Origin of the sequence: Dyella sp. AtDHG13 (genome assembly GCF_003201105.1) — a bacterium.
Classification (GTDB): domain Bacteria; phylum Pseudomonadota; class Gammaproteobacteria; order Xanthomonadales; family Rhodanobacteraceae; genus Dyella; species Dyella jiangningensis_B.
Genome location: NZ_QICJ01000003.1, coordinates 1 through 57671, shown reverse-complemented (window position 1 = coordinate 57671; position 57671 = coordinate 1). Strand labels below are relative to the sequence as shown.

At 67.1% G+C, this 57671-nt stretch carries 51 protein-coding genes (1 of these 51 running past the window's edge); 29 read left to right on the top strand and 22 right to left on the bottom strand.

Translation table 11 applies throughout. The features are described 5' to 3' along the window. From BDW41_RS06260 to rsgA, 4 genes are all read right to left on the bottom strand, one after another. On the bottom strand, window positions 1-193 hold the start of the coding sequence (locus BDW41_RS06260; protein ID WP_074545216.1) for an NADP-dependent malic enzyme. 2099 nt of this gene lie to the left of the window's left edge; only the first 193 of its 2292 coding nucleotides appear in the window; its start codon is at window positions 191-193; the stop codon falls past the left edge of the window. 165 nt (window positions 194-358) lie between these two features. After that, window positions 359-1633: a flavohemoglobin expression-modulating QEGLA motif protein gene (locus BDW41_RS06255; RefSeq protein WP_074545219.1), complete on the bottom strand. Its 1275-nt coding sequence runs from the start codon at window positions 1631-1633 to the stop codon at window positions 359-361. Next, window positions 1630-2106, bottom strand: coding sequence for a hypothetical protein (locus BDW41_RS06250; protein WP_074545222.1), 477 nt, complete (start codon window positions 2104-2106; stop codon window positions 1630-1632). The genes BDW41_RS06255 and BDW41_RS06250 overlap by 4 nt, the downstream gene beginning before the upstream one ends. Window positions 2107-2179: 73 nt before the next feature. Next, entirely contained in the window at window positions 2180-3235 is a 1056-nt protein-coding gene (gene rsgA, locus BDW41_RS06245) for a ribosome small subunit-dependent GTPase A (RefSeq protein WP_074545227.1), read from the bottom strand. 151 nt (window positions 3236-3386) lie between these two features. Here rsgA and BDW41_RS06240 point away from each other — a divergent pair, with 151 nt between their 5' ends. From BDW41_RS06240 to BDW41_RS06195, 10 genes are all read left to right on the top strand, one after another. Continuing rightward, window positions 3387-4631, top strand: a complete 1245-nt coding sequence (locus tag BDW41_RS06240; protein WP_074545230.1) for an aminotransferase class I/II-fold pyridoxal phosphate-dependent enzyme — start codon at window positions 3387-3389, stop codon at window positions 4629-4631. A gap of 3 nt (window positions 4632-4634) precedes the next feature. Beyond that, window positions 4635-5234, top strand: coding sequence for an SGNH/GDSL hydrolase family protein (locus BDW41_RS06235; protein WP_074545233.1), 600 nt, complete (start codon window positions 4635-4637; stop codon window positions 5232-5234). A gap of 89 nt (window positions 5235-5323) precedes the next feature. Further along, entirely contained in the window at window positions 5324-6181 is an 858-nt protein-coding gene (locus BDW41_RS06230) for a UDP-2,3-diacylglucosamine diphosphatase (RefSeq protein ID WP_074545236.1), read from the top strand. Between the two features lie 163 nt (window positions 6182-6344). Further along, window positions 6345-7268: a Grx4 family monothiol glutaredoxin gene (gene grxD / locus BDW41_RS06225; RefSeq protein WP_074545239.1), complete on the top strand. Its 924-nt coding sequence runs from the start codon at window positions 6345-6347 to the stop codon at window positions 7266-7268. A gap of 145 nt (window positions 7269-7413) precedes the next feature. Beyond that, entirely contained in the window at window positions 7414-8079 is a 666-nt protein-coding gene (locus BDW41_RS06220; protein ID WP_074545243.1) for a response regulator, read from the top strand. Window positions 8080-8090: 11 nt separating this feature from the next. After that, window positions 8091-9479 (top strand): sensor histidine kinase, encoded by a 1389-nt coding sequence (locus BDW41_RS06215; RefSeq protein WP_074545247.1) that lies wholly within the window; start codon window positions 8091-8093, stop codon window positions 9477-9479. Between the two features lie 113 nt (window positions 9480-9592). Further along, entirely contained in the window at window positions 9593-10960 is a 1368-nt protein-coding gene (locus tag BDW41_RS06210; protein ID WP_074545250.1) for a glutamate--cysteine ligase, read from the top strand. 165 nt (window positions 10961-11125) lie between these two features. After that, the gene (locus BDW41_RS06205) at window positions 11126-12115 is read left to right on the top strand and encodes a PD40 domain-containing protein (protein WP_074545254.1); all 990 of its coding nucleotides are present in this window, start codon (window positions 11126-11128) and stop codon (window positions 12113-12115) included. Window positions 12116-12175: 60 nt separating this feature from the next. Beyond that, window positions 12176-12739 (top strand): hypothetical protein, encoded by a 564-nt coding sequence (locus tag BDW41_RS06200; protein WP_233496795.1) that lies wholly within the window; start codon window positions 12176-12178, stop codon window positions 12737-12739. A gap of 4 nt (window positions 12740-12743) precedes the next feature. Continuing rightward, window positions 12744-13325 carry a hypothetical protein gene (locus BDW41_RS06195; RefSeq protein ID WP_074545260.1) on the top strand — a complete coding sequence of 194 codons (582 nt, stop codon included), beginning with the start codon at window positions 12744-12746 and terminating at the stop codon, window positions 13323-13325. 104 nt (window positions 13326-13429) lie between these two features. On the opposite strand, the gene dcp is transcribed toward BDW41_RS06195, so the two are convergent. The 3 genes from dcp to bioD form a co-directional block, all read right to left on the bottom strand. Then, complete coding sequence (gene dcp, locus BDW41_RS06190; protein ID WP_074545265.1) at window positions 13430-15637, bottom strand: peptidyl-dipeptidase Dcp; 2208 nt, start codon at window positions 15635-15637, stop codon at window positions 13430-13432. Window positions 15638-15742: 105 nt separating this feature from the next. Continuing rightward, window positions 15743-16093 (bottom strand): hypothetical protein, encoded by a 351-nt coding sequence (locus BDW41_RS06185; protein ID WP_199535292.1) that lies wholly within the window; start codon window positions 16091-16093, stop codon window positions 15743-15745. A gap of 53 nt (window positions 16094-16146) precedes the next feature. Beyond that, on the bottom strand, window positions 16147-16818 hold the full coding sequence (gene bioD, locus BDW41_RS06180; RefSeq protein WP_074545267.1) for a dethiobiotin synthase: 672 nt from the start codon (window positions 16816-16818) through the stop codon (window positions 16147-16149). A gap of 121 nt (window positions 16819-16939) precedes the next feature. On the opposite strand from bioD, the gene BDW41_RS06175 reads away from it, so the two are divergent. After that, window positions 16940-17434 carry a GAF domain-containing protein gene (locus tag BDW41_RS06175; RefSeq protein ID WP_074546338.1) on the top strand — a complete coding sequence of 165 codons (495 nt, stop codon included), beginning with the start codon at window positions 16940-16942 and terminating at the stop codon, window positions 17432-17434. A 236-nt stretch (window positions 17435-17670) separates the two neighbouring features. On the opposite strand, the gene yihA is transcribed toward BDW41_RS06175, so the two are convergent. Then, window positions 17671-18306 (bottom strand): ribosome biogenesis GTP-binding protein YihA/YsxC, encoded by a 636-nt coding sequence (gene yihA, locus BDW41_RS06170; protein ID WP_074545270.1) that lies wholly within the window; start codon window positions 18304-18306, stop codon window positions 17671-17673. A 110-nt stretch (window positions 18307-18416) separates the two neighbouring features. On the opposite strand from yihA, the gene BDW41_RS06165 reads away from it, so the two are divergent. From BDW41_RS06165 to BDW41_RS06145, 5 genes are all read left to right on the top strand, one after another. Next, entirely contained in the window at window positions 18417-19199 is a 783-nt protein-coding gene (locus BDW41_RS06165; RefSeq protein WP_074545273.1) for a c-type cytochrome, read from the top strand. Window positions 19200-19268: 69 nt separating this feature from the next. Beyond that, complete coding sequence (locus tag BDW41_RS06160) at window positions 19269-20126, top strand: thiol:disulfide interchange protein DsbA/DsbL (RefSeq protein ID WP_074545276.1); 858 nt, start codon at window positions 19269-19271, stop codon at window positions 20124-20126. 46 nt (window positions 20127-20172) lie between these two features. Further along, window positions 20173-20829: a thiol:disulfide interchange protein DsbA/DsbL gene (locus BDW41_RS06155; protein WP_074545278.1), complete on the top strand. Its 657-nt coding sequence runs from the start codon at window positions 20173-20175 to the stop codon at window positions 20827-20829. Window positions 20830-20944: 115 nt separating this feature from the next. Then, a complete protein-coding gene (locus BDW41_RS06150; RefSeq protein ID WP_074545281.1) occupies window positions 20945-21754 on the top strand; it encodes an endonuclease/exonuclease/phosphatase family protein in 810 nt (269 codons plus the stop codon). Continuing rightward, the gene (locus BDW41_RS06145) at window positions 21751-22200 is read left to right on the top strand and encodes a hypothetical protein (protein WP_074545284.1); all 450 of its coding nucleotides are present in this window, start codon (window positions 21751-21753) and stop codon (window positions 22198-22200) included. Before BDW41_RS06150 ends, BDW41_RS06145 begins: the two co-directional genes overlap by 4 nt. Here the strand turns inward: BDW41_RS06145 and BDW41_RS06140 are convergent. Next, window positions 22099-23718 carry a glycosyl hydrolase family 17 protein gene (locus BDW41_RS06140; RefSeq protein ID WP_074545287.1) on the bottom strand — a complete coding sequence of 540 codons (1620 nt, stop codon included), beginning with the start codon at window positions 23716-23718 and terminating at the stop codon, window positions 22099-22101. The two genes, BDW41_RS06145 and BDW41_RS06140, sit on opposite strands and share 102 nt — an antisense overlap. Window positions 23719-23926: 208 nt before the next feature. On the opposite strand from BDW41_RS06140, the gene BDW41_RS06135 reads away from it, so the two are divergent. From BDW41_RS06135 to BDW41_RS06110, 6 genes are all read left to right on the top strand, one after another. Then, window positions 23927-26005 (top strand): transglycosylase SLT domain-containing protein, encoded by a 2079-nt coding sequence (locus BDW41_RS06135; protein WP_074545289.1) that lies wholly within the window; start codon window positions 23927-23929, stop codon window positions 26003-26005. Window positions 26006-26025: 20 nt separating this feature from the next. Continuing rightward, entirely contained in the window at window positions 26026-26964 is a 939-nt protein-coding gene (locus tag BDW41_RS06130; RefSeq protein WP_110301559.1) for a complex I NDUFA9 subunit family protein, read from the top strand. 64 nt (window positions 26965-27028) lie between these two features. Next, on the top strand, window positions 27029-28258 hold the full coding sequence (locus BDW41_RS06125) for a multifunctional CCA addition/repair protein (protein ID WP_074545295.1): 1230 nt from the start codon (window positions 27029-27031) through the stop codon (window positions 28256-28258). Between the two features lie 170 nt (window positions 28259-28428). Continuing rightward, window positions 28429-30390: an LTA synthase family protein gene (locus BDW41_RS06120; protein ID WP_074545299.1), complete on the top strand. Its 1962-nt coding sequence runs from the start codon at window positions 28429-28431 to the stop codon at window positions 30388-30390. 68 nt (window positions 30391-30458) lie between these two features. Next, window positions 30459-31409, top strand: a complete 951-nt coding sequence (locus tag BDW41_RS06115) for a glycosyltransferase family 2 protein (protein WP_074546340.1) — start codon at window positions 30459-30461, stop codon at window positions 31407-31409. A 1-nt stretch (window position 31410) separates the two neighbouring features. Continuing rightward, the gene (locus BDW41_RS06110; RefSeq protein WP_074545302.1) at window positions 31411-33030 is read left to right on the top strand and encodes a glycosyltransferase family 87 protein; all 1620 of its coding nucleotides are present in this window, start codon (window positions 31411-31413) and stop codon (window positions 33028-33030) included. 6 nt (window positions 33031-33036) lie between these two features. Here BDW41_RS06110 and BDW41_RS06105 read toward each other — a convergent pair whose 3' ends face one another. Both BDW41_RS06105 and BDW41_RS06100 read right to left on the bottom strand, forming a co-directional pair. Continuing rightward, a complete protein-coding gene (locus BDW41_RS06105) occupies window positions 33037-34230 on the bottom strand; it encodes an SAM-dependent methyltransferase (protein ID WP_074545306.1) in 1194 nt (397 codons plus the stop codon). Between the two features lie 143 nt (window positions 34231-34373). Then, window positions 34374-36575, bottom strand: coding sequence for a TonB-dependent receptor (locus BDW41_RS06100; protein WP_074545310.1), 2202 nt, complete (start codon window positions 36573-36575; stop codon window positions 34374-34376). 206 nt (window positions 36576-36781) lie between these two features. Here BDW41_RS06100 and BDW41_RS06095 point away from each other — a divergent pair, with 206 nt between their 5' ends. Then, window positions 36782-37429: a hypothetical protein gene (locus BDW41_RS06095; protein WP_074545313.1), complete on the top strand. Its 648-nt coding sequence runs from the start codon at window positions 36782-36784 to the stop codon at window positions 37427-37429. Window positions 37430-37487: 58 nt separating this feature from the next. Next, a complete protein-coding gene (locus tag BDW41_RS06090) occupies window positions 37488-38234 on the top strand; it encodes a pteridine reductase (protein ID WP_074545317.1) in 747 nt (248 codons plus the stop codon). A 55-nt stretch (window positions 38235-38289) separates the two neighbouring features. Here the strand turns inward: BDW41_RS06090 and BDW41_RS06085 are convergent, their stop codons facing one another. The 4 genes from BDW41_RS06085 to tsaD all read right to left on the bottom strand — a co-directional run bounded on the left by BDW41_RS06085 (window position 38290) and on the right by tsaD (window position 41394). After that, window positions 38290-39144 carry a DUF6159 family protein gene (locus tag BDW41_RS06085; protein WP_074545321.1) on the bottom strand — a complete coding sequence of 285 codons (855 nt, stop codon included), beginning with the start codon at window positions 39142-39144 and terminating at the stop codon, window positions 38290-38292. 254 nt (window positions 39145-39398) lie between these two features. After that, on the bottom strand, window positions 39399-39881 hold the full coding sequence (gene folK / locus BDW41_RS06080; RefSeq protein ID WP_074545324.1) for a 2-amino-4-hydroxy-6-hydroxymethyldihydropteridine diphosphokinase: 483 nt from the start codon (window positions 39879-39881) through the stop codon (window positions 39399-39401). A 12-nt stretch (window positions 39882-39893) separates the two neighbouring features. Continuing rightward, window positions 39894-40253, bottom strand: coding sequence for a dihydroneopterin aldolase (gene folB / locus BDW41_RS06075; protein ID WP_074545327.1), 360 nt, complete (start codon window positions 40251-40253; stop codon window positions 39894-39896). Window positions 40254-40314: 61 nt separating this feature from the next. Further along, complete coding sequence (gene tsaD / locus BDW41_RS06070; protein WP_233496794.1) at window positions 40315-41394, bottom strand: tRNA (adenosine(37)-N6)-threonylcarbamoyltransferase complex transferase subunit TsaD; 1080 nt, start codon at window positions 41392-41394, stop codon at window positions 40315-40317. A 69-nt stretch (window positions 41395-41463) separates the two neighbouring features. On the opposite strand from tsaD, the gene rpsU reads away from it, so the two are divergent. From rpsU to BDW41_RS06055, 3 genes are all read left to right on the top strand, one after another. Further along, on the top strand, window positions 41464-41679 hold the full coding sequence (gene rpsU, locus BDW41_RS06065) for a 30S ribosomal protein S21 (protein WP_014404075.1): 216 nt from the start codon (window positions 41464-41466) through the stop codon (window positions 41677-41679). Between the two features lie 166 nt (window positions 41680-41845). Next, complete coding sequence (locus BDW41_RS06060) at window positions 41846-42292, top strand: GatB/YqeY domain-containing protein (protein WP_074545330.1); 447 nt, start codon at window positions 41846-41848, stop codon at window positions 42290-42292. Window positions 42293-42548: 256 nt separating this feature from the next. Beyond that, window positions 42549-42719, top strand: a complete 171-nt coding sequence (locus tag BDW41_RS06055) for a DUF1328 family protein (protein ID WP_074545334.1) — start codon at window positions 42549-42551, stop codon at window positions 42717-42719. 18 nt (window positions 42720-42737) lie between these two features. Here BDW41_RS06055 and BDW41_RS06050 read toward each other — a convergent pair whose 3' ends face one another. After that, window positions 42738-43376: an N-acetyltransferase gene (locus BDW41_RS06050; RefSeq protein ID WP_074545339.1), complete on the bottom strand. Its 639-nt coding sequence runs from the start codon at window positions 43374-43376 to the stop codon at window positions 42738-42740. 161 nt (window positions 43377-43537) lie between these two features. On the opposite strand from BDW41_RS06050, the gene dnaG reads away from it, so the two are divergent. Further along, the gene (dnaG, locus tag BDW41_RS06045; protein WP_074545342.1) at window positions 43538-45268 is read left to right on the top strand and encodes a DNA primase; all 1731 of its coding nucleotides are present in this window, start codon (window positions 43538-43540) and stop codon (window positions 45266-45268) included. A gap of 179 nt (window positions 45269-45447) precedes the next feature. Beyond that, window positions 45448-46074, top strand: a complete 627-nt coding sequence (locus BDW41_RS06040) for a DedA family protein (protein ID WP_074545347.1) — start codon at window positions 45448-45450, stop codon at window positions 46072-46074. Between the two features lie 57 nt (window positions 46075-46131). Here BDW41_RS06040 and BDW41_RS06035 read toward each other — a convergent pair whose 3' ends face one another. The 6 genes from BDW41_RS06035 to BDW41_RS06010 form a co-directional block, all read right to left on the bottom strand. After that, complete coding sequence (locus BDW41_RS06035) at window positions 46132-47643, bottom strand: efflux transporter outer membrane subunit (protein WP_074545351.1); 1512 nt, start codon at window positions 47641-47643, stop codon at window positions 46132-46134. 2 nt (window positions 47644-47645) lie between these two features. Then, window positions 47646-50747: a CusA/CzcA family heavy metal efflux RND transporter gene (locus BDW41_RS06030; protein WP_074545354.1), complete on the bottom strand. Its 3102-nt coding sequence runs from the start codon at window positions 50745-50747 to the stop codon at window positions 47646-47648. After that, window positions 50740-51852, bottom strand: coding sequence for an efflux RND transporter periplasmic adaptor subunit (locus tag BDW41_RS06025; RefSeq protein WP_083337439.1), 1113 nt, complete (start codon window positions 51850-51852; stop codon window positions 50740-50742). Before BDW41_RS06025 ends, BDW41_RS06030 begins: the two co-directional genes overlap by 8 nt. A 284-nt stretch (window positions 51853-52136) precedes the next feature. Then, window positions 52137-53786 (bottom strand): Na/Pi cotransporter family protein, encoded by a 1650-nt coding sequence (locus BDW41_RS06020; protein ID WP_074545359.1) that lies wholly within the window; start codon window positions 53784-53786, stop codon window positions 52137-52139. Window positions 53787-54105: 319 nt separating this feature from the next. Next, window positions 54106-56775 (bottom strand): magnesium-translocating P-type ATPase, encoded by a 2670-nt coding sequence (gene mgtA / locus BDW41_RS06015; RefSeq protein WP_074545363.1) that lies wholly within the window; start codon window positions 56773-56775, stop codon window positions 54106-54108. A gap of 166 nt (window positions 56776-56941) precedes the next feature. Beyond that, complete coding sequence (locus BDW41_RS06010) at window positions 56942-57172, bottom strand: hypothetical protein (protein ID WP_074545367.1); 231 nt, start codon at window positions 57170-57172, stop codon at window positions 56942-56944. Window positions 57173-57671: the final 499 nt, after the last annotated feature.

The window sequence follows — 57671 nt, the reverse complement described above, 5'->3', positions numbered from 1 at the left end:
GCGCGGTCATTTCGCTGGCGGCGTTGGCGTCCTCGACGATGGCCTCGCAGGCATACGCCACGCCCGGCGAGTACGCCAGCGCCAGGTCACGCTGCGTGACCATGGGCTTGGTGGCGGCGACCTTGATCTTGCCGGGGCGCGGAAGGCGGTGGTACTCGAGAGCGGCGAGGCGCAGTTCTTCGGGAAGGGCCATGGGATAGAAGATCGAATGTGATGGGGAATCGGGGCCGCCACAGCGGTATCGGGCAATGGTATCACCGGCGACACCCCACTCCCGACCGTGCGGTGCAGCATGGTGACGCGATGGTTCACCTCACTGGTATGCAAGCGAAAGGCGCGCGGAGCAGCGCGCCGAACGTCAAAGACTCAGCGACAACGTCTCCGCCTGCACCTTGCCCATGTGTATGCGATTGACGAACAAGGAGAACGCCAGCTTGCCCGCCAGTCCGTGAGCGTGCTGCATCCACGGAGGCAGCCAGCGCGGCGCGGCGATCACGCCGGATTCGAAGTACGGTTGCAGGCTGATGACATCGTGCAGCGCCAGCTTGCCGGTGAAAAGATTCCGCAACATGTCCATGCGCCGCTGCTTGAGCGCCCAGCGGAAGAAGGTGTGCACGGTGAGCAGGCCGGACAGGTAGACGTTGTCCTTGGCGAACGCCGCGCCGCCGGTCAGCGGCACGCCGCGGAATACGCGCTGCGCGGAGTGGAAACTGTCCGCCGGGTTCTGCCCGCAGTCGCTGAAGAACTTGTAGACCTCGACGAAATCCGCGCCACTCAGCGCCATGTCGATCGCCAGGATGCGCAGGCTGATGCGCTTGAGGCGCGAGATGTCGATGGCGCCCGACATCAGCTCGGCGAACACGGCCAGGCCTTCCTGCGTGGCGGTGACGCGCGGCGAGGTGCGGCCGAACGAGGCGAGCAGCGGCTGCGCGCGCCCGTTCAACGCGGTCAGCGAATGCACCAGCGCCTCGTGCGCCAGCAGCTGGTGACGGTCGTAATCGGTGAAGCGCGTGCCGCCGCGCAGGCGGATGCGAGTGGCGCCGGCCGCCGCCTTGGCGGTGAGTTCCGGGTCCACTTCCACGGAAATCAGCGGCTCGCCGAAGAACGCATCGAGCGTCGTGCTCAGGTCCGCGCGCAGCTCGTCGGCGGAAATCGCCAGGTTGACGTCGTCGGCGATCAGGTCCGAACCCAGCTCGTCCGACAGTTCCACGAAGTAGCGCGCCGCATCGAGGTTGCTGCGATCGCTGCCGGGAATCACGTCGCCGGGCCGGCCATACAGAACGATGGATGGCGCAGTGACCTGATCGGTGCCCACGGCCTCCAGCATTTCGGCGGCGATGCGCCACGACTCGGCGGTGCGGCACAGGTATTCGCCCAGCGGATCGCCATAGCCCGCCTCGCGCTCGATCGCGGCCAGCTCGGCGCGTTCGGCGGAAAGATCAGGCACGTTGTAGCTCACCTCCGGCAGCGTGAACTGGCCTTTCGCGTACGCCGCGATCATCCGGTCTTCCAACGAGGCGGGCCATGCCACCGTGGGCAGGATGCGGATGCCTCTGACCGCCGCCAGCAGGCGCTGGTCGAGGTCGGCGTAGCGTTGGAGTTCGGGAGGGAACATCGTTCCAGTCGCGCTCATGCGGACCGCCTGGATGCGCTGAGTCGCCGCATGAATTCATCCGCCACGGTGTCCCCACCCACCACGCCCCACAAGCTAAACGCAGCTACGGGCACGAAACTGATGAATTCGCCGAAGGGAAAACACGGCGTTCGCAGCGCCAAGGTCACGCGAGCAGGGTTCTGAATCATTTTGGTTTCGACATCACTTACGTTGCTCAACTCGATGAGAGATCGTCTTTGCCCAAGCCTCACCAGAAGGTGATCGCCCTCGAGCCAGACCTCGTCCGCCAAGTCAAACACGAAGCGCTTGAAAAGCGTGGCGCCAAACAGGGCGAAACCCAGCGGAAGGATGGCAGCAACAAACAAGCCAATCTGCCGGGAAACGACCCCCTGATAAACGAGGAGCACCACCGCGAAAACAAGGAAACCGAACCAGAGGACCGGAAAAACCCTCTTATGGAAAAACGTCCAACGCGACGACAGCCGCTGCATGCCCGCTCCCCAAACCACGATGCCCCGATACTAGTGCCATCCGCCCGCTAGGCAGCCATACCGCGGCGTTCAACTATTCCCGCTCACGCGAATGCCGATTGCCATGCGGCTTGTTCACCGGCCGGCCACCGCGCTGACGGCGCAGCTTGGCCTCCAGCGTGGTCGCCTGCTCCTCGCGCTCGTCGCGCAGCTTGAGGTAATTGCGCCAGCGTTCGGCCGAGAGATCACCGCTGTCCAGCGCGGCCTGCACCGCGCAGCCCGGCTCGCTGCCGTGGCCGCAGTCGGCGAAGCGGCATTGCTCGGCCAATGCGTCGATGTCGGCGAACAGGTCCAGGTTTTCCTCGCCCGTCAGCTTGAGTTCGCGCATGCCGGGGGTGTCGATCAGGCAGCCGCCACTGGGCAGCTGCAGCAGGGCGCGGTAGGTGGTGGTGTGGCGGCCGCGGCTGTCGTGGCCGCGCACGGCGCCGGTCGCCATGCGTTCGGTGCCGAGCAGCGTATTGGTGAGGGTGGATTTGCCGGCGCCGGACGACCCCACCAGCACGGCGCTGTCGCCCGGCTGCAGATAGGGCAGCAAGACGTCGACGCTGGCCGGGTCCTTGCCGTTGATGGCGTGGATGGGCGTGCCCTGCGGCAGCCGCGCCCGCAGGGCCGCCAGCAGTTCGGCGGCGTCCTCGCGGGTGTCGAGCTTGCTCAGCAGCACCACGGGCTGGGCGCCCGAGCCTTCGGTCAAGGACAGGTAGCGCTCGATGCGCGCCGGGTTGAAGTCGCCGTCCAGGCCGGTCAGCACCAGCACGTAGTCGATATTGGTGGCGATGATCTGCCGTTCGTAGCGCTCGCCGGCCGCGGCCCGGGAAAGCACGGTGCGCCGCGGCTGCACCTGCACGATATGCGGCGGCTTGCCGGGCTCGATCTCCACGAAGTCGCCCACCGCCGGGCGCTCGGCCGGGTCCAGGCTGCGCTTGAGGAAATGGCCGGCCGGCTGGGCGCCGAACAGGTGCTCGCCGTCGTGCAGCTCGTAGCCGGCGCGGTGCTGGGCGACCACGCGGGCCAGTTGCCGGCCTTCGGCGGGCAGGGTATCGCCGCGCCAGCCGATGCGGCGCAGTCGCTCGATGGTCTGGGCATCCGTCATGGGGAGGCATTATGCCTTGCCCGGTGCGTTGCCCGAAAAAAGGCCCAAACGCCGCGGTTTCAGCCTCACACAGGGCCCTGGGACGCTGTTAGGATCGGGTTGGCGGCGAAATTCTTGCGCCGCAACAACACCAAGACGAAGGACGCTTGCGTTGGCCTCGATCAAACCCAGTGCGCACCTGGCGGACGTGCGCTATGAAATCCGCGGCGCCCTGACCCGGCGCTCCCGCGAGCTGGAGGCCGCCGGCCTGCCGATCATCAAGCTCAACATCGGCAACCCCGGCCGCTACGGCTTCGAAACTCCGGCGCACCTGCGCGAAGCCATCGCCCGCCATCTGCACGACAGCGAGGCTTATGGCCATGAGCAGGGCCTGGAAGAAGCCCGCGAGGCCATCGCCGCCCAGCAGCGCCATCGCGGCGCGCGCGGCGTGGAAGTGGAGCGCATCTTCGTCGGCAACGGCGTGAGCGAACTGATCGACCTGAGCCTGCGCGCCCTGCTGCAACCGGGCGACGAAGTGCTGCTGCCCAGCCCCGACTATCCGCTGTGGAGCGCTGCCACCATCCTCAACGACGGCAAGCCGCGCTATTACCGCTGCCTGGCGGAAAACGGCCACCTGCCCGATCCGCAGGAGATCGAAGCGCTGATCACCCCGCGCACCCGCGCCCTGGTGCTGATCAACCCGAACAACCCGACCGGCGCGGTGTATCCACGCGAACTGCTGGAACGCATCGTCGACATCGCCGCGCGGCATCGCCTGCTGCTGCTCAGCGACGAGATCTACGACGAGATCCTCTACGACGGCACGGTGTTCCAGCCGCTGGCGGCCGTGGCGGGCGACGTGCCTTGCGTGAGCTTCGGCGGCCTGAGCAAGGTGCATCGCGCCTGCGGTTACCGCGTGGGCTGGATGAGCCTGTCCGGCGACCCGTCGCGCACCACGGATTACCGCGACGCGCTGCAGCTGCTGGCGGCGCTGCGCCTGTGCGCCAACGTCACCGCGCAATGGGCCGTGCGCCCCGCGCTGGAAACCGCGCCGACCATCAACGCCCTCACCGCGCCGGGCGGCCGCCTGCACGAGGCGCGCCGCGCCGTGCTGGAGGGCGTGGCCGCCAGCCAGTTCCTGGACCTGGTGTCGCCGGCAGGCGCCCTGTACGCCTTCCCGCGCGTGCGCGCCGACCGCATCGCCGATTTCGACGACAACGCCTTCGCGCTGCGCCTGCTGGAAGAGGAATCCGTGCTGGTGGTGCCCGGCAGCAGCTTCAACGTGCCGCACAGCCGCCACCTGCGCCTGACCTTGCTGCCGCAGCCGGAGCAGTTGCGCGAGGTGTTTGAACGCATCGAGCGCGTGCTGTCGGGCATGGCGAAAGCACAGAAGCCGCGCGCGGCCGCGGTGGCCTGACGCGTGCTGAGCTACCTCGCGCTCGGCGATTCCTACACCATCGGCGAAGGCGTGCCCGACGCCGGCCGCTGGCCGGTACAGCTGGCCGTGCGCCTGCGCCGCGAGGGCGTGGCGCTGGATGATCCGACGATCGTCGCCACCACCGGCTGGACCACCGACGAGCTGTCCACCGCCATGGACGCGGCCACGTTCACGCCGCCGTACGACCTGGTCAGCCTGCTGATCGGCGTGAACAACCAGTACCGCGGCCGCAGCGCGGACGACTACCGCGAGGAATTCCGCCGCCTGCTCGAGCGCGCCATCGCCCTGGCCGGGCAGCGCGCCGCGCGCGTGCTGGTGCTGTCGATTCCCGACTGGGGCGTCACGCCGTTCGCGCACGGCAGCGGGCGCGACGTGCTGCGCATCGCCGACGAGCTGGACGTCTATAACGCCATCGCCCATGACGAGTCGGAGCGCCGCGGCGCGCATTTCGTGGACATCACCGGCATCTCGCGCCAGCACCCCGCATTGCTGGCCGACGATGGCCTGCATCCCTCCGCCGCGCAGTACGCGCTGTGGACGGAAGCGGCCGTGCCGGCCGCGCTCGCCATGCTCGCCGGCTGACGCGGAAACCACACTGCAACCTTCCCGCCATCCCACGGTGACGTAGGCGCGGCATTCTGGTATCCCGGTAACCACCGGGAGAGACTGCCATGGCGACCTTCAACTGCCGCAGCGCCTTCATCTCCGACGTGCATCTGGGCACGCCTGACTGCAAGGCCCGCTACCTGCTCGATTTCCTGCGCAAACTGCGTTGCGAGAAGCTGTACCTCGTCGGCGACATCATCGACATGGAAGCCCTGGCGCGGCGCACGTGGTGGCACGCCGACCACGGCGCGGTGATCGCCGAGGTGCTCGACCTCGCGCAGCGCGGCGTCGAGGTGATCTATATCCCCGGCAACCACGACGCCCCAGTGCGCGGCCTGGCCGGGCAGAGTTTCGGCGGCGTCAAGATCGAGCTGGACGCGGTGCATGAAGGCGCCGACGGCCGCCGCTACCGCGTCAGCCACGGCGACGAATTCGATCCGGAGCAGGTCGGGCGCACATGGATGGTGCACCTGGGGGAAGTGATGCATCGCTTCATCTGCTGGACCAATCGCCGCGTCCACGCGATGCGCAGCCGGCTGGAACTTCCCTACCTGCCCCTGTCCATCATCGTGAAATCGCACATCGGCAAGGCGCTGGCCTATATCCGCGCCTATGAGGAGCGCGTGGCCAACGATGCCCGCGAGCGCGGCTTCGACGGCCATATCTGCGGCCACATCCACTTCGGCCACGTGCGCGACATGGACGGCGTGCTGTACCTCAACGACGGCGACTGGGTGGAGCACTGCACGGTGCTGGTGGAAGACCACACCGGCGCCATGGAACTGATCCACTGGAGCGAGCAGTACGCCCCGCTGGGCCGCGCCAGCCGCGAACTCGTGCTGCCCTCGCCCGCCGCCGCCCTGGCGCTGGCGCCGCTGACGCGGGCGAAGCTGGACCTGACGGAGCTGCGGCCTGCGGCTTGAGGGCAGGAGTGAGTGAAGAGGAGTGAGAAGTGAGAGTGGCTAGCCCCTACCTTCTCTCACTTCTCACTCCTCTTCACTCACTCCTCGCTCCACCCCCTTGCATCCCCCCAAACCGCCGGCATATCCCAAGGGTTACAATCCGCCCTCTTTGCCGGAGTCTTCCATGTCCCTCGACAGCGCCACCCGCGAACGTATCGAATCCCTGCTGCAGAGCCACCGCGTGGTGCTGTTCATGAAGGGTACCCGCCACCAGCCGATGTGCGGCTTCTCCGCGGCGGCCACCAACACGCTCAACGAGCTGCTGCCGGAGTACCACACGGTCAACGTGCTGGAAGATCCGGAAATCCGCGAGGGCATCAAGGCCTACGGCGACTGGCCGACCATTCCGCAGCTGTACGTGCAGGGCGAGCTGGTCGGCGGCGCCGACATCATTCGCCAGATGTACGCCAGCGGCGAGCTGCACCAGCTGTTCGGCGTGGCCGCGCCGGATCGCACGCCGCCTGAGATCACCATCACCGACAAGGCCGCCGAGGCCATCCGCCAGGGCACGGCCAACGCCCAGGGCCTGGCCCTGCACCTGGAAATCGGTCCGGACCACAGCGCCGGCTTCCAGCTGGCTCCCGGCAGCGACCACGACATCGTGGTGACCGCCAACGGCATCGAAGTCCACTTCGACCCGGGCAGCGCCGCCCGAGCCAAGGGCATCGTGATCGACTGGGTCTCCACCGTGCAGGGCGAAGGCCTGAGCCTGAAGTTCCCGGGCGCGCAGGAGATCGGCACGCTCACCGTGCAGCAGCTCAAGGAGCGCCTGGCCGCCGGCGACATCACCCTGGTGGACGTGCGCCCGGCCCACGGCCGCGCCGCGGCCGCCCCGCTGGCGCAGGCCCGCATCCTGGAAGAGGAAGGCTACGAGACGCTGGCCGCCCTGCCCAAGGACACGCCCATCGCCTTCATCTGCCACCACGGCGTGTCCAGCCGCGGCGTGGCCGAGCGCTTCGCCGCGCACGGTTTCACCAAGGTCTACAACGTCGAGGGCGGCATGGACGCCTGGGCCCGGGACATCGACCCGACCGTGCCGCGCTACTGAGTCGCCCCGCTCTGGTGTGCCCAAAAGCGCCTGCCCCCGGCAGGCGCTTTTTGTTTGCGCTAACCCTGCCATAAGGCGATTCCGACGACGGGGAACTGAAAGGCGTGCCTGTTAGCATGCCGTCACCATTTCCATGACGTGCCCTATGCGCATCCTGCTCGTCGAAGATGATTCCCTGGTATCGGACGCCATTTCCCGTGGCCTGATCGGGTCTGGTTATGTGGTGGACGCCGTCGGCGACGCCGAATCCGTGGCCTCGCGCCTGTCCGACACCCATTACGACCTGGCCATCGTGGACCTGGGCCTGCCCGGTGAGGACGGCCTGTCCCTGGTGCGCCGCCTGCGCCGCAGCGGCAGTTCGCTGCCCCTGCTGATCGTCACCGCCCGCGACGGGCTGGACGACCGCATCAACGCGCTGGACCTGGGCGCCGACGACTACCTGGTCAAGCCGTTCGCCCTGCCGGAACTGGCCGCGCGCTGCCGCGCCCTGATCCGCCGCGCCACGGCCGCGGCCGCCAACGAGATCGTGATCGGCGGCCTGCGCATCGACCTGGCTGGTCGCCGCGCGCTCAACGAAAAGGGCGAAGTGCTCGAACTCACCCGCCGCGAATGGTCCATCCTCGAATGCCTGGCGCACCACAGCGGCCGCGTGGTGAGCAAGGAACGCCTGACCCAGGCCATCACCGGCTGGAGCGAGGACATCTCCGGCAACGCCATCGAGGTGCACGTGTCGCGCCTGCGCAGCAAGCTGGGCAGTGCGGCCACGGTGCGCGGCATCCGCGGGCTGGGTTACCGCCTCGAGGACGCCTGACCGTTCCGACGATGGCCGAGCGCAAGCGCCCCACCAGCGTCCACCGGCGGCTGCTGAGCTACCTGCTCGCGCCGCTGCTGTTGCTGCTGGTGGCGGGCGTGGCGGTGGACCATCACGTCATCGTCAGCCCGATCCACAGCGCCTTCGATCACTCGCTGTCGCGCGCGGCGCTGGCCATCGTGGCGCGCATCCACTCCCGCGGCGACGGCCAGCTGGACGTGAACCTGCCGCCGCGCCCGCCGCTGCCGCTGCGGGCCATGCCGGACGAGCACTTCTACTACCGCGTGAGCCTGCCCGACGGCACCACGGTCGCCGGCACGCCGGAGCTGCCGATCACGCCGGACACCCAGTCGGCGGATGGCTTCAGCTACACCAACATCAATTTCCGGGGCCAGCTGTTTCGCCTGGCCAGCTACCGCACCAGCGAAACGGGCGACCCGCTGATCGTGACGGTGGCGGAAACCCCCGCGCGTCGCGACCGCGCCGTGCACCGGCTGGACGTCGCCTTCCTGATCAACGACACCGTGCAGATGGCCGCGGTGCTGATCATCGCTCTGATCGGCATCAGCATTTCCCTGCGGCCACTGCAACGCCTGAGCCGCCAGATCGCCGGCCGCCCCGCCGCCGCGCTCAATCAACTGCAGACCAACGAGGTGCCGGCGGAAGTGCTGCCGCTGGTCGAGTCCCTGAATGCGCTGCTGGGCCGGGTGCGCGATTCGGTGCTGTCGCAGCAGCACTTCCTGGCCAATGCCGCGCATCAGTTGCGCACGCCGCTGACTGGCCTCAAGGCACAGCTCGAGGTGCTGTCCCGCGAAACGGCGGGCACGGCGCTGCAGGAGCGCATCACCCTGCTGCAGGGCGGCGTGGACCGGCTGGCGCACACCGCCAACCAGCTGCTCACGCTGGCCCGCGCGGAACCGTCCGCCCACCGCGCCAGCCACTTCACCGCCGTGGACCTGCCGCACCTGATCGGCGAGGTCATCGACAGCTCGCTGGACCGCGCCGTCGCCCACGGCATCGACCTGGGCGCGGAATGCGAACCGGTACAGGTCACCGGCGTGTACTGGCTGCTGCTGGAGGTGCTCAACAACCTCATCGACAACGCCATTCGCCACACGCCTGCGGGCGGCAACATCACCATCCGCTGCGGCACGACGGATCAACGCCCCTTCCTGGAGGTGGACGACAGCGGCGTGGGCATTCCGGTGGAGGAGCGCGACAAGGTGCGCGAGCGCTTCTATCGCAGCGTGCGCAGCACCAACGACGGCTCGGACGGCTGCGGCCTGGGCCTGGCCATCGTGGACGAGGTGGCACGTGTGCACGGCGCCCACTTGAGTATCCTCGACGGCACGTCCGGGCGCGGCGTCCGGATGCGCATCGATTTCCCCGCGGCCGTCTAGGGTTACGCTGACCCTCGTCAGGGCGCCCTAACTTCAAAAGTTCGGATAATCGGCACTTTGAATTAGGATGCCTCGCCCCCAAGAGTGGGTGCACCCTCGCAAGGAGTCTCCCCGTGTCCATACCCAGTGCCGTCAAGAGCACCCCGATCGACAGCCGCCAGCAGCTGGTCGACTACCTTGCCGCGGGAGAGAAGCCCCGCGACGCCTGGCGCATCGGCACGGAGCACGAGAAGTTCGGCTTCCTCACCGACAGCCTGCGCCCGCCGACCTTCGAGGGCGAGCGCGGCATCCGCGTGCTGCTGGAGTCGCTGGCCGCGCGCTATGGCTGGGAGGTGGCCCGCGAGGGCGACAACCCGGTCGCCCTGTCGCGCGACAAGGCCTCCATCACGCTGGAGCCGGCCGGCCAGCTTGAGCTTTCCGGCGCGCCGCTGGAATCCATCCACGAGACCTGCCGCGAGGTCAACACGCACCTCACCGAAGTACGCTCCATCGCCGAAGGCCTCGGCATGGGCTTCCTCGGCATGGGCTTCCAGCCCAAGTGGCGCCGCGAGGAAATGCCGTGGATGCCCAAGGGCCGCTACAAGATCATGCGCGAGTACATGCCCAAGGTCGGCAACCTCGGCCTGGACATGATGACCCGCACCTGCACCGTGCAGGTGAACCTGGATTTCGACAGCGAGGCGGACATGGTGCGCAAGTTCCGCACCAGCCTGGCGCTGCAGCCCATCGCCACCGCCCTGTTCGCGGACTCGCCGTTCACGGATGGACGTCCAAACGGCTACCTGTCCTATCGCTCGCACGTATGGGAAGACACCGACCCCGACCGCACCGGCATGCTCGACTTCGTGTTCGAGGACGGCTTCGGCTATGAGCGTTACGTCGACTACATGCTCGACGTGCCGATGTACTTCAGCTACCAGGGCGGCAAGTACATCGACCTGTCCGGCCAGGACTTCAAGCGCTTCATGGCCGGCGAACTGCCGGCGGTGCCCGGCGTGCGCGCCACCATGAAGGACTGGGCCGACCACCTCACCACCGCCTTCCCCGAAGTGCGCCTCAAGCAGTACCTGGAAATGCGTGGCGCGGACGGCGGCCCGTGGAATCGCCTGTGCGCGCTGCCCGCGCTGTGGGTGGGCCTGCTCTACGACGACGACGCGCTGACCGCCGCCTGGGACCTGGTGAAGGACTTCACCCGCGAGGAACGCCAGGCCCTGCGCGACGGCGTGCCGCGCCAGGCGCTGAAACTGCCGTTCCGCTCACACAGCGTGCGCGAACTGGCCGCCGAAACGCTGAAGATCGCCAGCCACGGCCTGAAGCGCCGCGCGCGCCTCAACAAGAGCGGCGCGGACGAAAGCATCTTCCTCGAACCGCTGATCGAGATCGTGGAAGCTGGCCAGACGCCGGCCGAGCGCAAGCTCGAGCTGTTCCACGGCCCGTGGAACGGCAGCGTCGATCCGGTATTCCGCGAATTCGCGTACTGATCGCCTTGCGCACGGCATGAAAAGCCCCGACATCGCGCGGGGCTTTTAATTTGGGCCGCCCGGCCACCATGACTTCAAGCACGCTCTCGCGGCGAAGCGCCGACGCAACAATGCCCCGCTCCCGAAGTGCGCCGTTCGTTCCAATCCCGACTTGGAATCACCGACATGAAGCACGTGGCTCGTTGGCTGTGGGCAGCTGGTTGCACGATGGCGTTTGCAGGGATGGCGCAGGCCGATGACGGCCCTTCGGCCACGCCGCAGATATTCGCGCCCGGCGTGGTCTCTGGTGCCGCCAACGAGGACTCCGCCGCGTTCACGCCCGACGGCGACACGGTCTTCTTCGATCGCATCAACTGGCCCAACGCGGCCATCATGGTGTCGCATCGCGTGCACGGCGCGTGGAGCGCGCCGACGGTGGCGCCGTTCTCGGGGCAATGGCTGGATCACGATCCCGCGATGGCGCCGGACGGCTCCTTCCTGATTTTTTCGTCCAACCGCCCCGACCACGACGACGGCAAGGCGCTCGACGCGGTGATGGCCAATGGCAAGGTGCGTCCCGGTTCCGGCGGGCATCTGTGGCGCGTGGACCGCAAGGGCAACGGCTGGGGCCAGCCGGTGCGACTGCCCGACGCGGTGAACAGCAGCTCGCGTACCTACGCGCCGGCCGTGGCCGCCGATGGCAGCGTGTACTTCCAGCGCCCCGGCGACGACGATGACTTCCGCCTGTTTCGCTCGCAATACCGCGACGGCGCCTATCAAGCGCCCGTGCCAGTGGAGCTGGGCGATGCAGCGGCGCACAAGCTCGACCCCGCCGTGGCGCCCGACGAATCCTTCATCGTGTTCGATGCGAATTTCAGCGGCAAGGGCGACCCCGACCGTCTCTACATCGCCTTCCGCGACGGCGCGGGCTGGGGCAAGCCGGTGGACCTGGGCGAGGGCATCAACATGAAGGGCCCGTGGGGATCGCACCTGGGGCCCGATCACCGCACGCTGTACTTCAGCAGCACGCGCTCCCTGCCCGTGCATTACCCGCGCACGCAGGAACAGGCGAAAGCCGACATCGCGCGCATGCAATCGTGGGATAACGGCAGCGACAACATCTGGTACGTGTCCCTCGCGCCGTGGCTGGAGAAGCAAGGTAGTTCCGGTGGCTGATATCGCCGCGACCGCAACTTCCCTACCATAGCGATCCCATTCAACGAGTCAGGGAAGATCGTGAAGACATGGCTTGCCCTTGGGCTGCTGACCCTATCCGCCGCAAGCGCGGCGCAGACGCATGACGGCGCCGGGCTTGCCGCGCCGCGCATCGACGTGCGCTCATGGCCGCGCATGTCGCCGGCGGACTTCGGCTGCTTCATGGAGAAAACGCTTGGGCACCGCGACACGCGCTTCAACTGCGCCTTGAAGGGTTATCGCAATCGCGGCGACATCTGTAAGACGCCGGATGCGTACTACGAAGGTCCCGAATTCCCCGACCATCTCGCCACTAAGGTGCATCCGCAGGCCACGCACGTCGCACTCCATTGGGAACACGGCAACCTGCAGGCCCTGAGCATCACCTTGAACGGCACGTGGAGCGAAGCGCAGGTGCGCCAGGCATTCCGCCTGCCTCGTGCCGCCGCGGCCAAGCTGAGCATTGCGGAGCAGAAGGCGCATGCGTGGCCGCAGAACATCATGGATACCGACGTGCAGTATCCCGCGCAGGGCCAGACCGAAGTCACGCTGACCGCCTTCGATCACATGGGCGCGGCCGACGTCGGCTGCGGTGAGGGCGGCTGACCAAATGCTCAAGACTGTCACCGCCCTGCTCATGGCTATGACATTGTTTGCTGCGGCCGACGGCGATGCGCATGCCGACGAACTGGCCGGCTACAAGGCCATCCCGCTCGCCAATGGTCCCAACGCCCTGCGACTGCAGGGACACGATGTCACGGTCGTGCTCGCCTCGCGCGAGAACTTCAATGCGCATGGCTTCACCCTGGCGACGTTCTATATGCGCGACAAAAGCAGTAACGGCAAGGGGACCTGGAGCCTCGTACCCCTGTTCAATGAACAAAAGGGGAAGGAGAACGAGCGTTATGGCGTGACCATCAGTGGCGGCGCCGACTGCGTGCTGCACGATATCCGCCTGCTGTCCGGCGGCAACGCGCGGCCCGCTCTGCTGATTGTCGCCAACCGCGACCTGGGCGATGGCTACGCCGATGACGCACCGGTGCACTTTGACTACTACGTGCTGACCGAGAACGAGGACGGCGTGCCCGGCCACCCGCGGTTCTACTTCCGCGCCACGCACTCCACCACGGCACGCGCCAACTACTGCGATGTGAACGATGCCTTTGCCAAGGAACTGCATCTGGGGCAGTAGTACCCGCCGGCGCGGCCCAAACCGCATGGCGCGCGGTGCTCGAACGCCTCACACAGAAAGGGCCGGCATAGCCGGCCCTTTCCCTTTTCAACGTGGCGCCGTGATCACTTCTTCTGCGGCGCTTCCTTCAGGCCACGGTTCAGCAGCATCGGCTCGATGCTCGGATCCTTGCCGCGCCAGTTCTTGTAGAGCGTGGCCAGGTCCTGCGTGTTGCCCTGCGAAAGGATCATCGCGCGGAAGCGGTCGCCGTTCTCGCGGGTCAGGCCGCCCTTGTCGACGAAGCCCTGGAAGGCGTCGTCGGCCAGCATTTCCGTCCACAGGTAGGCGTAGTAGCCGGCCGCATAGCCGTTGCCCCAGATGTGCTGGAAGTAGCTGGAGCGGTAGCGCGGCGGCACGTAGCTCAGGTTGATCTTGGCCTTGGTGAGCGCGTCCATCTCGAACTTGTCCGGATCCTGCTTGGGCGTGTCCGCCGACAGGCTGTGCCAGCTCATGTCGAGCAGGGCGGCGCCGACCAGTTCGGTCATGTCGTAGCCCTTGTTGAAGGTCTTGGCCTTCTTGATCTTCTCGACCAGCTCGGCGGGCATCGGCTCGCCGGTCTTATAGTTCTTCGCGTAGTTGGCGAAGATCTTCGGATCGGTCGCCCAGTGCTCGTTGAACTGCGACGGGAACTCCACGAAGTCCCGCGCGGTGGCGGTGCCTGACAGGCTCGGGTACTGGGAGTTGGCGAAGATGCCGTGCAGGCCGTGGCCGAACTCGTGGAACATGGTGATCACGTCGTCGAACGACAGCAGGGCCGGCTGGCCCGGCGCGGGCTTGGTGAAGTTGGCGACGTTGAAGATCACCGGCTTGGTGCCCATGAGCTTGGACTGGTCGACCAGGTTGCTCATCCACGCGCCGCCGTTCTTGTTGTCGCGCTTGAAGTAGTCGCAATAGAACAGCGCCATGGAGGTGCCGTCCTTGTCGAACACTTCGAACACGCGCACGTCAGGCTGCCAGGTGGGGATGTCCTTGCGCTCCTTGAAGGTCAGGCCGTAGAGCTGGTTGGCGGCGTAGAACACGCCGTTCTGCAGCACGTTGTCCAGCTCGAAGTACGGCTTGACCTGCGATTCGTCGAGGTCGTACTTGGCCTTGCGCACCTGCTCGGAGTAGTGCTCCCAATCCCACGCCTCGACCTTGAAGCCGCCCTTCTGCTGGTCGATTACGTCCTGGATGTCCTTGGCCTCGCGCTCGGCGCGCGCGGTGGCCGCCGGGGCCAGCTTGTCCATGAAGGTGATCGCCGCTTCCGGCGTCTTGGCCATCTGGTCTTCCAGCTTCCACGCGGCGTAGTTCGGATAGCCCAGCAGCTTGGCCTGCTCGGCGCGGATCTGCGCGATGCGCGAGATCAGCTCGCGCGTGTCGTTGGCGTCGCCGTGCTCGGCGCGGTTCCACGAACTCTTGAACAGCTGCTCGCGCGTGGCGCGGTCGTTGAGGCTTTCCAGCGCCGGCTGCTGCGTGGTGTTCTGCAGCGGCACCACCCACTTGCCGTCGAGCTTGCGGGCCTTGGCCGCTTCGGCGGCGGCGGCGATGTCGCCGTCGGACATGCCGTCGAGCTTGCTCTTGTCGTCCACCACCAGCGCACCGGCCTTGGTCGCGGCCAGCAGCTTGTTGGTGAACTGGGTGCTCAGGCTGGACTCTTCCTTGTTGAGGTCCTTGAGCTTGGCCTTGTCGGCATCGGACAGCTTGGCGCCGCCGCGCACGAAGTTCTTGTAGGTCACCTCGACCAGGCGCTTGGATTCCGGATCGAGCTTGAGCGAATCGCGCTGGTTGTAGATGGTCTCGATGCGCTTGAACAGCTTGTCGTTCATCACGATCGAATCCTGATGCTCGGCAAACTTGGGCGCTTCCTCTTCCTGCACCTTCTGCAGCGTGTCGTCGGTGTTGGCGCCGCTGACGGCGTTGAACGCCTGCATCACGCGGGTCAGCAGCTGGCCGGACTTCTCCATCGGGATGAAGGTGTTCTCGAAGGTCGGCGCATCCGGGTTGTCGGCGATCTTCTGGATCTCCGCCAGGTGCTGCTTCATGCCTTCCTCGAAGGCCGGCTGGTAGTCGCCGTCCTTGATCTTGTCGAACGGCGGCGCCTGGAACGGCAGCGTGCTGGGCTCGAGGAACGGATTGACCGCGCTGACCTCGGGTGCGGCGGGCGCGGTGGAGGCCTTGGCCGGCGCGGTGCTGGCAGGTGCCGGCGCGGGCTGCGCGGCCTGCTCGTTCGACTGCTGCGAACAGGCGGCGAGCGCGATGGAAGTGGCTATGACCAGCGTACGGAGACGAAGCATCGGAGTTCCCCATGGAAACGTGACAAACGGACCCCGAGACTAACCACAGCCCGGCACGGGTGCCAAGGGCTGGAAGTACTGGACGCGCGCCACGCCGCGGGGCGGTCAGCCCTTGCGCATGTCGCGCAGCTGCCAGCTGTTGCCGATCAGCAGGTTGAGCCGGTGCCGCACGATGCTCATCGGCAGGTCGGTGACTAGGTCCATGTCCGTGCGCAGGTCGGCGACCCGCGCGCTGGCGGTGGCCAGCGGGTCGATCTCGCCCAGCGCGGGGTCGACGTCGTCCGGTTCGTCCTGCATGGCGCGCCAGCGCTCGAACAGCTCCGGCGTGCGCATCGCGTCTTGCACTGCAACAGCAAGATCGTTCGGGCCGGCACCGTCGTAGCTGAGCGCCGGCACCGGTCCGCGCGCATGCGCGAGGTCGGCGATGGACAGGTAGTAGTGGCTGCGCATGCTCATGGGTTGCCTCCTGCGATGGTGACGCGTGCATCCCAGCACGCGCCGCGTGAACGTCATTCCAAGATCAGGGAAAGGTCCAGGTGCGCCGCCGCCTCATGCGGCGGCACGCCATGGGGAAGAATGCCCAGGCACGGCGCGGGCAGGTGGTGGCGCAGGGTCTCGATGTTCTCGTCCACCGCCTCCATCGCCGGATCGATGCGGTTGCCGATCCATCCCACCAGGCGGCAACCGTCCGTGGCGATCGCGCGCGCGGACAACAGCGCATGGTTGAGGCAGCCCAGCCGCAGGCCGACCACGAGCACCACGGGCAACTGCCACTGCCGCGCCATGTCCGAGGCCAGCAGGCTGCGCGACAGCGGCACCAGCCAACCGCCGACGCCCTCGACCAGCACGGCGTCGTGCATGCCGCGCAAACGCTCGAACGCCTCGTACAGCGGCGCAAGACGGATTTCCACGCCCTCGTGCGCCGCCGCCAGATGCGGCGACAAGGGCTCGCGCAGCGCGACCGGATTGACCCATTCGTAAGGCATAGGCGCGGCGCTCGCCGCCTGCAGCGCGAGCGCGTCGTCGTTGCGCAGGCCTTCCGGTGTTTCCACGCAGCCGCTGGCCACCGGTTTCATACCGCAGGCGTGGGTGCCACGCGCGTTCAACGCATGCAGCAACGTGCAGGTCGCGTGGGTCTTGCCGACGCCGGTGTCGGTGCCCGCAATGAACAGAGTCGACATGAACCTTCCCCTGGATGGCGGCACCCGGCACATCCGTGCCGATGGCGCCTCACCGGCGCATAATACGTGCTTTGCGGTCGACCGCCCGCGCACGGCGGCCGATTCCAGAGGATCCCAGCTCATGCATGAACTGAAGACGCAGGCCTACGCCAGCAAGCGCGAACACTACGAAGACCTGTGTGCCCAGGCACGCGGCCTGATCGAAGGCGAGCCTGACATGATCGCCAATGCGGCGAATTTCTCCGCGCTGATCTATCACAGCGTCCCCGACCTCAACTGGTGCGGCTTCTATCTGTACGACGGCACGGAGCTGGTGGTCGGACCGTTCCAGGGCAAGCCGGCCTGCATCCGCATTGCGCTCGGCCGCGGCGTGTGCGGCACCGCCGCGCAGACGCGCCAGACCCAGGTGGTGCGCGACGTCCACGAGTTCGATGGACACATCGCCTGCGATGCCGCCTCGCAATCGGAAATCGTGGTGCCGCTGGTGCGCACCGACGGCAGCCTGTTCGGCGTATGGGACGTGGACAGCCCGTCCGTGGCGCGCTTCGACGACGAAGACCGCGCCGGCATGGAAGCCTTGTGCGCCGTGTTCATGGGCTCGCTCGACAAGCACTGAAAGCGCCGCGCCGGTCAGGCCGGCACATGGCCTTAGCGGCTGCGCAAAACCGTCAACCTCATCGCTCGTCATTCCGGCGCAGGCCGGAATCCAGTGGCCTCATGGCGTGGTTTTCGCCGAAGAGCCAAATGCTTTTGACGCCATGCGACAACCGACTACTTTCGCCACTGGATTCCGGCCTGCGCCGGAATGACGGGCGGGAAAATGTGCGCTCGCTCGAGATCTTGAGCAGGCGCTTATGGTCGCGGTGTATTGAGCAAGGTCATCACCATGTCGCGCGCCTCCTCCACGCCGGTCGGCGTCTGCGAGGAAAACACCTGGGCGGTGGCCTGCGTGTCGCTGGCCGCCATTTCCTTGCGCAGCGCCGCCAGCGCCTGCGCGGCCTGGTTCCGCGACAATTTGTCCGCCTTGGTCAGCAGCACGTGGCAAGGCAGGTGAGTGGCGAAGCAGAAATCCAGCATCATCCGGTCGAAGTCCTTGAGCGGATGGCGAATATCGGCGATCAGCACGACGCCTCGCAGGCTGCGGCGCTGGTGCAGGTAGGCGTCGATCTCCTGCTTCCAGTGCTCGCGCAGCGCCTCGGGCACCTTGGCGTAACCATAGCCGGGTAGGTCAATAAGTCGCGCCGGCAGCGGCGGCTCGCCCTCGCCCTGGATCAGCGGGGGCAGCGAGAAGGCCACCATCTGCTGCGTCCGGCCGGGCGTCTTGGACGTGCGCGCAAGGCCGCGATGCGCGGTCAAGGTATTGAGCGCGCTCGACTTGCCGGCATTGGAGCGGCCGGCGAACGCCACTTCCGCGCCGTGGTCGCTGGGAAGCTGCGAAATTCGGTGGGCGGCCAGTACAAACTGGGCGCCCTGCAATGGATTGGACATGGTTTGACCGGCTAAGGTGGCGCAGAGATAATCCGGGAGTTTCTGCCAGTTGCGGACGTGCTGGCCAGCGCGCACCGTGCAGCCACAGCAGTTTTTCGGGAGACAAGTGTATGAGTTTTCGGCCTGCCGGTTTCCGGCCCGCTGTAGTTCGTTATGCCGTGGTTCTCGTCTTTGCGCTGTCTTCCACAGCGATCTTCGCCCAGGAAACCAAGAATCCCGCTCCGGCGGCCACCGCCGCCCAGCCTGCCGCCGCTGCTGCCGCTCCCGCCGAACAGGCCGCCAAGCCGGCCGAAGCCACCGCCGCCGTGAAGCCGGGTGACGCCACCGCCGGCCAGGGCAAGGCCGCCGCCTGCGGCGCCTGCCATGGCATGGACGGCAACTCGACCGATCCGCAATACCCCAAGCTCGCTGGCCAGAGCGAGGCGTACATCGTCCACCAGCTCAACAACTTCAAGTCCGGCAAGCGCCAGAACCCGGTCATGCTCGGTATGGCCACGCCGCTGTCCGAGCAGGACATGCATGACATCGGCGCCTACTTCGCCAGCAAGAGCTCGCTCCCCGGCGTGGCCGACCAGGCACTGGTCGAGCGCGGCGAGCAGCTCTATCGCCAGGGCGACACCAGCAAGGGCGTGCCGGCCTGCATGGCGTGCCACAGCATCGACGGCCGCGGCAACCCGGGCGCGATGTATCCGCAGCTCACCAGCCAGCACGCGCAGTACATCGAGGCCACGTTGAAGTCGTGGCACGACGGCACCGTGTGGGGCGAGGAGGCGCACGCGCAGATCATGCCGGGCATCGCCAAGAAGCTGGACGAGAAGGACATCGCCGCCGTTGCCAGCTATGTCGAAGGCCTGCACGCCGCCGAAGGCGCAGGCGCTTCCGCCGCCAAGTAAACGCCCCAGACACGCCGGCCGTTGGCCGGCGTGTCCGCTCCAAGCCAAGCAAAAGTACCGAGGATCACCATGAAGCGTCTGTCGTTCCTGTGCATCGCCCTGCTCGCGCTCGCCGCCTGCAGCAACAACAACGACAGCGCCAGCCAGGCCCCGCAGCCGGCCCCCGCCGCCACCGCGCCGGCCGCGCAGCCGCCGGCCGCCTCCACGGCCGCCACGCCTGCCGCCGCCAGCACCGCCGCGCCCGCCGCCGCCAGCACCACGGCACAGGCTCCGGCCGCGCCCGCGGCGCCGGCCACGCCGTTCGTGGACGACGGCAAGTGGGTCGAGGGCAAGAACTATTTCCGCATCGAGCCGGCGCAGGCCAAGGTCAGCGGCACCGACAAGATCGAAGTGGCCGAGGTGTTCTCGTACGGCTGCCCGGCCTGCAACGCGTTCCACTCGACCATGAACAACCTGGTGAGCAAGCTGCCGGCCAACGCCGCGGTGGCCTACCTGCCGGCATCCTTCATGCCGCAGGAAAACTGGCCGATGCTGCAGCGCGCCTACCTCACCGCGCAGACGCTGGGCGTGGCCGACAAGGCCAATGACGCCATGTACGAAGCGGTGTGGAACACCAAGGAACTGAGCGCCATGCAGTCGGAGTCGGCCCTCAAGCCGGCGTCCGCACTGCCCACCATCGAGGACGCCGCCAAGGTCTACGCCAAGTTCGGCGCCGATCCCAAGGAATTCGTGGCCGTCGCCAACTCCTTCGCGATCAACACCAAGGTCAAGCGCGCCGACGACCTGATGAAGGCCTACGGCGTGGAAGAGACGCCGACCATCGTGGTCGACGGCAAGTACCGCTTCACCGCGCGCTCCGCCGGCGGCTACGACCAGGCGGTGGAACTCGCCCTGTGGCTGGTGTCCAAGGAAGCGGCCGGCAAGTAAGCCGCGCCGAACCACGTTCCACCCCCAGACACGACGAGTGACGACCATGTTGAAGCGTTTTGCCTCCCTGCGCGCGCTGAGCCTGCTCGCCGGGCTGCTGCTCGCCAGCGCCTGCACGGCCACCGGCTCCAATGACGCCGCGCCCTACACCAACGGCACCGAGTACGTCACGCTGCCTGCACCGGCCCATCGCCTGAGCAGCGAGGGCAAGGTGGAAGTGGTCGAAGTGTTCTCCTACGGCTGCATCCACTGTGCGCACTTCGCGCCCATCGCGGAGCAGATGCGCAAGCAGCTGCCGCCGGGCGTGACGTTCAAGCTGCTGCCGGCCGCCTTCAGCGACGAGTGGGTGCCGTACGCCCGCGCCTACTACACCGCGCAGAAGCTGGGCGTGGTGGAGCAGACGCACCTGGCCCTGTTCAAGGCCAAGTTCGACGAGCACTACCCGATCTCCACGCTGGACGAGCTGGCCGACTTCTATGCCGCCCACGGCGTGAAGCGCGAGGACTTCATGCGCATCGCCAGCTCCGACGAAGTGACCCAGCAGATCCGCAAGGACATGGAACTGGTGAAGGCCTGGCAGGTGGACGGCACGCCGACCATCGTGGTCGACGGCAAGTACCGCACCGCCACCGTGAAGACGCTGGATGAACTCTCGGCCCTCACCCAGTGGCTGGCCAAGCGCGAGCTGGCCGGCGCCAAGTAAGGCACATCGGAACTTTCTCCGCGTTCACAACCGACCGGGCATCCTTGGCGCCTTCCGCGCCTGACCGCCGCCGGCATGGCGGCGGTCACATACTTGCGACTACCCTGCCCGTCCGATGAATCGCCCCAACACCTCCACCGCCCCGGCTCCAGAGCGACGACTGCGCCTGCTGAGCTGCAACATCCTGGCCGGCGCCAGCGTGCAGCGGTACAGCGAATACCTCACGCGCAGCATCAATGCCGTGCTGCCGGGCCGCAGCAAGCTGGACAACCTCGACCGCCTGGCCGAAGTGCTGCCTCAGTTCGACGTGATCGGCCTGCAGGAGGCCGACGCCGGCAGCCTGCGCTCGGGCTTCCTCAACCAGACGCGCTACCTCGCCGAAGCGGCGGGCATGCCGTTCTGGAGCCACCAGCCCAATCGCCCGATGGCGCGGCTGGCGCACTCCGCCAACGGCCTGATCAGCCGGCTGGAACCCACCAGCGTGCTGGACTATCCACTGCCCAGCCGCATTCCCGGACGCGGCGCACTGCTGGCGCGCTTCGGCCAGGGTCCCGATTCGCTGGCCGTGATGATCGCCCACCTGTCGCTGAGCGCGCCGGCGCGCGCCAAGCAGCTGGGTTTCATCGCCGAGGTGCTGCAGGACTATCCGCATGCCGTGCTGATGGGCGACCTCAACACCGAGGTGCGCAGTGCGGAAATGAAACACCTGTTCTCCAGATCGAGCCTGGTGCCGCCGGACCAGTCGACGCCGACCTTCCCGAGCTGGAAGCCGCGGCGCGCGCTGGACCACATCCTAACCTCCGAAAAGATCCAGCTCGACAAGGTGTGGGCGCTGCCGCAGGCTTTCTCCGACCACTTGCCCATCGCGGCGGAAATCCGCCTGCCCAGCCATATCGCACCACGCCCGCACAAGACGCGCCGATGAAACGAACCCTACGCTCGACCCTGCCCTGGCTGTCGCTGATCGTCATCGGCGCCGTCGTCTATGCGCTGCGCTACACGCTGGTCGAATCGCCGGACGTCGCCCACCTGTGCGACACGGCGGCGTCTTTCCAGTGCACCGTGCGGCACGTGGCCGTGATGGGTTTCATCCTTGCGCCGCTGCGCATGTCGGCCAGCTACAGCTACCAGATGGGCATCTACGGCTGGGTGGCGCTCGCCGCCGCCGTGCTGGCGCTGTCGTGGAAGAAGCCGTTCGCCGCGTGGCTTGCCGCGGCGACGGGTACGGTGGCGGTGATCCTGTATTGCTTCGTGCCGGGCGCGTTCGCGCTACTGGTAGGCTGCCTGCGCCTGGTGCGGCTGCAATCGGACGGCGCGGCGCCACTCGATCATCACCGCGCCGGCGGTCGCGAGATTCACGCCCAGCCATAGCCAGGTCGACGGATTGAGCCCGATCTCCTGCGCCACCACCACGGCGGCCAGCAAGGGCAGCACGCAGGCCATGAAGCGTTCTTCCACAATGGGCAGCACACAGTTGCCGCGCGTTTCCATCAGCGATGCGATGAGGAAGCCCACCGCCGGCGGCCAGAACAGGCCCAGCGGGAAGTCGCGGTAGCGGCCGTCGAACACCAGCAGCAAGTCGTAGAACGCCAGGCCGAACATCCACAGGAAGCGCAGGCGGCGATCCGGCAGGCGCAACGATGCGCCCGCCAGCCGCGCGGCGACGCGCCGCGCCAGGTAGATCGCCGAGAGCAGCGCCAGCGCGCAGAGCAGGCCGGTAAACACCCACTCCAGCGGGTTGCGGCAATCGAAGATCATGCGACGCCCCTGCCATGCGAGGGACGTGGCCGTGGCGAAACCCGCGATGGCCAGCGCGACGCGGCTGCGCGTGTTGGCCAGGTCGCGGCGCCAGAAACCGGCCAGCAGAAACAGCACCGCGCCCGCGGCGCCGGCATACCAGCCCATGATCCAGTTCGGCTCTTCGACCACCGGGCCCTGCATGCTGAACTTGGGTTTGGCGTCGACATCGAAGATGCCCCAGTAGCCGCCCACCGTGCCTTCCTGTTCGCGCTTCCACGGCTGGTCGAAGGCTTCGATCACGTTGTAGGGCATGTCCACGCTGCCGGCGTAGCGTAGGAAGTCGCGCAGATAGCGGGCTTCGTTCACCAGGCTCGCGCTGGCCTGCCGGCGCGGACGCCCTTCGCTGGGCCAGCCGGTTTCGCCGATCATCACGGCCTTGCCGGCGAAGCGCGCCTTCATGCGTGCGTAGACGTCCGCCACATGCTGGAGCGCGTCCTCCGGCGGCACGGGCTGGTCTTCCCAGTACGGCAGGATGTGGATGGTGATGTAGTCGACCGAGTCCGCCATCTGCGGATAACGCAGCCAGAACTCCCACACGTCCGCGTAAGTGACCGGCACGTGGTCGTCATGCAGCGCGCCGCGCACCTTCGCGAGGTAGCCGGCGATGGCTTCGGGCGACTGCTCGCCGCGCAGCAGCACTTCGTTGCCGACGATGACGCCGCGGATCACTTCCGGGTACGCCTTCGCGGTGGCGATGCCGCTGGTCACTTCGCGATCGTTGAACGCCTTGTCGCGGCCAAGCCAGATGCCCATCAATACCTTCATGCCGTATTTCTGCGCGATGGCCGGCACGGCATTGAGGCCGAAGCTCTGCGAGTAGGTGCGCACGCAGTCGAAGCGTTCGGAGAGGGCCTTCAGATCCGCATCGATGCGCTCGGGGCTGACGAAGGCATGCGGATCGAGCGGCGTCTCGCCCGGCTTGCGGAACGGCGCGTAGGACACGCACGCGATGCGCGCCGTCGGTGCATCGGGCAGCGGCACGGGACGCCCGATACGCCACCACCAGAGCGCACCGCAGACCATGGCGAGGACAAGGATCAGCCATGCGATGGGAGCGACGCGGGACGACGGCGAGGACGGGGGCGACATGCACTTCCTGGTATGCGCCGGACGCGGCGCCTCGGGGTGGCCGATTCTAACAGGCAGCCTGCCCACGCCATGCACGTGTTCCGCTGACAGCAGGTTTCACGTCACGCTCAGCGGGCAGTGTTCATGCTGCCCCGTCCCGCGCAGCGCGCCGCCTCCTGCGGAACCGCGAACTACACTGCGCTGGCATCGGCACAAGGAAGGAGTAGTCATGTCCCTGCACGCAGCACCGCGGCGAATCGCCCGACGCCTGCTCATCATTGTCGCCGGCCTGGGGCTGGCGGGCGCGGCAGTCGCCGCCGAACCTACCGAGGCGCAGCGCACCGCCTTCAAGCAGGCCTACGCGGCGGCCCAGCAGGGTGGCGACGGCTGGCGCAGCCTGGCCGGCAACCTGCAGGACTACCCGCTGTATTCGTACCTGGAGGCGGCGTCGCTCACGCATGACATCCGCCAGATCCAGCGTCCGCAGGTGGAGGACTACCTCAAGCGCTATCCGGGGCAACTCGCCGCGAGCGACCTGCGCCGCGACTTTCTCACCGAGCTCGCGCGCCGGCAGGACTGGGACGGTTTTCTCGCGATGTACCAGCCCGGCCTCGGCGACGCGCTCGCCTGCAATGCGCTGCAGGCGCAGCTGAGCAAGGGAACGCAGCTCGATTTCGAACGCGACCTGTCCGCCCTGTGGAGCAAGCCCAAGCTACCGAGCGCCTGCGATCCGGTGCTGAGCGCCGCGCATGACCAGGGCCTGCTCACCACACCGCGGCTGTGGGACCGCATCGACCGTGCGGCGGACGCCGTGCAGCCGGGCACCATCAACAGCCTTGCCGCGTGGCTGCCGGCCGGCGACGCGGAATCCGCGCGACGCATCGCCTCCGCACTGAGCGACCCGGGCGCCGCCGCCGTGGCGGCGAACCAGTGGCCCGATTCCGCGCGCAGCCGGCAGGCCGCCATGCTGGCGCTGGAACGCCTGGCGCGCCGCCAGTCCGTGACGGCGGATATCGCGTGGCAGAAGCTGCAGGGGCGTTTCGCGTTTACGCCTGAGCAGCGCAACCGCGTGATGTACGCACTGGCCCTGTTCCACGCCACCGATTACGACGCCAGCGCGCTGTCGCGCCTGGCCGCCTTGCCGGCTTCCGTGCAGACCGACACCAGCCGCGAATGGCGCGTGCGCGCCGCGCTGGCGCAGCAGGACTGGAACGCCGTGCTCGCCGCCATCGACGCCATGCCCGCCACGCAGCAACAGGATGGCGAATGGCGCTGGTTCCGCGCCCGCGCCTTGACGCAGACCGGGCGCGAGGCCGAAGCGAAGCAGGTGCTCACCGGCCTGTCGACGGAGCCGACGTTCTTCGGTTTCCTCGCGGCCGATCGCGTCAACGCCCCCTACGGCATCTGCCAGCTGGATCTGGTCGGCAACCCGCAGCGCGAACGCGCCCTGCTCGCCAATGCGGGCCTGCTGCGCGCGTTCGAGGCCTATGCCGTCGGCCTGCCCAAACAGGCGCGTCGCGAATGGACGCAGGCGCTCGACGGCGCCGACGCGGAGACGATGAAGCTGGCGGTCGATCTCGCCAATCGCCGCGGCTGGTACGACCGCGCGGTATTCACCTTCAACACCGGCGACGCGCTGCGCTATTACGAGCAGCGCTTTCCGCTCGCCAGCCAGGACGGACTGGTGCCGCAGGCGCAGCAGGCCGGCATCGACCCGTCGTGGGCCTACGCCATTCTCCGCGCGGAAAGCGCCTGGATGGCCGATGCGCGCTCCGGTGCGGATGCGCGCGGCCTTATGCAGTTGCTGCCCTCCACCGCGGCGCTGGTCGCCAAGCGCAACGGCATCACCTGGACGGGCGGCGACTCGCTGTACGACCCGATCACCAACATCATCCTGGGCACGCGCTATCTCGCGCAGATGGCGGACCGCTTCAACGGCGCTCCCTGGCTGGCCAGCGCCGCGTACAACGCGGGCCCCGGCAAGGTCGACCAGTGGCTGGCCGCGCGCGGCACGCTTCCGCCGGACCTGTTCATCGCCACCATCCCGTACAAGGAAACGCGCGAATACGTGGCGCGCGTGATGTCCTTCGCGGTGATCTACGACTGGCGCCAGCACGGCAACGCCGTGACGCTGTCGCGCTGGCTGACGCCCATCGGCCAGACCTACCTGCTGCCGGATGCCCATAGCGAGCGTAAGCTGGCGACCTGCCCGGCCGTGGCCGCACCCGTGCCGGCGGAGGCCGGCTCGGCCGCTCCCGCCAGCAACCTGCCGCCGCCGGCCTCGGCCAGCAGCAGCGGCACGCGATGAGCCGGAGAACGCAGGTGACGGTGAAACCCAAACAACTGGTGGTGCTCGGCGGCAGAGGCTTCGTCGGCTCGCATCTGCTGCCGCGGCTGGCAAGGGACGGCCATCGCATGCGGCTGCTTTCGCGCAATCGCGAGCGGCGACGCGCCCTGGCCGTGCTGCCGGGCGTGAGCATCCGCAGCGTGGACGTCTATGACGCCAATGCGCTGCGCCGCCAGTTCGAAGGCGCCGATGCAGTGATCAACCTGGTCGGCATCCTCAATGCCTTTGGCGAGCAGACGTTCCAGCATGCGCACGTGGAGCTGACGCAGCGCATCCTCGGCGCGTGCCAGGCGGCGGGCGTGCCGCGCCTGCATCACATGAGCGCGCTCAAGGCGGGCCAGGGCCTGTCGCAGTACCTCAAGAGCAAGGGCGAGGCGGAAGCGCTGGTGCGCCATTCGTCGCTGGATTGGACCATCTACCAGCCCAGCGTGATGTTCGGCGCGGGCGGCGGACTGGTCGATCGTTTCGCCACCCTGCTGCGGCAGATGCCGGCCTTGCCGCTGGCGCGCGCCTCGTCGCGCATGGCGCCGACCTGGGCCGGCGACGTCGCCGAGGCGATGGCGCGCTGCGTGGGCAACGACGCGCTCGGCGTCGACCAGAGCTTCGAGCTGTATGGCCCCGACGTGCTGACGCTGGGCGAGATCGTGCGCATGATCCGCGACACCATGGGCGTGCGCACGCCCATCATCCCGCTGCCGGACACCCTGGGCCGCCTGCAGGCGCAAGTGGCGCAGCTGCTGCCGGGCAAGCCGTTCTCGCTCGACAACTTCCGCTCCCTGCGTACCGATTCGGTCGGCAAGACGGACGGCTATGCGTCCCTGGGCATCGTGCCGCAGCCACTCGCGGCGTGGCTGCCGGTGCTGCTGAAGGAGCCTGCGCGCCAGCGGCGGCTTTCGGGGGCGCGCTCCACCGGGCGGTGAACGTTTCGCGGAGCTCCTGTCGCGGTACGGCAGGGCCTCCATCACGGCATGGCAGAATCGCTGCATGCGTACCTATCTGGTTGGCGGCGCCGTCCGCGACAAACTGCTGGACCGTCCCGTGGTCGATCACGACCACGTCGTGGTCGGCGCGAGCCCCGACGACATGCTGTCGCGGGGTTTCCGCCCGGTGGGCAAGGACTTTCCGGTGTTCCTGCATCCGCACACCGGCGAGGAATACGCGCTGGCCCGCACGGAACGCAAGACCGGCCGCGGCTATCACGGCTTCGCCTTCCACGCCGATCCCTCGGTGACGCTGGAAGAGGACCTGGCGCGTCGCGATCTCACCATCAATGCCATGGCGCAAACCGAGGACGGCCAGCTGGTCGATCCTTTCCATGGCGCGCGCGACCTGGAGCAGCGCCTGCTGCGCCATGTGTCCCCCGCGTTCGTGGAAGATCCGGTGCGCCTGCTGCGCGTGGCGCGCTTCGCCGCGCGGTTCGCCCCGCTGGGCTTCACCGTGGCGCCGGAAACCATGCAGATGATGCAGCAGATGGTGCGCGACGGCGAGGTGGATCACCTCGTGCCCGAGCGCGTGTGGCAGGAAACGCGCAAGGCGCTGGCCGAAGCGCAGCCCTCCGCCTTCCTGCGCGTGCTGCGCGAAGCCGGCGCGCTCGCTGTGCTGTTCCCTGAAGTGGACGCGCTGTACGGCGTGCCGCAGCGTGCGGAATTCCATCCGGAGGTTGACACCGGCGTGCACGTGGAAATGGTGCTCGACATGGCCGCCCGCATCGCCCCCGGCAATGACGTGGTGGGCTTCTGCGCCCTCACGCACGATCTGGGCAAGGCGCTGACGCCCGCCGACGTATTGCCGCGCCATCTGGGCCACGAACACGCCGGCGTCGCACCGCTGCGGCGTCTGGTGGAGCGCCTGAAGGTGCCAACGGAACACGCCGCGCTGGCCGAGCAGGTGTGCCGCGAGCACCTCAACGCCCATCGAGCCTTTGAACTGAAACCCTCCACGGTGCTGCGCCTGCTCACCGCGCTGGACGCCCTGCGGCGGCCCGAGCGGCTGGCGCTGTTCCTGGCCGCCTGCGAGGCCGACAAGCGCGGGCGCCTGGGGCACCAGGACGACGCCTACCCGCAGGCCGGCTACCTGCAGCGCGCCCGCGATGCGGCGGCGGCCGTGCGCTCCGAGCCATTCGTGGCCGACGGCCTGAAAGGGCCTGCCATCGGCGAGGCCATGACGGCGGCCCGCGTGGGCGCCATTGCTGCGTTGCGACAGTCCCCGGCCTGACGTCCCTTCAGGCAAAGCCAGATGAAAGACAGCCTGGAATAAGGTAGAAAGTTCCGTGTCCGCCCGCCCGACATCGCCGGGCCGGTTCCGTCGATGACCGCGGTCGCCCGATCATGCCGCCCGGCCGTTTCTCGGCCTGCCCTTGTGTTCCGCTTTTTCCGGAGTTTCCCGTGCCGACTGCGTACCAACCGACCTCGCCGCTGCGTCAGCGGTTCCGCCCGCTGTGGTGGCTGGCCATCAGCTACGCGCTGATCGGCGCGCTCACGCGCATCGTGCTGCTCTTCATGGCGGGCGGCGGCGTACCGCACAACCCGCTGTACTGGGCCTATGCGTTCGGCGTGGGGCTGAGTTACGACCTGATCGCCTTCGTCTATCTGGCCTGGCCGCTGATGCTGTACCTGTGGCTGGCGCCGCAGCGCATCTACACCTCGCGCCTGGGCCAATGGCTGCTTTACGTCGGCGGCGCCGTGCTGCTGTTCGGCCTGCTGTTCGTGGCCGCGTCGGAGCTGGTGTTCTGGGGCGAGTTCGGCACGCGCTTCAACTTCATCGCGGTGGACTACCTCGTCTACACCACCGAAGTGATCGGCAACATCCGCGAGTCGTACCCGCTGGGCACCTGGATCAGCCTGCTGGCCCTGGCGACGCTGGTGGTGGTGTGGCTCAGCCGCCGTGGCCTGCAGGCGGTGGACGGCGGCAGCACCTTCCTCCAGCGCAGCAAGGTGGTGCTGGTGTGGCTGCTGATCACCGTGGTCACCGCGGTGGGCATCAAGGGCACCTTCAAGGACCGCACCGACAACGCCTACGTGAACGAGCTGTCGGGCAATGGCGTGTACGAATTCTTCGCCGCCTTCCGCAGCAGCCACCTCGACTACTCGCGCTTCTACCGCACCCTGCCCGAGGACGAGGCTTTCAAGCGCGTGCGCGAACTGGTGAAGACGCCCGAGGCCACCTACGTCAGCGACGATCCGCACGACCTGACCCGCGAGATCCGCCACGCGGGCCCGGAGAAACACCTCAACGTGGTGCTGATCAGCGTGGAGAGCCTGTCTGCCGATTTCCTCTCTGAATTCGCGGACAAGCAGCGCGGCAACATCACGCCCAACCTCGATGCCCTGAGCGACAAGAGCATGTTCTTCGAGAACCTCTACGCCAACGGCACCCGCACGGTGCGTGGCCTGGAGGCGCTGTCGCTCTCCGTGCCGCCGACGCCGGGCGACTCCATCGTCAAGGCGCACAACAACGAGAACCTGTTCTCCGCCGCGAACATCTTCAACGACCGCGGCTACCAGTCGGACTTCGTCTACGGTGGCTACGGCTACTTCGACAACATGAACTACTTCTTCTCGCACAACGGCTATCGCGCGGTGGACCGCAACGATATCGCCAAGGGCGAGACCATCCACCACGAAAACGTGTGGGGCGTGGCGGACGAAGACCTCTACACGCTGGCGCTCAAGCAGATGGACGAGGCCCATGCGCAGGGCAAGCCGTTCTTCCTGCACATCATGACCACCTCCAACCACCGTCCGTTCACCGTGCCCGCCAACCGCGTACCGCAGAAGAACGGCACGCGCGAAGCCGCCGTGGCGTACACCGACTGGTCGATCGCCGACTTCCTCAAGCGCGCGCAGGACAAGCCGTACTTCGACGACACGATCTTCGTGATCACCGCCGACCATTGCGCATCCAGCGCGGGCCGCACCAGCGTGCCGATCAATCGCTACCACATCCCGCTGTGGATCTACTCGCCCAAGCACATCCCGCCGCAGCGCGTGACGCGGCAGATGGCCCAGGTCGACATCATCCCCACCGTCATGGGCCTGCTGAACTTCAGCTACCGCAGCCGCTTCTTCGGCGCCGACATCTTCCAGCTGGAACCCGGCCGCGAACGCGCCTTCCCCGCCACCTACGAAAAGCTCGGCTACCTGCACGGCGACGTGCTCACCGTGCTCGAACCGCAGCGCAAGCTGGAACAGATCAAACCCAACTTCAGCAACGGCGACGCCGTGCCGAACACCCCCGTCGACCAGACGCAGGTGGACGACGCCACGGCCTACTACCAAGTCGCTGCGTATCTGTTCAAGCATGGGCAGATGGTGAAGCGGGCGGATGACAGCAAGCCGGTGAACTGAACCCGGTGAGGCGAGGGGCGGCGGTTTCTGAGAAACTGACGCCCCCGCAATCCTGAGCCATGGCCGGCATGAAGCCTTCCCGGACGACCCGCGTCGCAGTACTGATTCCCTGTTACAACGAGGCCGTCGCCATAGCGGCGGTGGTCCGCGACTTCGCGGCTGCGCTGCCCGACGCGGGCATCTACGTCTACGACAACAATTCCTGCGATGACACCATGGCCGTCGCCAAGGCCGCCGGCGCCATCGTGCGCAGGCAGGATCTGCAGGGCAAGGGACATGTGGTCCGCCGCATGTTCGCGGACGTCGATGCCGATGTGTACGTGCTGGTGGATGGCGATGCGACCTATCACGCCGCCGACGCGCCAGCCATGGTGGATCGCCTGCTCGACGAAAAGCTGGACATGGTGGTCGGCTCGCGCGTCAGCGATGAGCTGGAGGCCTACCGTCGCGGGCACCGTTTCGGCAACTGGCTGCTCACCGAGCTGACCTCGCGCATCTTCGGCCGCACGTTCACCGACATGCTCTCGGGCTACCGGGTATTTTCGCGCCGCTTCGTGAAGTCGTATCCCGCGCATGCGGCAGGCTTCGAGGTGGAAACCGAGCTCACGGTCCACGCGCTCGAACAGCACATGCCGGTAGCCGAGGTTCCCACCCGCTACATTGCCCGCATGGACGGATCGGTTAGCAAGCTCAGTACCTGGACCGATGGCTGGCGCATTCTCATGACCATCCTCAAGCTCACCAAGAACGGCAAGCCGCTGGCGTTCTTTTCCGTCGGCGCCGTGATCAGTTCGGTGCTTTCCCTGATCCTCGCGATACCGCTGATGACGACGTATGCGGAAACCGGTCTGGTTCCGCGTTTTCCGACGGCCATTCTGTGCGCCGCGCTGATGCTGCTCGCCGCGATCTTCCTTGTCTGCGGACTGACCTTGGATACGGTGACGCTGGGGCGCCGCGAGGCACGGCATCTGGCCTACCTGGCCTGCACGTCGCCCGGTGAAGACGAGGCGCGGGACTGACATGAACAACCCGCAGACACGTACTACCCACCGCTGGTGGGTGATCGGCCTATGCCTCGCTTTCGGTGCCGCGCTTTCCGTGGCGCTCGGGCAGGATATCTTCTGGGACACGCGCAACTATCACCTGTACAACGCGTGGGCCTTCCTGCATGACCGCTACGCGATGGATATCACCGCGGCGGGTTTGCAGAGCTACTTCAATCCCCTGCCCGACCTGCCCTATTTCCTGCTCGCCACGGGGCCATTGAACGCATGGCCGCGCTTGCTCGCCGCCGTGCAGGGCCTGTGGTTTGGCGCGCTCGCCTATCTGGTCCTGTGCATCGCCCAACGCCTGGCCGCCCTGCAGCAGCGCCGCTTCGGCGCTGCCGATGTCTGCGCCGCGCTTATCGGTGCCACGGGCACGATGGCCGTGTCGCAGGCGGGCAGCACGACCAACGAGATCCAGCTCGCCGTGTTCCTGCTGTTGGGCCTGTACGTGCTCATGCCACTGCTCTCGGCGACTGCACCGCCGCGCCCCCTGGCTCGCGCCCTGTGGGGCGGGCTCTGCTGTGGCTTGGCTGCGGGCCTCAAGCCCACGGCCATCGTCTACCCGCCTGCCATGGCGCTCGCCCTGCTCATCGCCATGGGCGCTGGACGCAAGCTGGCATGGCAGGCGGCGATGGCCTATGCGACAGGCGCCTTGGCCGCCTTTGTGCTCGCTTATGGCTATTGGGGTTGGCACCTGTACCAGGCGACGGGCAATCCGATCTTCCCGATGTTCAACCAGGTGTTCCATTCGCCGCTGACAGTGAGCGGCGGCGGCACGGATGGACGGTTCCTTCCTCGCAATCTCTGGCAATGGCTGTTCTATCCGTTCTTCTGGATCGGCAAACAGCGCAACGTCGTTACCGAGTCGCTCTTCGCCGACGCACGCTATGCCCTGGCGATGCTGGCGATCCTCGCATTGCTCGCGGCGCGGCTGATCCGTGGGCCAAGTTCGGTGCAGGCGAATGCCGGCACGCGGATACTCGCCATCTTCGCTGCGGTCGGCTACGTCCTGTGGATGGCGCTGTTCTCCATCCTCCGTTACGCCACGCCCATCGAGGCACTCACGGGCCTGCTGATGCTGTGCGCCGTGCACGCATGGTGGCCTCGCCTGTGGGAGAAAAAGCCAGCGCTGCGAACCGCGGGTTTCGTCCTGTTGCTGCTGGTCATTCTTGGGAACACCACGTATCCCAATTGGTGGCGCGGCGCGTACGCCCGTCATGCGATCGAGGCCGATATCGGCGAGGTGGAACTCAACAGCCTGGTGATCCTGGCCGGCAGCCCCGATGCCTATCTCGCCCCGCTGTTTCCGCAGGCGGAAAACATCCAGTTCGTGGGCCTGACCTGGTTCACGCGCGCATCGCAGGATCGCGGCCTATGGACGCTCACGCGGCAGCGCCTGGGCGAACACACGGGTGCCTTCTATCTCGTGCGCCGCGACGATCCGGGCACCGCGGACGAGTTGGCCTTGCTGAAGGACATGCTGCCGCAATATCGCGCCACCGATTGCCGCCCGATTCATTCCAACATGGAAATCAGCCGTGGCGGCAAGGACATGTCCCAGGGGCTCAGTCTCTGTCGCTTGCAGAAGGGCTGACCGGCATCAAAGCCGATCGCCCTGATCCGCTTCCAACAACTCGACCGGCAGCGGCAGTGCTTCCATGCCGCGCGCGAAGAGCATGACCTGGAAGCGTTCGCCCATCTGGTCCGGCAAGGTGAGTTTTTTCACCTGCTGGGCCAGGTCGTAGCGCATGGCTTCATCCGTTGCGGCTTCGTAGGCGGCGCCAAAAATGTCCTGCAGGCCGCTGCCGATCAGGAACTGCGCCTGCGTCATGTAGCCGGCCACGCCGAAGCCCGCGCTGTTGCCGGCCTCGGCCAGCGCGGTGAAGTCGACCGATGCGGTCAGGTCGTTGAGTCCCGGTAGATGCAACGGGTCGCTGTGCGCGCGGTGGCGATAGAACGCGCGCAAGGTGCCGTCGTTGCGCTCGGGTAGGTAATACTCGCGGCGCACATAGCCGTAGTCGGCGAAGACCATGAGGCCGGCGGTGAGCGAACCGGCGATGGCCTGGATCCAGTAAGGCAGCTGCGGCAGGATTTCCGAGCGGTAACCGTCGGGGAATTCCGCTTCGATATCGCGCTCGACGTGACGCACGGCGCCGGACACCAGCGCATCGGCGGGACGATCCACGCGCATCAGGCGGCCTTCGCCATCGAGCGCGACGTACTCTTCGTAGACCTCGCCCGCCTTCATGGCGAAGCGCGTGGTCGGCAACGCGTCGATCACCTCGTTGGCGAACAGCACACCCTGCCAGTCCTGCTCGGGCGGGCGGTCCAGCCACAGCACGTGCGCGAACAGTTCGGAGGGCAGCGCCGCCGCCAGGCGTTCGCGCTGACGTTCGCGCAGGTCGGCGCTGGGTTCGAGGATGTAGTAGCGCCGGGGCAGCGCGCCCTGCGCGGCGAAGGCCTTGAGCGCGGCTTCGGCGAACGCGCCGCTGCCGCCGCCGAGTTCGAGGAAGTCGGCGTTGTCGCCCAGCATCTGGACGACGGGATAGGTCGCGTTGACCACGCACCGCGCGAACAGCTCGCCCAGCTCGGGCGCGGTGATGAAGTCGCCGGCCTCGCCGAACTTGGTCTTGCCCGCGCTGTAGTAACCCAGGCCCGGCGCATACAGGCAACGCTCCATGTATTGCGAGAACGGCATGGGGCCGTGCGCGGCGATTTCCTCGCGTAGCCGTGTGAGCAATCGATCGGAGTGGGCGCGCTCGTCGGCGCCGGGGTCGGGAAGTCGGGAAGACATGCGCGTTGCCTGCGGGGAAACGCCGCAATTCTAACCCATGCCCCGCCATAGCCCCGTGAGGGGGAGGAAGGCTATGGCGGGGTCATTGGCCCAGCTGATCTTGGAGCCCGTTCGCGATCTTCACGTAGCCCGCGAACAGGCTCTTAGAAACTGAAGTCCTTCTGCAGGCTCAGGTACACGCCGCGACGCGGCCCGAACTGCGGTGCGCCCACGCCCACGCCGGTGCCGTCGCGCAACTCGTAGGTGCGGTCGAGCACGTTGATCACCGCCAGCTGCGTCTTGACCGTGCCGAAGCTGCCGAAGGTGAAGTCGTGGCCGACGTTGACGTTGAGCTGGAAGTAGTACGGCAGCGACGCACCGTTCGGAATGCCGTCACCGTCCTTGCGCAGGCCGCTGCCGAAGAGGTAGTCGGCGCCCACGCGCGTGCTCTTGTTGAACGAGTAGGTGATGCCTCCCGAGGAGGTGAGCTTCTGGTCGTGGTCCAGGTGGATCCAGTTGTCGGCGATGTAGGCCAGCTCGTCCGGACCGAAGTTGTACTGGCCGGTGAGCACCTGCTTGCCCATGGCGCGGTTGTACGCCGCGTTGAAGTACGCGGTGACCGGGCCGTTGTCGTAGCTGGCGGTGAACTCGACGCCGCGGATGCGGCCCTGGTTGTAGTTGAAGTTGGAATAGATCAGCGCCGTGCCGAACTGGCCTTCGTCCTGCAGGCGACGCACGTCGCGGTAGTACGCATCCAGGCCCAGCGTGAGCGTGGAACCGAACTGCTGCTGCACGCCCAGGTCGTAGTAGTTGGAACGCTCGGACAGCGGCAGGTTGTTGCCGCCGCTCGGCAGCTGGTTGGTGGTGCCGTTGAAGCGGGCGATGTTGGTGTCGTCGATCACTTCCGTCGCGGGCGGCGTGAAGTAGCGCGAATAGCCGGCATGGATGGTGGTGCTGTCGGTGGCCTGGTAGACCACGCCCACGCGCGGGCTCAGCTGGCTTTCGGTGCGGAACAACTCGTAGCGGTCGCCGCGCACGCCGTAGTTCACCGTCCACTTGTCGCTGATGCTCCACTCGTCCTGCACGTAGGCCGAGTAGGTGCGCGCCAGCAGCCTCGTCGCATCGTAGATGCCGATGGGCGTGGTGCTCGCCTGCGAGCCGTCCGGGTTGGCCGGGAACACCAGCGAGTTGTTGCTGATGTTGCCGCGCTCGAACTCGCCGTACAGGCCGTAGCGCAGCGTATGGCTTTCGCCCAGCGGCGTGGAGAAATCCGCCTGCAGGGTGCCGGCCTTGTTGGTGCGGTTGATGGTGGAGGCCACGCCGTTGAACATCAGGTCGCCGATGTCGTCGGGCGTGTAACCCACATGGGTGTATCGCCCGCCGAGCGACACCTGGTAATCCGTCTTGCCCAGCTTGCCCTGCAGCGACAGCACGCCGAAGGTCAGCTTCTCTTTCTGGCGCTCGTTGAGGTTGGCGGAATTGAAATCCACCGTGTCCAGGTAGCCGAACTGCGGCGTCTGGTCGGGGTTGTTGGGAATCTCGAAGCGATTGTTGGTCGCGCCGAACATGAAGCTCAGGCGTGTGTCCTCGTCGATCAGGTACGACACGTCGCCGAAGCCCTTCACCTGGTTGGTGTGGTCGTGGATCGGCTTGCGGCTCGACGTCGGGTTCTCGATGCCGACGTCGTTCTCCAGGTAATTGGCGGTGACGAACCAGCTCCAGCGGTCGTTGCTGCCCCACAGCGAGGCATTCGGGTTGATGGTGCCGAACGAGCCGCCCGTGATGCCGACGCTGCCGCCGTTGCCCAGGTCATGGCCGCTCTTGGTGTCGATGTCCACCACCGCCGCCGTGCGCAGGCCGTATTGCGCCGGCAAGGCGCCGTCCAGCAGCGTCACGCTCTTGATGGTGCGCGCGTCCAAGGTCTGGCCGAAGCCGGAAATCGCCTCTGGAATGATCACGCCATTGATGCGGTACTGCAGGTTCGCGTGGTCGCCGCGCACGTGCAGGCCGCCGTAGGAATCCTGCACCACGCCCGGCGCCTGCAGGATCACCTGGTTGAGCGGGGTGGCCTCGCCCAGCGGCAATTGCTGGATGGCCTTCTGGTCGATCACGTACTGGCTGCTGCCCGTGTCGGGCGACAGCGAATTGCGGGCCTGGTCGAGGGCGGCGTTGACGTCGACGGCGCCCAGCTCCTTCACCTTGGCGGGTTTGTTGCGGGTGGCGCCGGTGCTGTCCGTGTCGCTGCCACCGCCGTTGGCATTCGGGGCGACGGTGCTGGTGTCCGGGCTCATGGCGGTCTGGGCGAAAGCGGCCGGGGCGGCACCCAGGGCAACGGCAAGACTCAAGGCAAGCAAGCTAGGTTTCATCGGTTTTCCGGAAAGGGGCGGTGAAGTTGTTATTTTCGATACGTTATAACATTGCCATTCTAGCCCAAGGGCCGCCTGCCCCAGAAGTCATGCCTGCCTGGACAAAGCCTCTGTTCAGGCCGGGCCAGCCAGGGCTCAGCCGAATTTCACCCGCGGGGCCTAGACTTGGGCCCCATGCGGCTCCCGCCGCCCCAGCGAGCCGCCCCATGCCCAAGTCCTCCTCCCAGCTTCCGGCCGTGATCCACGACCACAGCCGCGTGACCCAGGCCATCCTGGACTTCGTGAGCCAGATCCCCGACAGCCAGGTGCCCGGGGCGAAGGACCCGGAAAAGGCGGCCCGCCGCCTCGCCGCGCGCGCCCAGCAACGGGCCGCGCTCACCGCCGGCTCGCTGGCCCTGCCGCCCGGCCCGCTGGGCTGGCTGACCGTGCTGCCCGAAGTCATCGCGATCTGGAAGATCCAGGCCCAGATGGTCAGCGACATCGCCGCCGCCTACGGCCAGCACCAGGAGCTGAGACGCGAGCAAATGCTGTGGTGCCTGTTCCGCCACACAGCCGCGCAGGCCTTCCGCGACCTGGTGGTGCGCGTGGGCGATCGCCTGCTGTTCCGGCGTGTCACCTACTCCGTGATCGAGCGCATCGCCAAGACCGTCGGCATCAAGGTCACGCAGCGCGCCGTGGGCAGCGGCCTCTCGCGCTGGCTGCCGGTGGTCGGCGCCATGGGCGTGGGCGGCTACGCTTATTACGACACGGGACAAGTGGCGCGCACGGCCATCGCCATGTTCAGCCAGCCGTTCGCCAGCGATGCGCCGGCCGGCGGCGAAGCCATCGAGCAAGCGACCACGCCCGCGAGATGACGCCAACCCCGCTTTGGGGCAAGCTCCCCGCCGGATTGCGCCACGCAGGAGCCCACGCATGAACCCACGCCACGAACGCCCCGTCGCCCTGATCACGGGCGCGGGCAAGCGTGTCGGCGCCGTGATCGCGCGCACCCTGCATGCCGCGGGTTATGACCTGGCCCTGCACTATCGTCATTCCGCCGCAGAGGCCGAACTGCTCGCCGCCTCGCTGGAGCGCCAGCGCAGCGGCAGCACGTTCGCCGTGCAGGCCGAGCTGGCCGATCTCGATGGATTGCCGGCGATGGTGCAACGCGTGGTCGACCGCTTCGGCCGGCTCGACGCGCTAATCAACAACGCCTCGGCGTTCTATCCCACGCCGGTGGGCACGGCCACGCCGGCGCAGTGGAACGAGCTGTTCGCGTCGAATGCGCAGGCACCGTTCTTCATCGCGCAGGCCGCCGCGCCCGCGCTGCGCGAAGCGCGCGGGGCCATCGTCAACATGGTGGACATCTACGCGGAGCGGCCGCTCGCCAACCATCCGTTGTACTGCATGGCGAAGGCCGCGCTGGAAGCCATGACGCGCTCGCTCGCGCTGGACCTCGGCCCCGACGTGCGCGTCAACGGCGTCGCGCCCGGCGCCGTGCTGTGGCCCAGCGACGGCAAACCCTATGACGACCAGCAAGCCATGCTGGCGCGCACGCCGCTGCGCCGTGTCGGCTCGCCCGAGGACATCGCCGACGCGGTGCTGTGGCTGCTGCGCGACGCGCCCTTCGTCACCGGGCAGATCATCCGCGTGGACGGCGGGCGAACGCTGTCCGTCTGAACGCATGTGGCCGCGACGAGGCGCGGCCACATGACATTCCCGAAAACGCTCCCGCCTACTTCTTCGGCTTGAACGCCTGCTCCAGCATGGCTTGGTCGAAGCCGTAACCCACTTCGCCGTCCTCGGCATAGCGATACAGCGCGGCGGCATAGATGCCCTGCAGGGAGGCCTGGATCAGGCCAAGCAGGGTGAGCCCCACCACCACGATCACGGTGGCGGCGATGATGGCCGCCATCGACTGCGTGGCGAACGCGCCACCGACCAGCAGGGCCGCGACCACGATGGCCAGGAACATCAGCAGGCCAAACACCACGCCGATGCCCGCATTGCCGATGATGTTCTCGCCCCAGGTGCGCTTGAGCAGCTCCACGCTGCGCGAAATCGCTTCGGTCGGGCCCACGTCCTGGCTGGCCAGCACCGGCACCACCAGGAAGGTCGCGACCGTCCAGGCCAGGCCGAGGAAGCCCGCCACGAGGCGACCGATCAACCCCAGCCGTTCCTGCAGCGCGCGCAGCACCAGACCCACGGTGGCGGCGATCAGCGCATAGCCAAAGATGCTGACGATGCGCGAACGGGCGATCGCCATGCCTTCGCCAAAACTGGTCTGCTCCCCGCGCAGACGCGCGAGCGCCGCACCGGCCAGCGCGGTGTTGAAGAAGATGATCACGAAGTACTGCGCAAGGTAGAACAGGAACATCAGCACATAACCACCCGCGGTCATGCGATGCCCCTGCTCCGCCACGTCGCCGGCGGCCACCATCGCGGCGATCACCGGGATCAGGAAACTCGCCGCCACCAGCAGGCAGCAGATGCTGGACGCCAGCGGAAACATCAACAGCGACTTGTCCGAGCGCAATACGTCGGCGCTGGCCTTCATCAGGCTCCAGCTGCGTGCGAAACGACCTGCCATAGCGGTTCTCCCCCGGTCCTGTGGTGGGTGGGAGTTCTAGCAGTTTTTGGGGGTGCGGCGACAGTGCGGTATTCATTGGCGCAATGTCGACACCGCCCCTCAACCGTCAACCCCGCCTCACCGTCATTCCCGCGAAAGCGGGAATCCAGCGACTTTTAATTCCGTCTCTTCCGCGAGCATGTAAAGGCACTGGATTCCCGCTTTCGCGGGAATGACGGTGAGGACGACATAGCTTCAGGAACTCTGGTTGCCCCTCAAAGCGGCTCCGGCTCCAACGGCTCACTCGCCGCCGGAAACGCCTCCCACAACGCCTGCATGGTCTCCCCATTCACCGGATGGCGAAGCTGCGGTGCGATATCCGCGATGGGCTTGAGCACGAAGGCGTGCTTGAGCTCCTTGCGCGGAATATCCAGATGCCCTTCGCCCTGCCGCACCAGGTCGTCGTACAGCACGATGTCCACATCCAGCGTGCGGTCGGAGTAGCGCGGCACGTCGCGGCGGCGGCCGTGGCGGTCTTCCAGTGCGTGCAGCCAGTCGTTGAGCGCCTCGGGCGACAGCTCGGTATCCAGCCCTACGGCGAGGTTGACGAAATCCGCGCCGTCGAAGCCCACCGACTTGCTGCGGTAGGCCGGCGAGACGGACAACGCGCCGAACCGCGCGCGCAGTTCGTCCAGCGCGGCATTGAGATAACGCACGGGTTCGAGGTTGGAACCCAGGCTCAGGTAGACGCGTGCCATCGATTCAACGCGTCACTGCGGGCGGATGCCACGCTCGATGCGCACGCCCACCGACTTGGCGCCGCGCACCGCGCCTGGCTTGGACAGCTTCAGCCGCACCCACGACACGCCGAATTCCTCGCGGATGATCGCGGCGCAACGCTCCGCCAGCGTCTCCACCAGCCCGAAGCTGGACGCGCCGACGTAGTCGATCAGGCGCTTGGACACGTCCTTGTAGTTGAGCGTGAGCGCGATGTCGTCGCTTGCGGCGGGCACGGTGTTGTCGAACGCCATTTCGATGTCGAACGACAAGGTCTGGCGCACGCGGCGCTCCCAGTCGTAGATGCCGATGACGGCATCGATGCGCAGGTCTTCGATGAAAACGATATCCATGCGGATAGGTTACCGGTCTCCCTGCGCCAGCGCACTTGTGCGCCACGCGGGAGACGCGCCGTCACACCGCTGGCGGCAGGGTTTCCAGATCCCAGCGGGGGAACACCTGCACCGACTCGTCCTGGTGCTGGCCGTGCGCCAGCCGGATCGCGCCGGCCAGGGCGATCATCGCGCCGTTGTCCGTGCAGAAGGCCAGGCGCGGAAAGTAGGCCTTAAAGCCATCCTTCGCGCCCGCCGCGGCCAGCTCCGCGCGCAGCCGCTTGTTCGCGCCCACGCCACCGGCGATCACCAGGCGCTTCGCCCCGGTAGCCTGCAACGCGCGGCGGCATTTGATGATCATGGTGTCGACAATCGCCTCTTCGAACGCGCGGGCGATGTCGGCGCGGGTCTGCTCGCTCTGGTCCGATTGCTGCCAGGCCAGCAGCACCTGGGTCTTGAGGCCCGAGAAGCTGAAATCCAGGCCGGGTCGGTCGGTCATGGGGCGCGAGAAACGGAACGCGCCTTCGGTGCCCTGCTCGGCCAGCTTGGCCAGCGCGGGGCCGCCGGGATACGGCAGGCCCATCAGCTTGGCGGTCTTGTCGAAAGCCTCGCCGGCGGCGTCGTCCAGCGTGTCGCCCAGGATCCGGTACTCGCCGATACCCTTCACCTCCACCAGCATGGAGTGGCCGCCCGACACCAGCAGCGCCACGAAGGGCGGCTCGGGCGGGTCTTCCTCCAGCAGCGGGGCCAGCAGGTGGCCTTCCATGTGGTGCACGCCGATGGCCGGCACGCCCAGCGCCCAGGCCATGGCCCGCGCGGCGGAGGCGCCCACCAGCAGGGCGCCGACCAGACCGGGGCCGGCGGTGTAGGCGACGCCGCCCAGGTCGGCCGGGCTCAGTCCGGCCTGGGCCAGCGCCTCGCGCACCAGCGGCAGCAGCTTGCGCACGTGGTCGCGGCTGGCCAGCTCCGGCACCACCCCGCCGTATTCGGCGTGCAGCTTGATCTGACTGTAGAGGGTGTGTGAAAGCAGGCCGCGGCCGGGCGCGTCCGGCTCCCAGCGCAGCAGGGCCACGCCGGTCTCATCGCAGGAGGTCTCGATGCCCAGTACCGGCTTGTTGATCACCGGGCTGTATTGGGGCTTTGAAATTGCTGTCGTTTCCACGTTATACTTCGCGGCTCACCGTATTCAAACGGCCCGTTCAGGCGAGCCAGTCTACCACTTGGAGTTTCCATGCCCAGCGTAAAAGTCCGCGAGAACGAGCCGTTCGAGCTTGCCCTCCGCCGCTTCAAGCGCACCTGCGAAAAGGCCGGCGTCCTGGCCGAGACCCGCAAGCGCGAGTTCTACGAGAAGCCGACCCAGGAGCGTAAGCGCAAGCGTGCAGCAGCCGTGAAGCGTCACCTGCGCCGTCTCTCGCGCGACACCTCGCGTCGTACGCGCCTGTACTGAGCCCCGTCGTCCGCCCTGCGGACGGTGTGAGGTTCCGGCGCCTTAGGCGCCATGACAGGTAGCCTGGCAGCTGGCGCGTCCATCCGCTGCCGCTGTCTTCGTAGACCTACACTAGCCGGCGTTGCCTCAGCAACGCCGGCTTTTGTGTTTCCCAAGGAAAAAGCCCATGACCCTGAAACAGCAGCTCACCGACGACATGAAGACCGCCATGCGTGGCGGCGACAAGGACCGCCTGGGCGTGATCCGGCTGATCCTGGCCGCGGTCAAGCAGCGCGAGGTGGACGAGCGCATCGAGCTCGACGACGTGCAGACGCTGGCCGTGCTGGAGAAGATGGTCAAGCAGCGCAAGGACTCCATCAGCCAGTACGAGGCGGCCAACCGCCAGGACCTGGCCGACGTGGAACGCGCGGAAATGAAGGTGATCGAGGCCTACCTGCCGGCCAAGCTCAGCGACGAGGAAATCGACGCGCTGATCGCCGCCGCCATCGCCGAAACCGGCGCCAGCTCGGCCCGCGACATGGGCAAGGTGGTGGCCGTGGTGAAGGAAAAGGCCGCCGGCCGCGCCGACATGGGCGTGGTGTCCGGCCGCATCAAGGCTCGCCTGGCCGGCTGATCGCCCGCACGTCCTGCCAGCGCCTCAGGGCGCTGGCGTACCCTTTTTCCCAAGAGCAACACCCGACGCCAACAGGCGCGTTACGGCCGCCGCACAGCCCACGCATCCAGGCTTGCGCCTTAACGGCGCCACATCCTTTGCATGAACGGCCACACGCGCCATGCACAAGCCTGCTGCACGCTCTTCACATGGTGAAACCTAGAACGGGACCGCCACCGGCGACGCCGGCGGCGCCTTTTCCTCTCGGGAGTGTCACATGCTGAAATGGGCCATCATTCTCGCCATCGTCTCGATCGTGACCGGCTGGCTCGGCTTCGGCACGCTGTCCGGCGTCACGGGCGGCATCGCCAAGATCCTTTTCGCGATCTTCATCATCCTGTTCCTGCTCGCCCTGCTAGCCGTCATTGGCCTGATCCACGTGGCCTAGGGCGACACTGAGCAGGTATCAGTCGATGACGCGCTCCATGCGGCGGTGGTCGGGGACGCGGCCGCGTTCGTTGGCGAGTCGCGACTTGCGCTCGCCCACGACCTTGAAGCCGGTGCGCCGGTACAAGGCCTCGGCACGTGGATTGCTGACGGCCACGTCCAGGGCGACGCGGCGGCGTCCGGCGTCGCGGGCCAAGCCGATCAGCTGATCGATCAGCTCGCGGCCTACGCCCTGGCCGCGCAGCTCCGGCAGCACGCCCAGGTGCGCCAGGTAATGCATATCGCCGTCGGGCGGCCGTATCACCGACTCCACCCGCAGGCCGCGCGCGATCACGCCGAGCGCGCGGCGCATGCCGTAATGCCCGACGATCTGCCGCGCGGCCGCCAGGGTGAACGGCCACTTGGTGTCGGCGCCGAAACCCGCCCCCACCGCCACGACACGCCCGTCCACCACGCCCACCCAATGGTTACGCCAACCGAATTCGCCGGCGCCGTCGATAAAGCAATGCCGCAGGAAGGCCTGCGCGTCGCCGCCGTCGCGGGTAGTGAACACGTAGTCGAACGCGGTCGGGCCTGAGCTGTAGATCAGCGGCACGGCCACGTCGGCATCGTCCGCCGCGGCGGGACGAAAGCGCACCTCAAGGCCCGAACGGGCCATCCCCAATACGTTCCCCATGCTCCCCCCAAAGCCATGACGGCTCCCCCGCCCACAGCATAGGGCAGCGCGGTGGCGAGCACAGGTAGGCGGGCCGGCCCGGATCGGGGGACGTGCGGCCAGAGTGCGCCCCGGCGTGCCGCAACCGATAAACTAAGGCTCTTATGCGCGGCCGTATTCCAGACAGCTTCATCGACGAACTGCTTGCCCGCGTCGACATCGTCGACGTGATCGAGCGGCGCGTGCCGTTGAAGAAGGCCGGCCGCGAATGGACCGCCTGCTGCCCGTTCCACAACGAGCGTTCGCCGTCGTTCTACGTGAGTCCCGCCAAGCAGTTCTACCATTGCTTTGGCTGCGGCGCGCACGGCAGCGCGGTGAAGTTCCTGATGGATTACGAGCGCCTGGAATTCCCCGATGCGGTGGAAGAACTGGCGCAATCGGTCGGCCTGACCGTGCCGCGCGAAGGCGGCGACGACCGCCCGCGCGAGGACAAGACCGACCTCTACGCCCTGCTCGACGCCGCCGCCGGCTGGTACGAGAAGGAACTGCCGCGCAGCCCCGAGGCGCAGGCGTACTGCAAGAAGCGCGGGCTGGACGCGGAAACCATCAAGCGCTTCCGCATCGGCTGGGCACCCGCCGGTTTCGACGGCGTGATCAAGGCGCTCGGCGGCAGCGACCGGCGCATGAAGCTGCTCAACGAAGCGGGCATGGTGGCCAGCAACGAACGCGGCAGCCGCTACGACCGCTTCCGCGAACGCCTGATGTTTCCCATCCTCGACCGGCGCGGGCGCGTGATCGCTTTCGGCGGCCGTGTGCTGCAGTCGGAACAGGGCCCCAAGTACCTCAACTCGCCGGAAACACCGCTGTTCCACAAGGGTCGCGAGCTGTTCGCGCTGTGGCAGGTGAAGCAGGCCAATCCGAGCCTGGCGCGCATCGTGGTGGTGGAGGGCTACATGGACGTGATCGCCATGCACCAGGCCGGCTTGCCGATTGCCGTGGCCACGCTGGGCACCGCGACCACGCCGGAACACACCGAGGTGCTGTTCCGCGCCGCGCCGGACGTGGTGTTCTGTTTCGACGGCGATCGCGCCGGCCGCGCCGCGGCGTGGAAGGCGCTGGAGTCCGCCTTGCCGCGCCTGCGTGACGGACGTCAGGCGTATTTCCTGTTCCTGCCCGACGGCGAGGACCCGGACACGCTGATCCGCAAGGAAGGCAAGGACGGTTTCGAAAAGCGCCTGAAGGCGGCCACACCGCTTTCGGAATATTTCTTCGGCGAGCTGGCGCACGACGTGGACACCGCCAGCCTGGACGGCCGCGCACGCCTGGCCGAGCGCGCGCGGCCGCTGATCGCCCGCCTGCCCGACGGCGCGTTCCGCGACCTGATGGCGCAGGAACTGGAAAAGCGCACCGGCGCGCGCGCCAGCCTCGAATCCGCGCCCTCGCCGCGCACCTCGATCAACCGGCCCACCGTGGTGCAGCGCTCGCTGGTGCGCAGCGCCATCGCGCTGCTGCTGGCGCAGCCGGGCGCCGCCGAACAGGTGGAGCGTCCCTATGGCTTCCTGCGGCTGGACAAGCCCGGCGTGGAACTGCTGGCCGAGCTGATCGACATGGCGCGCTCGCGGCCCGGCATCAACTCCGCCATGCTGGTGGAACATTTCGCCGAACGGGCGGAATACCCCGCCCTGCAAAAGCTGATGGCGGCCATGGTGGTCGGCGAGCCGGAAGCCCAGCGCGCCGAATTCTTCGATGCGCTCAAGCGCATGGAACAGCAGGCCGTGATCCAGCGCCGCGACTGGCTCACCGCCAAGAGCCGCGATGGCGCCCTGGACAGCGCCGAAAAGGCCGAGCTGCGCGAACTGCTGGCGGCGCGCGTGGTGCCGCCCGCGTCCGCCTGAGCGGACGCGACAACAGCCTTCTAACCCGCGCCCCGGCAAGATGCCGCCTTGCCCCGGCCCCGACAGGACGTGGGGGCACCGGGCGACCCTGCGCTGCGGCAAGCGTACGGACGTCCGCGTATGGGATCATCGACCCCTCTTTGAGAGGCATTGGGTAGTCCACCAGGGCATGCGTGTAGATGGAACTGCTTGAACGACTGGTCACGGTGTTCGCCGAAAACGGCTACCTCGCGGTGTTCCTCGCGTTGTTGCTGTGCGGCGCCGGCGTGCCTTTGCCCGAGGACATCACCCTGGTGGCCGGCGGCGTCATCGCCGGACTCGGCTACGCCAACGTGCACACCATGTTCGGCATCGGCATGGCCGGCGTGCTGGTGGGCGATGCCGCCATGTTCCTGCTCGGCCACCATTTCGGCGCGCGCATCCTCAAGCTGCGCTTCGTCGCGCGCGTGCTCACGCCCGAGCGCTACGCCAAGGTGCAGGAGAAGTTCGAGCGCTACGGCAACCGCCTGATGTTCATCGCGCGCTTCCTGCCCGGCATGCGCACGGCGGTGTTCATTACCGCCGGCTCCACCCATCGCGTGTCCTTCCTGCGCTTCTTCATGCTCGACGGGCTGGCCGCGCTGATCAGCGTGCCGATCTGGGTGTACCTGGGCTATTTCGGCGCGGACAACCACGAGTGGCTGGCCATGTGGATCCATCGCGGCCAGAACGGCCTGTGGCTGGTCGGCGGCGTGGCGGTGCTGGTGGCGCTGGTGCTGTGGTGGCGGCACAAGCGGCGCGTGGCCTGCGAGCCGGGCTCGCGCTGAGCGGAAATTCCTTCACCGTCATCCGCACGAAGGGAATGACGATGAAGGGCACCTATTTCACTGCCTGGCTGGTTGCGCTTCCGAAGCCACGTCGTCCGCATCCTTGCGATGCCACCAGCCGCCGCCCAGCGCCTGGAACAGTGCCACGGTGTCGGCATAGCGCGCCGCCCTTGCCTGCACCAGGGCCAGTGCGGTCTGCTGCCACGCCAGTTCGCTATTGAGCATGGCGCTCTCGCTCAGGTCGCCCAAGGCCAGCTGCCGCTTCGCCACTTCGAGGCCGTGCGCGGCTGCACGCTCGGCGCGCTCGTTGGCCGCCAGCGCCTGCGCATCCGCGTCGATGGCGTGCAAGGTGTCCGCCACGTTCTGCACCGCCTGCAATACGGCACTGCGGTACTGCGCGGCGGCTTGCTGGTAGGCCGCTTCGGCGCCGCGCTGCTTGTGCTTGAGCGTGCCCCCGTCGAACAACGGCTGCGTCACCGATGCGCCCAGGCTCCAGAAACCGCTGCCCGCGCTGAACACCTTGCTCGCCTTTTCCGAAGTGCCACCAAGCGACCCGGTGATCTGCACGTTGGGCAGGCGATTGGCGATGGCGACGCCCACCTGCGCACTGGCCGAATGCAGCTGCTCTTCGGCCATGCGCACGTCGGGCCGCTGTTCCACCAATTGCGCCGGCAGGCTGAGCGGCAGATCGGTGGGCAGCTGCAGGCTGTCCAAGGTGAACTGTGCGTCCATGCGCTGGTCGGGCGTGCGGCCGGTCAATGCCGCGAGCAGATCGCGCTGCTGGGCCAATTGCTTGTCCAGCGGCGGCAAGGTGGCCTTGCTCTGTTCCAGGGCGGTGATCTGTGCGGCGACGGCTGCATCCGATACATCGCCCAGCGCATGCTGCTTCCGCAAGGTGTCGAGGATGCGCGTCTGCGCATCGATGATGTCGTGCGTCGCGCGAATCTGCGCGCGCAGCGACGCTTCCTCGATGGCCGCGTTCGCCACGTTGCTGGTCAAGGTGAGATACGTGGCCTCCAGCTGATAACGCTGCTGGTTCGCCTGCGCCACCAGCGACTCCACCTGCCGGCGGTTGCCGCCCCACAGGTCGAGTACGTACGACACCGTAACCTGCGCCGTGGTGAGGTTGTAGAGGCTCGCGTTCGACGCCGCGTTGCTCGCCACGTCGTTGGCGGTGTCCTGCCGTATGGCATTGGCGTTGGCGTCGACGGTGGGAAAGTAGGCGCCGCGCTGCGCATACGCGGCCTCCCATGCCACCTTGAGCGCCGCGTGCGCGGCTTCCGCGTCCGCGTTGTGCCTGAGCGCATCGTCGATCAACCCATTCAGCGCTTGCGAATGGAACAGCGTCCACCACTGGCCGGGGATATCCATGGACTGCAGCAGATGCTGCGACTCGCCGCCCGGACCGCTCGCCGACGCGGTATCGCGCGCGATCGGCTGGGGCGCGTACTCCTTCGCCACCGGCGCCTGCGGCCGCTTGTAATCGGGGCCGACGGCGCAGCCGGCGAGCACGGCGGCGATGCCCAGCGCGAGCGCGGAACGGAGACAGCGGAATGTCGTCTTGGTCATGATCACAGCTCCCGCGACGGATGCGGACGGTGCTTGCGGCGATGGCGCTCGATATAACGCTCGATCGCGAAATAGAACGCCGGCAGGATGAACAGCGTCAGCAAGGTGGCGATGGGCAGGCCGCCCACCACCACCGTGGCCAGGCCGCGTTGCACGTCCGTGCCGATGCCGGTGGCCAGCGCCGCCGGCAACATGCCCACGCTGGCGACGGTCGCCGTCATCAGCACGGGACGGAAGCGCTCGGTGGCACCTTCCAGCACGCCATCGAGCAGGCCGTGCCCATGCCTGCGCACGCGGTTGATGTTCGCCACCATGATGATGCCGTTCTGCACCGCCACGCCGAAGAGCGCGATAAAGCCCACCGCCGTGGCGATATTCAACGTCTCGCCGCGCACGTGCAGCGAAATCAGGCCGCCCACGGTCGCCAGCGGCACCACCGCCAGCACCATCACCGCCTGGTGCATCTTGCCGAACTCGAAATACAGGAACACCACCATGATGCCCAGCACCAGCGCCATCACCACGGCAAGGCGGGCCTGCGCGCGCTGCTGGTTCTCGAACGTGCCCGCCCACTGCAGGCGGTAGCTGTCCCGGTCGAAGTGCACCTTGGCATCGATCTGCTGCTGCGCGTCGGCCAGGTATTCGGAAAGCGCGCGATCGCGGTTGTCCACGCGGATGGTGATCTGGCGCTTGCCCTGCTCGTGCGCGATGGTGCTTTCGCCCGTCTTGAAGCGGATGTCCGCCACCTGCTTCAGCGGCACCTGCGCGCCGCTCGCCGAGGTCAGCGGCAGCTGGCCGATGGCTTCCACGTTGTTGGCGGTGGCGTTGGATACGCGCGTGGTGACGTTGTAGATGCGATCGCCCACGTACACCTGCGTCACCGGCGTGCCGCCAATGGCCGTCTGGATCAGGCTGCTGATGTCGCCGATGTTGATGCCGTAGCGCGCCGCCGCGTCGCGGTCCGCCGTGATGGCAAGCTGCGGGATCGGCGGCTCCTGGAAGATCGACGCCTCCGCCGTGCCGCGCACGCCGTGTAGTACGTCGACGATCTCGTTGCCCACGCGGCGAAGCTCGTTGAGGTCGTCGCCGTAGATGCGCAACACCAGTGGACTGTGCGCGCCGCCGATCATGTCGTTCTCGCCATCCACGATGGGCTGGCTGATGCCCACCGAGATGCCCGGAATCTGCTGCATGCGCGCGTTGAAGCGCCGCAGGAACTCCTCCTTGCTCTCATGGTTGGGCCAGGTGTCGTACGGCTTCAGGCCCACGCCGGCTTCCACATGCGACGGCGTCCACGGATCGGTGCCGGTATCGTTGCGGCCCAGCTGCGTCACCACGTACGACACCTCGGGGAACTCGCGAACCACGCGGCGCAGATCCGCCGTCATCTCGCTCGCCTTGTCGAGTGAAAGGCCCGACGGCATCTGCACCTGCAACCACAGCGAACCTTCATCCAGGTCGGGCAGGAACTCCCGGCCGATCGACGCGCCGAGCACGAGCACGCCCACCAGCGCTGCGCCCGCCACGGTATACGCCACCGGCAACCGGCCCAGCAATTTCGCCAGCGCCGCGGTGTAGGCCGCCTGCAGGCGTTCCAGCGGTTTGTTCTTGAATAGCTTGCGCGGCTTGCGCAGGGCTAGGTACGCCAGGCCCGGCGTCAGCGTCACCGTGCACAGCAGCGCCGCCAGCAAGGCATAGCCCACGGTGAACGCCATGGGACGGAACAGCTTGCCCTCGGCATGCTCGAAGGCGAACAGCGGCATGTAGGCAGTGATGATGATCAGTGTGGCGAAGAAGATCGAGCGGCCTACGTGCTTGGTCACCGTCATCACGTCGTCTTCGGTGAGCACCGCGTTGGGCTTTTCCTCGCGGCGCCGGAGTATGGCCTCCGTGACCACGATGGTGCCGTCCACGATCACGCCGAAGTCGATGGCGCCCAGCGAGAACAGGTTCGCCGGCATGTGCGTGAACTGCATCAGGATGAATACCGTCACCAGCGACATCGGAATCGCCACCGCCGCCACCATGGCCGAGCGCGGGCTGCCGAGGAACAGGATCAGCACGATGCACACCAGCCCCACGCCTTCCATCACGGTGTGGAAGACCTTCTCCTTGGTCGCGTTCACCAGGTCGTCGCGGTCGATATACGGCACGATGCGCACGTCCTGCGATGCGAGCTGCCTGTTGAGCTGGTCGACGGTGGCGTGGATGTTCTCGAGCACGCGCGAGGGGTTCTCGTACTTGAGCAGGTCGACAATGCCTTCGATGGTGTCGGGATTGTTGTTCTTGCCCAGGATGCCCTGGCGCACCTGATGGCCGTACTGCAGCTTGCCCAGGTCGCGCACCAGCACTGGCACGCCGTTGCTCTGCGTCACCACGATGTCGCCCAGGTCCTTCAGCGTATGCACCATGCCGATGCCGCGCACGATGTACGACTGGTCGCCGCGCGTGATGCGCCCGCCGCCGGCGTTGGCCGTGTTGGCGGAAATCGCCGCGGTGATCTGACCCACGCTCACGCCGTAATGCAGCAGCTGCGCGGGGTCGAGCTCCAGCTGGAACTCCTTGGTGAAGCCGCCGAAGATGTCCACGTTCGCCACGCCCGGCACTTTCTCCAGCGCGGGAATCACCACCCAGTTCTGGATCTCGGACAACTCCATCAGGTTCTTGCTGGTGGATTCGAGCGTGTAACGGTAGATCTCGCCTGCCGGACCGGAGACGGGATCGAGCCCCGGCGTGACGCCCGGCGGCAGGGTCACCTGGCTGATGCGCTCCTGCACGCGCTGGCGTTCCCAGTAGTCCTCGGCGCCGTCCTTGAACACCAGCGTGATCAGCGACAGGCCGAAGGTGCTGCTCGAACGCATGCTCACGAGGCCCGGCGTGCCGGCCAGCCCGCGCTCCAGCGGAATGGTGATCTGTTGCTCGATCTCCTCGGCGGCCAGCCCCGGCACCTGCGTGGTCACCTGCGCGCTGACGTCGCTGAGCTCCGGATACGCCTCGATGGCCAGCTGCGTCCACGAGTAGTAGCCGAAGCACAGCACCAGGATCGACACGACGATGAAGACCACGCGCTTCTGGAAGCAGAAGTGGAAGATCGCGTTAATCATTGAGCAGGACTCCGCCCTTCACCACCACGCGATCGCCCGCCTTCAGGCCCTTGAGCACGCGCGCGCCGGCCGTCTCGTCGTAGCTCAGCTCCACGGTGCGGCGCTCGAAGGCCCACGGCGACACTTCCACGAACACCGTAGTGTCGTCGTTGTTCATCAGCAGGGCGGAATCGGGCACGAACACCTGCGCTGGCTGCGGCACGGCGATGGTGGCCTTGGCGAACATGTTCGGCTTCAGCCGTCCATCCGCGTTGTCGAACGCCGCGCGCACCATGTCGCGGCGCGTGTCGGCCTGCAGCACCTGGCTGACGAAACTCACCTGACCGTGGAACACCTGGTCGGGATAGGCCGGCAATGTGGCGTCGACGGCCTGCCCTTTCGCGATGCCGCCGACATCGGCCTCCGGCACGTTCGCGGTGATCCACACCGCGTGCAGGTCGGCGATGACCATCAGCGGCGTGGTGGTGTCGTTGACGTAGCTTCCCTGCGCGGCGGACAACGCCGTCACGTAGCCGCTCACCGGCGAGGTGATGCGGATGCCGCGCGCACCGGCGGCCTGCGCACCGGCGTTGAGCGATTGCAGGCGCGTCTGCGCCCGGTTCAATTCGGCCTGCGCCTGGTTGTAACCGCTCTGCGCAGCTTCCAGATCCTTCACGGCATTGCCGCCCGCCTGCTGCACACCGCGGGCGCGGTCGAGCTGCTTCTTCGCGAGCGCCAGTGCATCGCTCGCCTTGGCGGCGTCGGCGCTGGCCTGCGCCATGTCGCCGGACTCGATCACCGCAAGCAACTGGTTGCGCTCGACGTGATCGCCCAGGCCCACCTTCAGTTCGGTGATGCGCCCGGTGAGTGGCGCCACCACGTTGGCGGTATGCGCGGGGTCCGCTTCCACCGTGGCCGGAAACACGCGCGCATGCGGTGCCGCGCGCATCTCCACGGGCGCAATCACCAGCGCCTTGCGCAGCGGTGAGCCATCCGGCACGCGCAATACGCCGTGGTCGTCCACCACCGAGGGCGGCGCTGCCTGGTCGTCAGCGTGATGTGCGCAGGCCGCCAGTGACAGCGCGGCGGCGAAGGCGATGAAAAGCTTGGTCAAACGGTGCGTCATGGGTGTTCCCCTGCAAATACCTGGCGTACGCCTGCCTGACGCGGTCATGGACCACGGGGCAGCGATAGCGAAGGGGATGACGCATGGCTCGAAAGAGCCCAGGCGCATGACCCGCTCGCGGCTATGCCGATGCCGGCCGCCGCGTGCGGACACGCTCCTCAAGGAACGGGCGCAGTCACGGGGTCGACGTCGTCAGCAAGAAATTTCGATGTCAGTCGATGGGTCCGGGTCCAATGTGCCGTTGCTCCGTTACAGGTTGAGTACGATATGAAAGAAGGCTTACGTCAGGTCGTCGCGTGCTCGCGGACAAGACGATCCTGCAGCAATCCCGCGCGTTCCAGTGGCAGGTAGGCCAGCGCCGCCAGGTGCGAATGGATGCGCTTGAGATCACGCAGGATGCGCAGATAGACGTCTCCGCCACCGCCGCCGTCGCGACGCTCGCGCAATGCCTTGATGTGTCGTTCGGATGCCTCGTTCTCCAGCCGCCACAGCGCCTCCTTGCGCGCGACCAGCTGCTGCGCCGCGCGCAGGTCGCCGCGCAGGAACACGGTGAGGCCCAGCCGCAGGCTTTCCATCACCAGCGTGTGCATGGCGGCCAGATCCTGGATGTCATCGGCGGAGAAGTCCTGCCCGCTCGCGGCCTTCTTGGCGGCGAACTCCATCAGGTTGTTGGCGGTGATGTCGCCGATGTGCTCGAAGTTGATGACGAACGCGAGGATCTCCTGGCTGCGCTCGCCGTCTTCCTCGTTCAAGGGCTGGCCGCCGAGATCCGCCAGATATTCGCGGATGGCCATGCCCAGCTTGTCGAGCGAGGGATCCATCCGGCTGATGGCGGCGGCGCGCGTGCGGTCGTCCTTGCCGAACACCTCGACCAGACCCTTGAGCATGCCTTCCACCATGTCCGCCATGCGCATGGATTCGCGCGCCGCGTTCGCCAGCGCGACGTTGGCCGTATCCAGCGCGCCCTCGTCCAGGTACTGCGGCACGCCCGGGTCGTTGGGCTTGGGCGGTTCGGGCAGCAGGCGCACCAGCAGGCGCGCGAGGCTTTCCACCGGCACGATGAAGATCAACGCCAGCGCCACGTTGAAAGCGGTGTGGAAGTTCACCACGATGCGCGCCGGCGATGCGCCCAGCGGCGCGAGCCAATGCGCGATGAGCGGAAGCAAGGGCAGGCAGACCACGCAGCCGAACGCACGCACCATCAGGTTGCCCATAGGCAGGCGACGCGCGAACGGCGTGTGCGCTTCCATCAAGGCGGGGATGGTGCTGCCGAGGTTGGCGCCCAGCACCAGCGCGAGCGCGCCCGGCGCGTCCACCACGCCTGCCGTAGCCAGCGAAACGATCAGCAACACCACGGCCACGCTGGAATGGCAGGCCCAGGTCAGCAGCGCCGCCACCAGCATCGCCAGTACCGGTTCGCTGGCCAGGCTCTGCAAAATGGCATGCAGCACCGCCGCGTTCTCCACCGGCGCCATCGCGCCGACCAGCAGGTGCAGTGCGAGCAGCATCAGCCCCAGGCCGATGGAAACGCGACCGAGGTTCTCGTAGCTCACGTCGTCGGTGCGGCGGTGAATGGTAAAGCCGATCAGGATCAGCACCGGCGCCACGATGGAGATATCGAAGGACATCACCTGCACGATCAGCGTGGTACCCACGTTGGCGCCGAGCATCACCGCCAGCCCCGGCGCCAGGCCAAGGAAACCACTGGCGGCGAACGAGGTGGCCATCAGGCCGGTGGCGGTACTGCTCTGCAGCAGCGCGGTGACGCAGACGCCAAAACCCAGCGCGGCCGGGCGATGGCCAAGGTAACGACCCATCCAACGGCGCAGCATGCTGCCGTAGCCACGCAGCACGCCGCTGGTGACCATGTGCGTGCCCCACAGCAGCAGGGCGACGTAGCCGGCGATATCGAGAAGAGCGAAGGTGCCTTTCATGGCAGGGCCTCCTTTGAAGCGGGATGCAGGGAAGAGCATCCACGCACTCCCTTGCGGGAGTCTTTGGATCGACAGGGTGCCCTCGTGGGCACCCGACTCAATGGGGATGCGTTGCGCTGTCTTTTGCCGTCATTCCGGCGAAGGCCGGAATCCAGTCACGAAGCATGTGGTTTTCGACGCCAGCTCCAGCCTTCATGCGGACTGGCGCGAAAGCCGAACGCCGCCGCTACTGGATTCCGGCCTTCGCCGGAATGACGAGCGTGTGGAGGCTGCGGCAGCCCTTAGCCTGTGGCAGCGCTTGAGCCACCGCAACACCGCATCACAACCAGCGCCCGTACCGCCGGATATACACCAGCTTCATCAACTGGGTCAGCACGCAGTACGTCAGCACCGTCGCGGCCAGCCAGGCGAAGTACACGCCCGGCATCGGCATCATGCCGATCTTGGCGCCCAGGCCCGAATACGGCACCAGCATGCCGACGATGATGATGGCCGTGGTCAGCGCCAGCACCGGCGCCGAGGCGATGCTCTGCACGAACGGGATCTTGCGCGTGCGGATCATGTGCACGATCAGCGTCTGCGTGAGCAGGCTCTCGATGAACCAGCCCGACTGGAAGAACGACTGGTGTTCCGGCGAATTGGCGCCGAACAGGTACCACAGCAGCAGGAACGTGGTGATGTCGAAGATCGAGCTCACCGGGCCGATCCACACCATGAAACGGCCGATGTCACTGGCGTCCCACTTGCGCGGCTTGCGCAGATACTCGTCGTCCATGCGGTCGAACGGGATCGACAGCTGCGAGATGTCGTACAGCAGGTTCAGCACCAGGATCTGCAGCGGCAGCATCGGCAGGAACGGCAGGAACGCGCTGGCGATCAGCACCGAGAACATGTTGCCGAAGTTGGAGCTGGCGGTCATCTTGATGTACTTGATGATGTTTCCGAAGGTGATGCGGCCTTCGATCACGCCCTCTTCCAGCACCATCAGGTTCTTTTCGAGCAGGATGATGTCCGCCGATTCCTTGGCGATGTCGGTGGCGGTATCCACCGAAATGCCCACGTCGGCCTCGCGCAGCGCCGGCGCATCGTTGATGCCGTCGCCGAGAAAGCCCACCGTGTGGCCCTGGCGCTGCAGCGACTTCACCACGCGCGCCTTCTGCAGCGGCGACATCTTGGCGAACACCGTGGTGCGCTTGACCAGCGCGTCCAGCTCCTCGTCGCTCAACGGCTCGATGTGCTTGCCCTGCGCAGAGTGCTCCACGTCCAGGCCCACTTCGTGGCAGATCTTGCGCGTCACCGCCTCGTTGTCGCCGGTGATCACCTTCACCTCGACGCCGTGATGGTGCAGGGCCGCGATGGCGGTGGCCGCGCTGTCCTTCGGCGGATCGAGGAAGGCCAGGCAGCCCACCGCGGTGAGCTCGCTCTCGTCCGCCACGCCGTAGGCGCGGCCCGCCGGCGGCTGGCGCTTGATCGCCACCACCAGCACGCGCAGGCCGTCCTCGTTGAGGCCGCGCGTCATCGCCTTGATCTCGGCGCGCATGGCGTCGGTCATCGGCAGGATCTCGTCGCCCACCTTGGCCGCCGAGCAGATCGACAGCATTTCCTCGACCGCGCCCTTGCATACCAGCAGCTCGTGGCCGTCGCCGTTTCCCAGCACCACGGACATGCGGCGGCGCTGGAAGTCGAACGGGATCTCGTCGACGATGCGGTAGTGCTGCGCCGTTTCCTCCAGGTCGCGATGCTCAAGCACCGCCTTGTCCATCAGGTTCTTCAGGCCGGTCTGGAAGCGGCTGTTGAGGTAGCCGTATTCCAGCGCCTCGTCCGACTCCTCGCCGTAGAGATCGAGGTGGCGCTCCAGCACGATCTTGTCCAGCGTGAGCGTGCCGGTCTTGTCCGTGCACAGCACGTCCATGGCGCCGAAGTTCTGGATCGCGTTGAGGCGCTTCACCACCACCTTGCGCTTGGACATCGCCAGCGCGCCCTTGGCGAGGTTGGCCGTGACGATCAGCGGCAGCATTTCGGGCGTCAGGCCCACCGCCACCGACAGCGCGAACAGGAACGCCTGCAGCCAGTCGTGCTTGTCCAGGCCGTTGATGACGAAGACGATCGGCACCATCACCGCCATGAAGCGGATCAGCAGCCAGCTCACGCTGCTCACGCCACGATCGAAGCTGGTCTGCACGCGCTCGCCCACGATGGTGCGCGCCAGCGAACCCAGATAGGTGCGCGCGCCGGTGGCCACCACCACCGCCGTCGCGCTGCCGCTCACCACATTGGTGCCCATGTAGCAGACGGTGGGCAGGTCCAGCGGATTGTCGCCGTGCTTGCCGCCGTCCAGCTCATCGCCGCTGTGCAGGTGCGCAGGCGCGGATTTTTCCACCGGCAGCGATTCGCCGGTGAGGATGGCCTGGCTGATGAACAGGTCCTTCGCCGAGACCAGGCGCAGGTCCGCCGGCACCATGTCGCCCGCGGCCAGATGCACGATGTCGCCCGCCACCAGCTCGCCCACCGGCACTTCGATGCGCTCGCTGTGGCCGTCCGACGCGCGGCGCGTCACGGTGGCGGTGTTGCGCACCATCGCCTTGAGCTTCTCGGCCGCCTTCGAGGAGCGGTATTCCTGGGTGAAGCTGAGCAGCACGCTGATGCCCACCATCACCGCGATGATGATCGGGCCGGTGAGGTCGCTGCTGTCCGTCGCCAGCTGCACGCCGGCCAGCACCAGCAACACGATGATGAAGGGGTTCTTGAACGCCGTGAGCAACTGCACCGCCCAGTGCGGCGGCTTCTCGTGCGAGACCTCGTTGAGACCGTCGCGATCCAGGCGCTCGCCGATCTGTTCCTCGTTGAGGCCAGCGGCGCTGGTATCGAGCGCCGCATACAGCGCCTCGTTGTGGCGGAACGCCTCCTGCGCAACGGCCACGCGCACCGGCGCGGCGGCGCTCGAGCCGGCCGCCTTGCTGGTGACGGTCTGGGTGGAGTGCTTCAACATGACTCGCTTCCGTGAAATCGGTGACATCTGGGCCGGACCAGCGAGCCGGCGGGGCTACCCCGCGCGTGACGCCAAGACCTGCATTACGGACTTCGCCGCAGTCGCCCCCACGGGACTGGCGGAGGCCAGCCCTTGCGCGGCAGCGTGATGCGCGACGAGGTCTTCATCAGAGACTGGATACCAGCTGCAGATGACGATGCGCTTGCGAAACGGCATGTTCCTTCCGGCGGGCGACCTGATGGCCGCGGGGAGCGTCGGAAAGGCGGTGGGCTTCGGACGACGGGGCATCGTGCGCCTGGCTCAGCGGAGCCGGCACGGTGATCGTCCAGGAACGGGAATCCGCACGGCGGCCCTGGCGGGCGACACGCAGACGGAAGAAATCGCGAAGGAGCTTCATGGCCCTTTCTCCTCGTTAACGGCGCTTTGGCGCCGTCAGAGGTGGGCCGGTCTTCCCTAGTCGAGGAAAGCGCCAGCCGACCGCAGGCGGTCGCCGCAGCAGATCAGCTTGTTATGCAATGCCGGCACCCGATGCTCGCGGATGTCGACGTTGCGACTAGGGTAAACGTCCATATGCCTTGGGTTGATAGGACAGAGGCCACTGATGGGCAAACCGCGCCCGGTGGCGCGCAAATTGTCTTGCTGCGGTGCGGAAGTGTCAACCCTGTGACGGGGATTTTTGGGGCGAAAGTTGTTGCGTTCAGGGGGATGGGCGGTTTGTCTTGGCTGGGGTGACGCGCTGGTCACCCGATATGTACGACGGCCCTGCTCCCTCTCTCCTTCGGGAGAGGTTTTTAACGTTCACGCGACCGGGCCGCCTACGCGGCGGGCGTTTCGATCGTCTGCCGACGCTCGAGTCACTTTTCTTTTGCTGGCCCAAAAGAAAAGTAACCCAAAGA

Coding starts and splice junctions, on each gene's coding strand:
- BDW41_RS06255 (WP_074545219.1), bottom strand. CDS start 1,633: ATGAGCGCGACTGGAACGATGTTCCCTCCCGAACTCCAACGCTACGCC.
- BDW41_RS06250 (WP_074545222.1), bottom strand. CDS start 2,106: ATGCAGCGGCTGTCGTCGCGTTGGACGTTTTTCCATAAGAGGGTTTTT.
- rsgA (WP_074545227.1), bottom strand. CDS start 3,235: ATGACGGATGCCCAGACCATCGAGCGACTGCGCCGCATCGGCTGGCGC.
- BDW41_RS06230 (WP_074545236.1), top strand. CDS start 5,324: ATGGCGACCTTCAACTGCCGCAGCGCCTTCATCTCCGACGTGCATCTG.
- grxD (WP_074545239.1), top strand. CDS start 6,345: ATGTCCCTCGACAGCGCCACCCGCGAACGTATCGAATCCCTGCTGCAG.
- BDW41_RS06220 (WP_074545243.1), top strand. CDS start 7,414: ATGCGCATCCTGCTCGTCGAAGATGATTCCCTGGTATCGGACGCCATT.
- BDW41_RS06215 (WP_074545247.1), top strand. CDS start 8,091: ATGGCCGAGCGCAAGCGCCCCACCAGCGTCCACCGGCGGCTGCTGAGC.
- BDW41_RS06205 (WP_074545254.1), top strand. CDS start 11,126: ATGAAGCACGTGGCTCGTTGGCTGTGGGCAGCTGGTTGCACGATGGCG.
- BDW41_RS06195 (WP_074545260.1), top strand. CDS start 12,744: ATGCTCAAGACTGTCACCGCCCTGCTCATGGCTATGACATTGTTTGCT.
- dcp (WP_074545265.1), bottom strand. CDS start 15,637: ATGCTTCGTCTCCGTACGCTGGTCATAGCCACTTCCATCGCGCTCGCC.
- BDW41_RS06185 (WP_199535292.1), bottom strand. CDS start 16,093: ATGAGCATGCGCAGCCACTACTACCTGTCCATCGCCGACCTCGCGCAT.
- bioD (WP_074545267.1), bottom strand. CDS start 16,818: ATGTCGACTCTGTTCATTGCGGGCACCGACACCGGCGTCGGCAAGACC.
- BDW41_RS06175 (WP_074546338.1), top strand. CDS start 16,940: ATGCATGAACTGAAGACGCAGGCCTACGCCAGCAAGCGCGAACACTAC.
- yihA (WP_074545270.1), bottom strand. CDS start 18,306: ATGTCCAATCCATTGCAGGGCGCCCAGTTTGTACTGGCCGCCCACCGA.
- BDW41_RS06165 (WP_074545273.1), top strand. CDS start 18,417: ATGAGTTTTCGGCCTGCCGGTTTCCGGCCCGCTGTAGTTCGTTATGCC.
- BDW41_RS06160 (WP_074545276.1), top strand. CDS start 19,269: ATGAAGCGTCTGTCGTTCCTGTGCATCGCCCTGCTCGCGCTCGCCGCC.
- BDW41_RS06155 (WP_074545278.1), top strand. CDS start 20,173: ATGTTGAAGCGTTTTGCCTCCCTGCGCGCGCTGAGCCTGCTCGCCGGG.
- BDW41_RS06150 (WP_074545281.1), top strand. CDS start 20,945: ATGAATCGCCCCAACACCTCCACCGCCCCGGCTCCAGAGCGACGACTG.
- BDW41_RS06145 (WP_074545284.1), top strand. CDS start 21,751: ATGAAACGAACCCTACGCTCGACCCTGCCCTGGCTGTCGCTGATCGTC.
- BDW41_RS06140 (WP_074545287.1), bottom strand. CDS start 23,718: ATGTCGCCCCCGTCCTCGCCGTCGTCCCGCGTCGCTCCCATCGCATGG.
- BDW41_RS06135 (WP_074545289.1), top strand. CDS start 23,927: ATGTCCCTGCACGCAGCACCGCGGCGAATCGCCCGACGCCTGCTCATC.
- BDW41_RS06125 (WP_074545295.1), top strand. CDS start 27,029: ATGCGTACCTATCTGGTTGGCGGCGCCGTCCGCGACAAACTGCTGGAC.
- BDW41_RS06115 (WP_074546340.1), top strand. CDS start 30,459: ATGAAGCCTTCCCGGACGACCCGCGTCGCAGTACTGATTCCCTGTTAC.
- BDW41_RS06110 (WP_074545302.1), top strand. CDS start 31,411: ATGAACAACCCGCAGACACGTACTACCCACCGCTGGTGGGTGATCGGC.
- BDW41_RS06105 (WP_074545306.1), bottom strand. CDS start 34,230: ATGTCTTCCCGACTTCCCGACCCCGGCGCCGACGAGCGCGCCCACTCC.
- BDW41_RS06100 (WP_074545310.1), bottom strand. CDS start 36,575: ATGAAACCTAGCTTGCTTGCCTTGAGTCTTGCCGTTGCCCTGGGTGCC.
- BDW41_RS06095 (WP_074545313.1), top strand. CDS start 36,782: ATGCCCAAGTCCTCCTCCCAGCTTCCGGCCGTGATCCACGACCACAGC.
- BDW41_RS06090 (WP_074545317.1), top strand. CDS start 37,488: ATGAACCCACGCCACGAACGCCCCGTCGCCCTGATCACGGGCGCGGGC.
- BDW41_RS06085 (WP_074545321.1), bottom strand. CDS start 39,144: ATGGCAGGTCGTTTCGCACGCAGCTGGAGCCTGATGAAGGCCAGCGCC.
- folK (WP_074545324.1), bottom strand. CDS start 39,881: ATGGCACGCGTCTACCTGAGCCTGGGTTCCAACCTCGAACCCGTGCGT.
- folB (WP_074545327.1), bottom strand. CDS start 40,253: ATGGATATCGTTTTCATCGAAGACCTGCGCATCGATGCCGTCATCGGC.
- rpsU (WP_014404075.1), top strand. CDS start 41,464: ATGCCCAGCGTAAAAGTCCGCGAGAACGAGCCGTTCGAGCTTGCCCTC.
- BDW41_RS06060 (WP_074545330.1), top strand. CDS start 41,846: ATGACCCTGAAACAGCAGCTCACCGACGACATGAAGACCGCCATGCGT.
- BDW41_RS06055 (WP_074545334.1), top strand. CDS start 42,549: ATGCTGAAATGGGCCATCATTCTCGCCATCGTCTCGATCGTGACCGGC.
- BDW41_RS06050 (WP_074545339.1), bottom strand. CDS start 43,376: ATGGCCCGTTCGGGCCTTGAGGTGCGCTTTCGTCCCGCCGCGGCGGAC.
- dnaG (WP_074545342.1), top strand. CDS start 43,538: ATGCGCGGCCGTATTCCAGACAGCTTCATCGACGAACTGCTTGCCCGC.
- BDW41_RS06040 (WP_074545347.1), top strand. CDS start 45,448: ATGGAACTGCTTGAACGACTGGTCACGGTGTTCGCCGAAAACGGCTAC.
- BDW41_RS06035 (WP_074545351.1), bottom strand. CDS start 47,643: ATGACCAAGACGACATTCCGCTGTCTCCGTTCCGCGCTCGCGCTGGGC.
- BDW41_RS06030 (WP_074545354.1), bottom strand. CDS start 50,747: ATGATTAACGCGATCTTCCACTTCTGCTTCCAGAAGCGCGTGGTCTTC.
- BDW41_RS06025 (WP_083337439.1), bottom strand. CDS start 51,852: ATGACGCACCGTTTGACCAAGCTTTTCATCGCCTTCGCCGCCGCGCTG.
- BDW41_RS06020 (WP_074545359.1), bottom strand. CDS start 53,786: ATGAAAGGCACCTTCGCTCTTCTCGATATCGCCGGCTACGTCGCCCTG.
- mgtA (WP_074545363.1), bottom strand. CDS start 56,775: ATGTTGAAGCACTCCACCCAGACCGTCACCAGCAAGGCGGCCGGCTCG.
- BDW41_RS06010 (WP_074545367.1), bottom strand. CDS start 57,172: ATGAAGCTCCTTCGCGATTTCTTCCGTCTGCGTGTCGCCCGCCAGGGC.